The following is a 55,548-nucleotide window of genomic DNA, read 5'->3' on the forward strand; positions in this document are numbered from 1 at the left end:
GAGGATCACCGGCCGTTCGAACTCGCCCGCGACCTCGCGGAAGACGTGCACCGACTCGGCCTCCAGCGCGTCCAGGTGGGACAGCGCGAAGGGGTTGTCGTCGGTGTGGACCAAGCTGTCCGTCGCGGTGGTCATGCCAGGCCCCTCTCGGTCAGGAAGGCGTGCAGTTCGGCGGCGGACTCGGCCACCTCGCGGCCCCGGGTCTGCAGTCGCAGCTCCGGGTTCTGCGGCGCCTCGTACGGGTCGTCGACGCCGGTGAGGCCGGAGAGTTCGCCGGCGGCCTGCTTGGCGTAGAGGCCCTTGACGTCGCGTTCGGCGCAGAGCTCGACGGGGGTGGCGACGTGGATCTCCAGGAACTCCGTGCCGGCGGCGGCGTGGCGCTCGCGCACGGCGGCCCGGGAGTCGGCGAAGGGTGCGATCACCGGGGCGAGCACCTTCACGCCGTTGGCGGCGAGCTTCTCGGCGACGAAGCCGATCCGGGTCACGTTGGTGTGGCGGTCCTCGCGGGAGAAGCCCAGGCCCTTGGAGAGGAACTCGCGGATCTCGTCGCCGTCGAGGACCTCCACCCGGTGGCCCTCGGCGCGCAGCCGCTCGGCCAGGGCGAAGGCGAGCGTGGTCTTGCCCGCGCTCGGCAGCCCGGTCAGCCACACGGTGGCGCCGCGCTCGCAGGGGCCGGCCGCGCGGGCCGCCCCTGCGGCTGCGGCCGCGGCGGCCGGGGTGTGAACTGTGGTCACGGTGGAGTCCTTCGTCGGTAGGTGGCGGTGGGTCGGAGAGGGGGAGGGGGCGGTGCCGGAACGGCGGTGGCGGTGGGTCAGAGGTGGATGCCGCACTCGGTCTTGCCCGAGCCGGACCAGCGGCCGGCCCTGGCGTCCTCGCCCTCCGCGGGCTTGCGGGTGCAGGACAGCGGCGAGCAGCCGATGGACGTGTAGCCCTCCCACAGCAGCGGGTTGAGCAGCACGCCGTTGGCGGCGACGTAGGCGTCGACGTCCTCCTGCGTCCATCGGGCGATCGGGGCGATCTTGACCTTGCGGCGCTTGGCGTCCCAGGCCACCACCGGGGTGTTCGCCCGGGTCGGGGACTCGTCGCGCCGCACGCCGGTGGCCCAGGCGTCGTAGCCGCCGAGGCCGCGGTTCAGCGGCTCGACCTTGCGCAGCGCGCAGCACAGGTCCGGGTCGCGGTCGTGCAGGTGCGGTCCGTGCTCGGCGTCCTGCTCGGCCACCGTGCGCAGCGGCTGGAGCGTGATGACGTTGACCGGCATGGTCGCGGCCACCGCGTCACGGGTGCCGATGGTCTCCGCGAAGTGGTAGCCGGTGTCCAGGAACACGACGTCCACGCCGGGGAACACCGAGGAGGCGAGGTGGGCGACCACCGCGTCCTCCATCGAGGAGGTGACGCAGAACCGGCTGCCGAAGGTGTCGGCGGCCCAGCGCAGGATCTCCTGCGCCGTGGCCTCCTCCAGCTCCCGTGCGGCGGTGGTGGCGATCGCCTCGTAGTCAGTCGTTGCGCTGGTCATCGGACGGACCCCCGTGGTTGGTCGCGGACAGCAGGCCGAGGAACTTCAACTGGAATGCGCGGCGGCACCCGTGGCATTCCCAGGCCCCGTGCCCGGCTTCGGAGGGGCGCAGGTCCTCGTCCCCGCAGTAGGGGCAGAAGAACGGCGCGGCACGCTCGCTCATCGGGCACCCCGCTTCTCCCGGTGCGCGGTCACGACAGCTGCTCCTCGCCGGCCCGGGCCGCCCACTGGGCGAAGCGCTCGCCCTCGGCGCGGTCGGCCTGGTAGCGGGTCAGGACGCGCTCGACGTAGTCCGGCAGGCCCTCCTTGGTGACCTTGAGGCCGCGGACCTTGCGGCCGAAACCGGCCTCCAGGCCCAGCGCGCCGCCCAGGTGCACCTGGTAGCCCTCGACCTGGTTGCCGTCCTCGTCGGTGACGAGCTGGCCCTTGAGGCCGATGTCGGCGACCTGGATGCGGGCGCAGGCGTTCGGGCAGCCGTTGATGTTGATGGTCAGCGGCTCGGAGAAGTCGGGCAGGCGCTTCTCCAGCTCGTCGATGAGCGTGCGGCCGCGCTCCTTGGTCTCGACGATGGCGAGCTTGCAGTACTCGATGCCGGTGCAGGCCATGGTGCCGCGGCGGAACGGCGACGGGGTGACCCGCAGGTCGAGCGCCTCCAGGCCGGCCACCACGGACTCGACCTGGTCCTCGGCGACGTCGAGGATCAGCATCTTCTGCTCGGCGGTGGTGCGCAGCCGGTCGCTGCCGTGGGCGGCGGCGAGGTCGGCGATCTGCCCGAGCAGCCGGCCGTCGACGCGGCCGACGCGCGGCGCGAAGCCGATGTAGTAGTTGCCGTCCTTCTGCTTGTGGACGCCGACGTGGTCGCGCCAGCGGGCGACCGGCTCGGCGGGCGCGGGGCCGTCGACCAGGCGGCGGCCGAGGTACTCGTCCTCCAGCACCTGACGGAACTTCTCCTGGCCCCAGTCGGCGACCAGGAACTTCAGCCGGGCGCGGTTGCGCAGCCGGCGGTAGCCGTAGTCGCGGAAGATGCCGATGACGCCGCCGTAGACGTCGGCGACCTCGTCCAGCGGGACCCAGGCGCCCAGTCGCACGCCGAGGCGGGGGTTGGTCGAGAGGCCGCCGCCGACCCAGAGGTCGAAGCCGGGGCCGTGCTCGGGGTGGACGACGCCGACGAAGGCGATGTCGTTGATCTCGTGCGCCACGTCCAGCAGCGGGGAGCCGGAGACGGCGGACTTGAACTTGCGCGGCAGGTTGGAGAAGTCCTTGTTGCCGATGAAGCGGCGCTGGATCTCGTCGATGGCGGGGGTGCCGTCGATGATCTCGTCCTCGGCGATGCCGGCCACCGGGGAGCCGAGGATGACGCGCGGGGTGTCACCGCAGGCCTCGGTGGTGGAGAGGCCGACGGCCTCCAGCTTCTGCCAGATCGCCGGGACGTCCTCGATCCGGATCCAGTGGTACTGCACGTTCTGGCGGTCGGTCAGGTCGGCGGTGTTGCGGCCGTACTGCTCGGAGACCTCGGCGATCGCCTTCAGCTGGGCGACGGTCAGCCGGCCGCCGTCGATGCGCACGCGGAGCATGAAGTACTCGGCGTCGAGCTCGTGCGGGTCCAGGATCGCGGTCTTGCCGCCGTCGATGCCCTCCTTGCGCTGGGTGTACAGGCCCCACCAGCGCATCCGGCCGCGCAGGTCCGCCGGGTCGATCGAGTCGAAGCCCCGGTGCGCGTAGATCGTCTCAATGCGTGTCCGCACATTGAGACCGTCGTCGTCCTTCTTGAACTGCTCGTTGGCGTTCAGGGGGGTGTGGTGGCCCATGCCCCACTGGCCCTCACCGCGGTGGCGGGTCACCTTGCGCGGCGCCGCGGGGCGGCGCGCGGGCGCGCGGTCGGCCGCGGGCTCGGTGGTCTCGGGAGTGGTGGCCATGGTGAAGTCCTTCGGGGCAGGTGGCTCTGACGCCGGGTTGGTCGCTGGGCGTGCTCGGCGGGGCGGGGCTGCTGTGACCTGCGGGTTTTCCCAGGGCCGGAGAGAGCAGTGACCGTGGCCGGGCGGGCGCCTGCGCGTCCGCTTCAGCGGGGACGGCGAGGTGGATGGCGCCGGGTGCGGTGGTGCGGCGGGGTGGGCTCAGATCACCGGACAGATGGCGCTGGACACGCGGAGGAGGTCGACGTGGAGTCGACCTACCAGGGTGGTTCCGGCGCTAGACATGGCAAGAGATTCGCACGGCGCGGGACTCGCGGTCCACTAACATCCGCATTGTGGACGCTGAGGTTTCGTCATGTGAGACCCGCGGAGGTTCCCGCCGCTCCCGGCCCCGGGGCCTCCCGTGCGACCGTACCCCGGGGGAGATCAACCGCGCGGGCCCGGCCCGATACCGTTAGCCCTGTGCAAGCAGCAGGCGATACGAGCAGACCGACCCCCGAACGGCCGTCCCGGCGCCGGGGCAAGGGCTCCCGGCGCGCGGCCAAACAGGCCACCTGGCGCCGCACGGCGTGGGAACTCGTCAGGGACACCACCAACACCTGCGTCGAGTACCGGGTCACCGGCCTCGCCGCGGAGGCGGCCTTCTTCACCCTGCTGTCGATCCCACCGCTGCTGCTCGGCCTGGCCGGCACCCTCGGCTACCTCGACGAGTTCCTCGGCGCGGGCACCATCGACCGGCTCAAGCACGACATCGTCTCGGCCTCCGGAACGGTGCTGTCCGACTCCTCCGTCACGCAGGTCGTCGTCCCGCTGCTGAACCAGGTGTTCGACCACACCCGGCCCGACCTCATCTCGATCGGCTTCCTGCTGTCGCTGTGGTCCGGCTCCAGAGCGCTCTACATCTTCATCGACACCATCACCGTCATGTACGGGCTCGACGGCAAGCGCGGCATCGTCAAGACCCGGCTGATGTCCCTCGGCCTCTACCTCGGCGCCCTCGTCATCGGCTCCCTCGTGCTGCCGCTGCTGATGGCCGGTCCGGGCCTGATCGAGAACGCCGTGCCGGGCGTCGCGGGGCTGGTCGGCGCCACCTACTGGCCGGTCGCGATCCTGCTGCTGATCGTCTCCCTGACCACCCTCTACCACCTGGCCGTCCCCGTCTCCACCCCGTGGCGCGAGGACATCCCCGGCGCCCTGGTCGCCCTGGTGGTGCTGGTCGTCTGCAGCGTCGCGCTGCGGATCTACCTGGTCAGCTCGGTCGAGGGCCCCACCGTGTACGGCTCGCTGGCCGCGCCGGTGGCCGTCCTGCTGTGGATCTTCGTGGTCGCCCTGGCCGTCCTCATCGGCGCCGCCATGAACGCCGCCATAGACCGCCGCTGGCCCACCCTGGAGACCGCCGACGCCCGCGCCGAGAACGAGCGCGCCCACGAGGAGGCCGCCGCCGCCGTCGTGCGCGAGGTCGCCGCCCGGCGGGCCGTCGAACGGGCCCGGCGCGCCCGCGAACTCGGCCTCGCCGAGGGGGCCGAGGAGGAGTGGGAGGACGAGGGCGACGACACCGAGGCCGACGTCCCCTCCGAGTACCCGGAACGCTGGGCCGACGTGCTGGCCGCCGACAACGTCCGCGGCCGGCTCACCGCCCGCGGCGGGCCCCACCACCGGCCCGGGCCGCCCCCGCCGGACAGCGACCGGCCGGCCGGGCCGCCGCCGGAGCGGCCGGCGCCCAGCTACCCGCCCAAGCCGCCGTGGGAGCAGCAGTAGGGGTGGCGGCGGGGGCCGGTGGGGGCCGGGGTCCGGCTGGGGCCGGGAGCACGGCAGGGCCCGGCCCGTCGGGCTGGTGCGTGGGGCTGGTTCGTAGGCCGGGACGTGCGGCAGGGCCTCTCCCGCGGGTGCGGGGAGGCCCTGTCGTCGTCCGGTGCCGGCCCGGGCCCCTCCCGGGGTTGCGCGGGAGGGACGGGGGTCAGGCGGTGGCGGGGTTCGGCGGGAACGGGAGGTTCGGGGCGTGCGGCCCGTGCGGGGCCGGGGGGTGGCCGAACGGGGACGCCTCGGCAGGGGCATGCGAGCCGGCCGGGTCCGCGGGCGTCGGCGTCCCGTAGGTCGGGGTGCCGGGCGTCGGGGTGCCGGGTGTCGGGGTCCCCACCGGCGGGGTGCCCGTCGCCGGGCCGCCCGGGGCCGCCGACCGGTCGGGACGGCCGGCCTGGACCGGGAGCGGCTCCGGGCCCGGCTGGGCCGGCTCCAGCGCCGTGCGCCCGGCCGAGTCGCTCAGCTTGATCAGCAGGGCCACGATCAGCCAGTTCGCCAGCAGCGACGAGCCGCCCGCCGCCAGGAACGGCAGCGCCTTGCCCGTCAGCGGGACCAGCCCGCTCACCCCGCCGACCACCACGAACACCTGCAGCGCAAGCGCCGTCGACAGCCCGGCCGCGAGCAGCTTGCCGAAGGGGTCGGTCAGCCCGACCGCCGTGCGCAGCCCGCGCTGGACCAGCAGCAGGTAGACCAGCAGCACGGCCGTCACCCCGGCCAGGCCCAGCTCCTCGCCGATCGTGGTGAAGACGAAGTCGCTGCGCCCGGCGAACCCGATCAGCCAGGGGCGTCCCGAGCCCAGGCCCGTCCCCGTCAGGTGGCCGGTGCCGAGGCTGAACAGCGCCTCCGCGGGCTGGTCGGAGATGATCGCCGGGTCGTGGTGCTCCTTGTAGATGTCCAGCGGGTGCAGCCAGGCCTCGACGCGCCCGTGCACGTGCGGCTCCACGGTGCCGACCACCGCCGCGCCGCCGACGGCCATCAGGACGCCGAGCACCACCCAGCTGGTCCGCTCGGTCGCCACGTACAGCATCACGACGAAGACGCCGAAGAAGATCAGCGAGGTGCCGAGGTCGCGCTCGAAGACCAGCACCAGCAGGCTGACCACCCAGATCGCCAGCACCGGGCCGGCGTGCCGTCCGCGCGGCAGGGTCAGCCCCCAGACCTTCCGGCCGGCCAGCGCCAGTGCGTCCCGGGAGGCCATCAGGTAGCCGGCGAAGAAGATCGTGATCGCGACCTTCACGAACTCGTCCGGCTCGAAGGAGAGCCCGAACAGGCGGATCCAGCGCTTCGCGCCGAAGTCCTCCGCCCGGCCGGGGAAGAAGGCCGGCGCCGCCAGCAGGATCAGCGCGCCGGTCATCAGCAGGTACACGTACCGCTGGAAGAACCGGTGGTGCTTGATCAGCACGATCAGCCCGATCGCCACCGCGACCGAGATGAACACCCACATCAGCTGGGAGGGCGCGGCCGGCAGCTTCTGGTAGTCGCCCTTCGCGGCGTGCACCGCCTTGTACGAGACGTCCAGCCGGTCGAGCAGCATCAGGCCGAAGCCGGTCAGGAAGACGCCCAGCGGGAGGATCAGCGGATCCGCGTACGGGGCGAACCGGCGCACCGCCAGGTGGGCAGCCCCGGCCAGCCCGCCCAGGGCCAGCGCGTGCACCAGCAGACCGTGCGGCATCGCCCCGGTCAGCGCCAGATCGGCGTCGACGTGGCCCGCCAGGCAGACGGCCACCGCGAGCGCCAGCAGACCGAGCTCGATGTTGCGGTGGCGCCCCGCCAGGCGGCGGCCCTCGCTGCGTGCAGTGCTGAGCACCCTTGTCGTCCCCTTGTCATGACCCCGTGGCCGCTACCGCCGACGGTGCATCCTGCCAGACGGGACGGGCGCCCCGGCGGTTGCGCGGAGGCGGGTGACCAGACCAGAACTTTGCCCGGGCAAGGCTTTGTCCGGGGCCGGGTAAAGCCTTGTCCTGGTGCAGGTATAGAGGTGGGGCCCGGGCGCGGGCGGGGCCGGCCGGGGGGCCATCATGGCCGGGCACGGCGCCGGGCCCGCGCGACCTCCGGAGCGGGGGCCGCTACCCGGGACGCCGGTGCGGCGGCGGACCGGCAGCGGGCGAACGAGGTGGACGGATGGACGGCGCGGTGCGGGAACTCGCCTACAGCGGCCCGCCCCCCTGGCAGTGGTCCGACCTCGCCACCTCGTGGACGGCCGAACCACTGGTGCTCGGCCTCTCCGTGCTGCTCGCCGGCTGGTACCTGTCCGCGGTGCGCTCCGTCCGCCGCGCCGGGGGCCCCCGCTGGCAGCCCTCCCGCACCGCCGCCTTCCTCGGCGGGCTGCTGCTCTGGATCTGGTGCACCTGCTCCGGGCTCGGCGTCTACGAACGCGTGCTGTTCACCGACCGTGCCGTGCAGGTCGTGCTGCTGCTCATGGTCGTGCCGCTGCTGCTCGCGCTCGGCGCGCCGGTCTCGCTGCTGGTCGCGGCCGCGCCGCCGGCCCGGCGCGAGCGCGTCCTGCGGGCGCTGCGCAGCCGGCCGTCCAAGGTGCTGATGTTCCCGGCCGTCTCCACCGCGCTGCTGATGGCGCCGCCGTGGCTGCTGTACTGCACGCCCTGGTACGAGGAGTCGGTGTCCAGCGCGGCGGGGAACGTTCTGCTGCACCTGGCCCTGGTGCTGCTCGGCCTGGCGTACTTCTGGCCGCGGCTGCAGATCGACCCGGTCGGGCACGAGTACCCGCACCTGGTCGGGCTGTTCATCACGTTCGCCGAGGTGATCTTCGACGCGGCGCTCGGGCTGGTGCTGATCTACGGCGGGCACCTGGTCGCCGAGCACTACTACGTGGCGCTCGGGCGGCCGTGGGGGCCGAGCCTCGCGCAGGACCAGACCTGGGGCGGCAACGCGCTGTGGGTGCTGGGCGACCTGGTCGGGCTGCCGTTCCTCGCCGCCCTGGTGCGGCGGATGGTGGTGCAGGGGCGGGAGGAGACCGAGGCGGTGGACGCCGAGCTGGACGCCCGCTTCGAGGCGGCCGCGGCGGAGGCGCTGGAGGAGGGGCGGCCGGCCGAGGAGGAGGCCGGGATGCGGCCCTGGTGGCTGGACGACCCGAACCTCAAGCACCGGTACGGCGGGTAGGGCCGGGCGGGACGCCGGGGTCCGGCGGGCGGGGCGCAGGCGGGGCGCTGGCGGGGCGCAGGCGGGGCGAAGGCGGGGCGCAGGCAGGGCCAAACTTTGCCCCTCGTGGGGTTCATCCCGCCTTCGCCCCCGCATTCGTGCAGGTCAAAAACCCGTTGGCGGGAGCGCCCCGCTCCGCTAGCGTTTGGCACGTCCGGTTCGGGCGCCGAGAGGCCGCCCGAGGAGTAGAGAGCAGGAGGTGGCCCCCGTGGTTGTCGTTGCCCCGATAGCTGCCCTGGGCAGCACACGCGTTCACCTGCTCACCCCGGCCGCCGGCTGACCTCTCCGCGCCAGCCGCAGCCCGCCGGGACCATCTCCTCCCGAAGGGCACACTGCGTTGTTCAACGCTGCCTCCACTTCGTCGTTCCCTCTTTCCTCTTCCTCTTCTTCCCCTTCTTCGTCGCCGTCCTCCGGTGACGCGCCGCTGGCCGGGTACGGCTGGACGTCCGACCTCGCCGAGCAGTTCGCCCCGTACGTCGAGGCCGGGCTGCTCCCGGCCCGGATCGTCCGGGTCGACCGCGGCCAGTGCGACGCCGTGCTCGCCGACCCGGACACCGGCGAGCCGCGCACCGTCCGGCTCGACACCCGGCCGGTGGGCGACGCCGACATGATCAACTGCCCGTGCACCGGCGACTGGGCCGCCGTGGACCTCCACGCCCGGCCGATGGCCGCCGTCACCGCGCTGCTGCCGCGCTCCACCGCGATCATCCGCAAGGTGGCGGGCAAGCGCTCCGACGGTCAGGTGCTGGCCGCCAACGTCGACTCCGTCCTGATCACCGCCTCGCTGGCGGCCGACCCCGACCTCGGCAGGATCGAGCGCTTCCTCGCCCTGGCCTGGGAGTCCGGCGCCGAGCCACTGGTCGTCCTCACCAAGGCCGACCTGGTGCACGACGCCGAGTTCATCCGGGCCGACGTCGAGGCGATCGCACCCGGCGTGACGGTGCTCGTGGTCAGCGCCGAGACGGGTGAGGGCATGGACGTGCTGCGCGCCTGCATCCCCGGCACCACAGCGCTGATCGGCCAGTCCGGCGTGGGCAAGTCCACGCTCACCAACACCCTCGCGGGCACCGCCGTGATGGCCGTCCAGGAAGCCCGCGAGGGCGACCAGAAGGGCCGCCACACCACGACCACCCGTGAGCTGTTCCCGCTGGCCGGCGGGGGCGTGCTGATAGACACCCCCGGGCTGCGCGAGGTCGGCCTCTACGGTGGCGAGGGCGTGGAGATGGCCTTCGGCGACATCGCCGAACTGGCCGAGGACTGCCGGTTCCACGACTGCGGGCACCACACCGAGCCCGGCTGCGCGGTGCAGGCCGCTCTGGCCGACGGCACGCTGCCGCAGCGCCGGATGGACAGCTACCTCAAGCTCCAGCGCGAGAACGAGTGGATCGCCTCCCGCTCGGACGCCCGGCTGGCCTCGGCGCGGCTCAAGAAGTGGAAGACGATCACCAAGTCGATGCGCGCCTCGGGAGGTCCGGTGAAGCGCTGACCAGGCCCGCGCCGGCCGTGACCGGCCTCCGCGCGGGCCACTCGGCTCAGCGGAGGTCGGCCAGCAGGCGGAAGCGTTCCAGGACGACCGAGGTGGTGTCGTCCACGGTGAAGCCCGGGTCACCGAGGGCGCCGCGCAGCTCGGGGCCGTGCCAGAAGCGCTCGTGCGCCGAGCGCCAGGCGGCCACCGTGTCGTACCCCTCGCCCTCGTCGAGGGCGTGCTGCAGGTCGACCTCGGAGAGCGGGACGATCCGGACGTGCGTGGTCTCGATCACGGCGATCCGGCGGTCGGCCGAGTCGAGCACCGCGGTCAGCTCCCCGACCCGGGGGAGGGGCTCGTCCGCGACCTCGTACTCGGTCAGCAGACCGGTGGTGCTCGTCTTCGCGCCTCTGAGGACGGCCGTGACCAGGGCGTCCCGCAGCGGGCCGGGAAAGGCGAACTCGGCCGGGCGCATGGCGACGATCCTGGGGTCGTCCGGGCCGGTGTAGGGCTGCGTGCTCAGATCGCTCATTCGGGCGAGCGTATCCGCCGCGGCTGCTCCGGGCCCGGGATTATCGGGCGGCGGCCGAGGGCCACCCGGCGACCCGGAGAGCCGGGGTGGTCCGGGCTGGGTGGGCTGGTCCGGGCTGGGTGGGCCGCGGGTCCTGGGTAGTGGGCGGTGGGCGGTGGGTGGTGGGCGGGGTGGGGGGGAGGGGAGGGGAGGCCCCCATGGCGATGTCCGATTCCCGCCAGTCACCCCCTCCCCGGTGCCGCAGACTGGACAGCGTGATCGACGACGACATCCGGTACCGCGCAGTGGACAGCCGCGACGCCCGTTTCGACGGCGTCTTCTTCACGGCCGTCACCTCGACCGGCATCTACTGCCGACCGAGCTGCCCCGCCGTGACCCCCAAGCGAGTCAACTGCGTCTTCTACCCCAGCGCCGCGGCCGCCCAGGGCGCGGGCTTCCGCGCCTGCCGGCGCTGCCGGCCCGACTCCGTGCCGGGATCGCCGGAGTGGAACCACCGCGCCGACCTGGTCGGCCGCGCGATGCGCCTGATCGGCGACGGCGTGGTGGACCGCGAGGGCGTGGCGGGCCTGGCCGGCCGCCTCGGCTACAGCTCCCGGCAGCTCCAGCGCCAGCTGACCGCCGAACTCGGCGCCGGCCCGATCGCGCTGGCCCGCGCCCGGCGCGCCCAGACCGCCCGCCTGCTGCTCCAGACCACCGAACTGCCGGTCACCGACGTGGCGTTCGCGGCCGGCTTCGCCTCCGTCCGGCAGTTCAACGACACCGTCCGCGAGGTCTACGACCGCACCCCGAGCGGCCTGCGGGCCGAGGTCGCGGCCGGCCGCCGCACGGCGGCCCCGGCCGGTGGCCTCACCCTCCGGCTGGCCTACCGCGGCGCGCTCGACAGCGACCACCTGATCGACTTCCTGGCCCTGCGCGCCGTCCCCGGCGTCGAGGAGGTCGTCCCCGGGCAGCGCCCCGGCGTCCGGACCTACCGCCGCACCCTGGCCCTCCCGTACGGTCACGGCATCGCCGAGGTCGACGGCCTCGCGCCGGGCGAGCCGCGCACCCGCGGCTGGCTGGACTGCCGCCTGCTGCTCGCCGACCTGCGCGACCTGCCGACCGCCGTCCAGCGCCTGCGCGGCCTGTTCGACCTCGACGCCGATCCGGACGCGGTCGACGAGCAGCTGGGCGCCGACCCGGTGCTCGGCCCGCTGGTCCGCGCCCGCCCCGGTCTTCGCTCGCCCGGCCACGTGGACCCGCACGAGCTCGCCGTCCGCGCGGTCCTCGGCCAGCAGGTCACCGTCGGCGCCGCCCGTACGCTGGCCGGCCGGCTGGCCCGGAAGTACGGCGCCGCGCTGCCCGAACCCAGCGGTGGGCTGAACCTGCTCTTCCCGACCGCAGCGGTCCTGGCCACCGCGGACCCGGAGGACTTCGCGATGCCCGCCGCCCGCCGCCGGGCGCTCACCGGCCTCTGCGCCGCCCTGGCCGAGGGCGTGGTCCGGCTCGACGGCGGAGTGGACCGGGAGGAGTCCGCGGCGAGCCTGCTGGCCCTGCCCGGCATCGGCCCGTGGACCGTTGGCTACCTGAGGATGCGGGCCCTCGCCGACCCGGACGTCTTCCTCCCGGGCGACGCGGGCGTCAGGCACGGACTCGTCCGGCTCGGCGCCCCCGGCGACCCGAAGAACGCCGCCCGCGCGGCCGAGGCCTGGGCGCCCTGGCGCTCCTACGCCGTCCACCGGCTGTGGGCCGGGCCCGCGAGCACCACCAGTACCGGAACGGAGAACGCACAGGCATGAGCACCACCGTCTACACCACCATGGAGAGCCCGCTCGGCCGGCTGCTGCTGAGCGGCGTCCTGCCCGAGGACGGCGGGTCGGCCGCGCTGGCCACCGTCACCGCACCCGGCCAGAAGTACGCACTGGCCGAGCCCGCCGACGACTGGGTCCTCGACCCGGAGGCGCTGGCCGAGCCGGTCGCCCAGCTGACCGCCTACTTCGCGGGCGAGCGCACCGGCTTCGACCTCCCGCTCGCCCCGGTGGGCACCGAGTTCCGGCGGCGGATCTGGGCGGCCCTGGACGAGATCCCCTACGGCGAGACCGTCACCTACGGCCGGCTCGCCGACCTGGCCGGGGAGTCGCCGCGGGCGGTCCGGGCGGTCGGCGGGGCGGTGGGCGCCAACCCGCTGCTCATCGTCCGGCCCTGTCACCGGGTCATGGGGGCCGACGGCTCGCTGACCGGCTTCGCCGCCGGTGTGGACCGCAAGCGCTGGCTGCTGGAGTTGGAGAGCGGCACGCTGTTCTGACGCGGCCCGCCCGGCTGCGGGTGTCCCGCTCCTGCCGGGCCGACGCTTCCCGCCATCCCGCCATCCCGCCGTCCCGCCGTCCCGCCGTCCGGCCGCTCAGTCCTCCGGACTCCGGAGGTCCACCCGCCAGTCGTGGCTGCGCATGAACCGCCCGGGCGGGAACTCGAAGTCCGTCTCGCCGAGCAGCGTGAACCCGGCCTTCGCGCAGACCGCGTTGGAGGCGGGGTTGTCCACCGAGGGGAAGGCGTGCAGGTGGCGGTGGGCGCCCTCGCGGCGGGCGGCCGCGACGGCGGCGCGGGCGGCGGCGACGGCGATGCCCCGGCCCTGGTGCCCGGGCAGCACGTTCCACCCCATCTCGTGGACGGTCTCGCCCCGCCAGGTCCGGGTGCCGTAGCCGACGGTGCCGACGGCCTCGCCCTCGGGGAGCAGCACGATCCGGTACATGCAGCCGAGGCCGGACGGGACGAAGTCCAGGTAGCGCCGGTGCCGGACGAGGAGCTGCTCCTCGGTCTCCGGGCCGCCGACGTGCCGCTTCATCTCGGGGGTGTTGACGCGGCGCAGCAGCGCCAGGTCGGTGTCCGTCCAGGGTTCGATGAGGACCTGTGCCGTGGTCATGCCGGGCACCGTAGTGCGCCGCGGACCGTTCCGACCAGCGGTTTTCGCGGCCCGGACCCGCCCGGCCCGGACCGCCCGGCCCGGACCGCCCGGTCCGGACCCGCCCGCCGTCCGGCCCCGCCCGGCCCCCGCGGGGGCCGACCCGGTTCAGCCCTGGTCGGTGGCGGCGCCCGGGTCGGCCAGGGCGAGCGCGAGCTGTTCGAGGGCGGGCAGGGCGTGCACGACGGCTTCGCGGTCGGCCGGGGCGAGGACGTCGAGGGCGGCGGCGATGCGGCGCTCGTGGGCGCGCTGCCAGTCGTCGAGCTGGCGCCGCCCGGCCGGGGTGAGGGCGATCCGGGCGGTGCGGCGGTCGCCGGGGTCGGCCTGGCGGTCGACGAACCCGGCGTCGAGGAGCTTGCCGACCAGCCCGCTGACGGTGTTGGGGGCGAGCCGCTGCCGGGCGGCGAGTTCGCCGACCCGCAGGGGTGCGGCGGACAGGGTCTGGAGGAGTTCGACCTGCGCCATCGGCAGGGACTCCCACGGGTAGTCGGTGCGGATGCTGCTGCGCAGGGCGCGGCGCAGCCGGGTGACGGTGTCGGTGAGCCGCCGGGCGTGTTCGACCGCCGTTCCGGGAGGTTCGGTGGCGGGGTCGGGAACGTGTGGTGACGACGGCATGGCGGACAGCGTATCCCCTGGTACGAGGGGGTCCGGCAGCGCTGTCCGACGTCGGGCGCCGGCGCCGGGGGCAGCGTGCGGGGCGTCCTCCGGGGCGCCGTCCGGTGGGTCGTCCGGTGCGTCGCCCCGGTGTCTGTCGCAGGGCGATCGGCTCGCTCAGGGAACATGTCTGCGTCCGATATATTCGTGGCATGAACGCCACCGCCCTCGCCGCGCGGCTGCTCACCGAGCGGCCCCGGCCCCGGGGCATAGCCGGTTGGCGCCACGCCCACTGGCTGGCCGTCGGCACCGTCTGCCTCGGCGCCTTCCTCGGACAGCTCACCGCCAGCGTCACCGCCCTCGTCTTCCCGGCCCTCGGCCGGCACTTCCACGCGGACTTCGCGGCCGTCGAATGGGTCGCCCTCGCCTACCTCCTGGTCCTGGTCGCCCTGCTCGCCCCGATCGGGTGGCTCTCCGACCTGGTCGGCCGCAAGACCATGTACCTCGGCGGCTTCGCGGTCTTCGCCCTGGCCTCGCTCGGCGCCGGACTCGCCGGCAGCCTCGGCGACCTGGTCGCCTTCCGGGGCGTCCAGGCCGTCGGCGGCGCCATGATGCAGGCCAACAGCGTCGCCCTGGTGGCGCGCGGGGTCCCGGAACACGCGATGCGGCGCGCCCTCGGCATCCAGGCCGCCGCCCAGGGCCTCGGCCTGGCCCTCGGCCCCAGCCTCGGCGGGCTGCTGGTCGAACACGCCTCCTGGCGGTGGGTGTTCTGGATCAACGTGCCGATCGGCGTGCTCGGCATCCTCGCGGGCTGGTTCCTGCTGCCCCGCACGCGGACCACGGGCACCGGGAGCGGGGCGACCCCGGACCCCGGGACGGCGTCCCGCTCCCGCGCCGCCGGCCCCTGCGCGGGCCGACCCGTTGCCGGCCGACCCCTTGCCGACGGACCGGCCGCCGACCGGCCCCGCGTCGGCCGGCCCCGTCCGAAGCGGTCCGCGCGGGCCGAGGACGGCCGCTTCGACCTGCTCGGCCTGCTGCTGCTCACCGGCTCCACCACCGCCCTGCTGCTCGCCCTCTCCACCGCCTCCGGCCTGCCGCTGCCCGGCTGGGCCGCCGCCGCGCTGCTGCTCACCGCCGCCGTCCTGGCCCTCGCACTGGTCCGGCAGGAACGGCGGGCCTCCCGGCCGATCCTCGCCCCCGGCCTGGTCAACACCCCGGGGGTGCGGTCCGGGCTGGTGGTCTCGCTGATCGGCTACCTGCTGCTGTTCTGCCCGCTGGTGCTCGGCCCGGTACTGCTCACCGGCGCGGGCGTGCCGGTGTCCCGGGCGGGCCTGGTGATCACCCTGCTGCCCGCCGCGTTCGCCGTCGCGGCGACGGTGGGCGGCGCCCTGCTGCCGCGCACCTGGTCGGACGTCAGCCGCTGCCGCGCGGGCGCGCTGCTCGCCGGTGCCGGTCTGCTGCTGTTCGGCCTGCTGCCGACCACCGCCGTGGGCGCGGCCGTCCCGCTGCTGCTCGCCGGCTACGGGCTGGGACTGCTGCTGCCGGCCAACAACGCGCTGGTGATGCGGGCCGTCCCCGCCCAGTGCTCGGCGGTCGGCGGCGGGATGGTCAACATGGCGCGCAGCCTCGGCACCGCGCTCGGCACCGCGCTACCGGTACTCGGCGTCCACCTGGCCGGTACGGCCTCCGGGGGCCGGGCGGTGCTGCTCACCCTCGCGGCCGTCGCCGTGGCCGCCGCCGCCCTGACCCGCCCGGCCCGCCCCGCACGCGCCGCGCGCGTCGCCTGAGGCGTGTTGCCCGGCTCGTCATGCCCCCGCGACCGGGACCGGCCCTTCGCGGCCGGCCCGTTGTGTCGTCGATGACGGACGGCCGCTGCGCGGGGCCGCGGAACGGTTCCAGGCCGCACCCCACCTCGCCGCCGTCCTCATCCGGTCGCCGCGACGAGGAAGGAGACACGCCCCGGCGGCCCGTCCCCTGCGTCCGAGTCCGAGTCCGTGCCTGTGCCCGAGTCCGTGCCCGTGCCCGTCCCCGCGTTCGCGTGCCCGTGGTAACCGGGTGACACCTGCGCAGCTGTCCTGAGATCATCTGCGGATGTCGATCATCGCCGACGAGCTCGGCCACCTGTTCTACACCGTCGACGGTGACGGTCCGCCCGTCGTGCTCGTGCACGCCGGTGTCGCCGACCACCACATGTGGGACGCGGTCGTGCCCGCGCTCGCGGAACGGCACACCGTCATCCGGTACGACCTGCGCGGCTTCGGCGAGTCCGCGATCCCGAGCGGGCCGTTCAGCGAGGCCGACGACCTGCTCGGCCTGCTGGACCACCTCGGCCACCAGCGCGTCCGGCTGGTCGGCGCCTCCTGGGGCGGCCGGGTGGCGGTGGACTTCGCCCTCACCCACCCGGACCGGGTGCACTCCCTCGCCCTGTTCTCCGCGCCCTGGCCGCGGTACGGCTGGTCCGAGGACATGGTCCGCTACGACGAGGCCGAGACCGCGGCGCTGGCCGCGGGCGACGTGGACGCCGCCGTCGAGGTGAACCTGGACATGTGGCTGCGCGGGCCCGCCCGCGGGTGGGACGAGGTCGCGGAGGGGCTGGCCGACCGGCTCCGCGGCCCGCTGCGGACCTCGCTGGTGAACCAGGAGGCCGTCGGCGCGCACTCCCGGGGCCCCTCGAACGGTGACATCGCCACCCTCGCCGTCCCCGCACTGGTGGGTGTCGGCCGGCTCGACGTCGCCGACTTCCAGGACATCGCCCGCCGGTACGCGGCCGGGATCCCCGGTGCCTCCCTGGTCGAGTTCGCCACCGCCGCCCACCTCGTCGCCCTCGACGCCCCCGCCGAACTCGCCGCGGCACTGGAGCCGTTCCTCGCCCGCTGACACCGTGCCGCCCCGCAACCGGCGGGGCGGCCGACCAGCCCCGGGTGGCCGCCCCAGGCCCCGGCCGGCACCGCGGGTGGGCGGTGGTGGGCTCAGTCGTCGGCCGCGACGACGAGGGTGATCCGCCCGGCCGAGCGGTCGACGAGCACGAACTCGTGGAACTCGCCGTGCACGCCGCCCCAGTCGTGCATCGCCCCGGCGCCGAGCTCGCCGAGGTGGTGGATGCCGTCGGCGGTGGTCAGGCGGTCGAACACCTCCCGCCGCAGGGCCGCCTCCAGCCCGGCGGGCCGGCCGCGGGCCGGGCCCACCCACTCCTGCAGGATCCGTACGGCCTGCTGCTCGCGGATCGGGTCGTAGCGATCCGGAGTGATCGACCGCAGCCAGTACGGGCCGTGCCGGAGCCCGTCCGGCAGAACTCCACCGCCCGCGTAGTCGTCCCGGAACTGCTCGTGCCCGATCAGCGCGGCGAGCAACCCGCTGTCGTCCGGGCACTCCGCGGAGAAGCCGAACCGCTTGATGTCGACCGACCGGAACCCGTGGTCCTTCGGATCCGGGAGGTGGTGCCGGAAGTTGACGAACGCGCTTCCCTCGTGAACGAGCCCCTTGGCCATGCCTAGGAGACCGGGCTTTCACGCCCGGACGGGAGCCGGGCGTCCGTCCGGACGTTCAGGGTGTCCTGGGCGCGGTTGAGTCCGAGCCGGACGAGCGTCTCCAGCGCGTCGGCGCAGCGGTCCAACACGCCCGGCAGTGCGGCCTGTTCCTCGTCGGAGAACCTCTTCAGCACGAAGTCCCCGACGGACTGGCCCTTCGGCGGTCGCCCGATGCCGAAGCGCAGCCGGACGAAGTCGCGGGTGCCGAGCACCTCGCCCACCGAGCGCACCCCGTTGTGGCCGCCGGGGCCGCCGCCGCGCTTGAGCCTGCCCGTGCCGAACGCGAAGTCCAGGTCGTCCTGCACGACCACCAGCTGCGCGGCCGGCACGCCGTGGCGGCGCAGCAGGGCGGCCACCGGGCGGCCGGACAGGTTGATGAACCACTGCGGCTTCGCCAGCAGCACCCGGCGGCCGTCCACCTCGATCTCGGCGACCTGGACGCCGATCCCGCGCCGCCGGAACCGGGCGCCGTGCCGTTCGGCCAGCCGGTCCACGGCGAGGAAGCCCGCGTTGTGGCGGGTGAGGCGGAACCACGGGCCGGGGTTGCCCAGTCCGGCGATCAGCCAGGGGGTGTCGGTGGTCATCCGGTCTTCTCCAGGGGGTGACGGAGGTCGTCGTGGCGGGCCCGGTCGGCTGCCGGGCGGTCGTGCCGCCGGGCGTTGCGGACGCCGGGGCCGCGGACAGCGGGGTTGCGGACAGTGGGGCCGCGGACGCCGGACGGCCGGGGCGCGGTCCGGACGGTACGGGACCGTCGGCCGCACCCCGGCCGTCCGGGGGCGAGCGGGTGGGTCAGGAGGCGGGGACGCCGGGGGCGGCGCCGCGATCCTTGAGCATGTCGGTCATCAGCTGGATCTCCGAGCTCTGCGCCGTCACCATCGACTGGGCGAGCCGCTTCTCGGAGTCGTTCCGCGCGACGTCCACGTAGCCCTGCGCCATCTCGACGCCGCCCTTGTGGTGCTCGATCATCAGCTGCAGGTAGTAGACCTCGGCGTCCCGGCCGCTGAGCGAACGCAGCTTCGCCAGTTGGGCGTTGGTGGCCATGCCGGGCATCAGCGAACCGTCGTGGGCCTGGTAGTCGTGGTCCATCCGCATCCACGCCATCGGCTTGTCGGTCGAGTGCTGCGGCAGCCCCCACTGGTCGAGCCAGCCCATCATCATCCCGCGCTGGTTGGCCTGGGTGTTGATGACGTCGAAGGCCAGGGTCCGGGTGGCGTCGTCGCCGGTGCGGTCCCGGACGATGAACGACAGGTCCACCGCCTGCTGGTGGTGGGTCGCCATGTCGCGGGCGAACCCGGCCTCGGGCGAGTCGTTCGCCGGGACGGCCACCGACGCGGTGCCGGACGCCGAGGTGCCGCTCGCCACCAGGGCGGGCACGCCGAGCGCCAGCGCGAGCGCGGCGGCCAGCGCGGCCGGCCACCACAGCCGGCGGCCCGCGCGGGACTGCCCGGCGCCGTCCGCGGACTCCGCGGACGGCCCGGTCGCCTCGGACGGCTCCGCCCCCTCGGGCAGGTCCGAGCCGGCGGCGGTCACATCTGCCCCATGGTGCAGGAGGCGCCCGGCTCCTGGGTCTGCTTGCCCTGGACGTACTTGGTGAAGAACTCGTTCACCCGGGGGTCGCCGGCGCTGTCCACGACCAGCTGGGTGCTCCAGGCGTTCAGGGTGATGGTGCCCTTCTCGTCCGGGTAGGGGCTCATCAGCGAGTACGGGGTGGCCTTGACCTTGTCGGAGAGGGTCTTGACGTCCTCCGGGGTGGCCTTGCCGTTGTACGTCACCCAGACCGCGCCGTGCTCCAGCGAGTGGACGGCGCGCTCGTTCTCGACCGGCTGGTCGTAGACGTGGCCCATGCAGTCCAGCCAGACCGCGTTGTGGTCGCCGCCGACCGGCGGGGTCATCGGGTAGGTGACCTTCTCCTTGACGTGGTTGCGGCTCAGGTCGCCGAAGGTCTGCACGCCCGGGATGTCCGCGTTGGCGGCGGCCTCCTTGTCCTTCTTGGACTGGTTGGCGTCCATGATGATCCAGGTGCCGGTGGCGATCGCGCCGATCACCAGCACGCCGGCGGCGACCGAGGCGATGATCTTGTTGCGGCGCTCGCGGCGCTGCTCGGCGGCGCGCAGCTCGGCTATCCGGGCGCGGCGGTCGGTCGTCCCGGCCTTGCCGGAGGTCTTGTTGGACTGCTTCGAGGCGGAACCCATGGTGGTTGTCCTTGTCCCCGCCGCGCGGTGCTGGGGCGCGGCGGTCAGCTGAAGAGGGGAGGAGGGGCGGATCCGCCGGCGGGTGCCGGGCGGTGGGTTCCGCTCAGGACCGGTGTACTTGCAGCTCGTGCAGATCGGGCGCCGGATGCGGACCGTCCAGCAACCCGGCGGGCACCACCCTCGGCAGCGCCTCGGGCGCCGGCGTGAGCGGTGACACGGCCGGTTGCGGCTGCGGAGGGGGGTTCGGCAGCTGGGCGTCCTGGGCGCAGTACGGGTGGCTGGAGCAGCCGTTGTCGCGGTGCGGCGGTTCGCCGTCGGCCGTGCACCAGGTCCAGTGCCGCTGCTGTTCGGCCCGCTGGCGCTGCTCGGCGGCCGTGGGGGCCGGGCCGGTGCGCGGGGCGCGGTCGACGGAGACGGCTGCGGTGACCGCGGCGGTGACCGTCGACGGCGCCGGATGGACGCCCGCGCCGACCGCCTTGGCCTGGCCCGCGCACGGCAGCACGGTGAGCAGGGCGACCAGCACCAGAACCCACAGCGCACCCACCGGGCGGCCCGCCGGTGCGGCCCTCCCCGGTCGGGGCGAGCTGGGGGCCGACGCGGTCATGCGCACATTTAATCAGCCGAACGAGTGAAGCGATGCCCCTCCTCGGTCCCCATTTTCGGCCGTCCGCGGACCCGAACACCCCGGAAACGCCCTGCTCCGGGCACATCCGGCAAGCGCGGACGGAACGGTCGTGGGCGCAGTGGTGAACCCCGGGGCGAACCCGTCGCCGAACCCGCTGGTGAAGCGCTGGTGGCGCCTCCGGCGACGCCGCGGGGGAGGGCTGCGCCCCCTGCCGTCGACACCGCCATGAACATGCTGGTGAGCGCGGTGGCCGGGAACGCTCCGGTCGCTGACCGGTTGTCGCCGAAACCCGGACAGCGTCGTTGCACTCGGAGACAATGACGTCGAGTCCGGCCCCGCCGGGGGCGGCGCGACCACGGACCGACCAGGAGCCGCCAGATGAGCAAGCAGGGTGCACCCGCACAGCCGCACCGGCCGGAGGACGGCTGGTGGGACGAGGTCTACGAAGGCCCCGCGGGCACCCTCCCCGACACCCCGCGGGCGGACGCGGGTGCCGGGAGCGTCGACGACTGGTTCGCCACGGCGGCCGGCCTCATCGGACACCAGCGCACCGCCGAGCCGGAGCCGGAGCCGGAGTCGGAGTCGGACGCCGCGCCGGAGCTCGCGTCGGCTTCGGTGCCGGTGCCGGTGCCGGTGCCGGTGCCGGAGTCGGAGTCGGGCCCCGGGCCGGAGCGAGTCCCTGTGGTGACGGTGGCAGCCGCGGCGGAGTCGGTCGAGGCTCCGACCGCGGGGCGCGAACCGGGACCGGAAGCCGTCCGGGAGCCCGAGACCGAAGCGGCCACGGACCCGGCCCCGGACGAGCTGTTGGAGCGGGACAGCATCGACGATTGGTTCGACACCGCGATCGGCGTGATCGGCCAGCCGCGCACCCCGGCCGAGACCCACCGGTTCCCCGCCCCGTCCTTCGCCCGGGACGCCCCCGCCCCCGCCCCCTCGCCGGCGCCGGCATCCGAACCGGCGCCGCCCACGGTGACCCTGGAGAAGCCTGCCCCCGAACCCGCCGAACCCCGAACCGGGGCCGACCACGCCGCCCAAGACACCGTCCCGGAACCCGAACCGCAGCCCGTCCAAACGCTTGCCCCAGAGCCGGAGCCGACCCCCGCTCCAGAGCCGGAGTCCGAGCCGGCCGACGCCTCCGAGCCCGGGCCCGAAGCCGACCCCGGCCCCGACACCCTCGCCACGGCCATCGCCACCGCGACCATCCCGGACCTGCACCCGTCCCCCCGACCAGCCCGCGCCACCGACCGGCCCACCGTGCCGCACGTCGGCGAACGCCCGCCGACCTACGGCCCGGAACCGACCGCCGTGCCGGAGACGGACCCCGGTGCGCTCGGGGCGCTCGTGCCCGACACCGCCCTGGAGGGCGCCCAGTACGGGCAGTCCGTGCTGCGCGCGGTCTCCGTGCGCGGCGACTCCGCCCGCTACCGGGGCGAGCCGCGCCGGGACACCTTGCTGATCACCCGGTTCGGGGACGGTCCGGACGGGCTGCTGCTCGCGGTGCTCGGCGGCTTCGAGCGGACGGGCACCGCCGCGGACGAGGCGGTCTCCGCGCAGGCGGTCGCCACCGCCACGAGCGAGGCGTGCCGACAGCTGGCCGCCGCGATCGGCCGCAGCCGCGAGGGACTGGCCGCCGACCTGCGCGACTGCGCCCGCGACCGGCTCCGCTACGGCCTCCAACGGCTGGCCACCAGCGCCGTCGCCCCGCTGCGCGCCCTGGCGCCGCGGGAGGAGGGGGACGCGGGGGCGGACACGCCGTCCCCGGCGGCGCTGCACTGCCTGTTGATGTCCCTCGACCCGGCGGCCGCCTACCGGGCGGCGTTCGGGATCGGCCCGGGCGGGCTCTACCTGCTGCGCGCCGGCCACTGGATCGACGCCTATGCGGCGAGACTGCTGCACCATCCGGAGGGCCAGCAGCCGCCGGAGGAACCGCGACCGTTCCGCTTCCGGCTCGTCCCCGCGACCCCGGGCGACGTCCTGCTGCTCTGCACCCCCGGCCTGGCCCGTCCGATCGCCGACGAGCCGGCCGTCGCCCACTTCCTGGCCGGCCACTGGGCACACCCGCACCCACCGGGCACCGTCGACTTCCTCCGTCAGGTCCAGGTCCGTGCCAAGGGCTACGCCGACGACCGCACCGCCGCAGCCATCTGGACCGAATGACCGGACCGAGGCCACGGGCCTCCGAAAAAATCAGTAGACCGACCGACATATTCTTCCCGCTGCGACATGGGCCACAAGCCGCGGCCACCCGGCACCACACCCGCACCCGCATTTGCATCCGCGCCACGGCCGCACGGCCGCACGAGAAGTCGGCGGGCCCGACTTCTCGTGCGCCGGCTTCACTCCCACGCCCCGCGCCGTCGCGACATCTGTAGACCGGTCGACATATTTTCTTGGCCCGGGGCGCCCACTCCGGCCCGGGCCCGGCCCTGCGGTGCGGCTGCGCAGGAAGTCGGCCCGGCCGACTTCCTGCGCGCCGACCGCGGCCCTGCTGGGACTGAATCTGTAGACCGGTCGACATATTCAAGCTGCGGGGCGCGCGGGCTCGGATGGCCGGGGCGCAGCCTCATAGGAAGTCGGCGGGTCCGACTTTTCGTGCGCCGGCTTCCAGCTCCCACGCCCCGCGCCGCCGCGGCATCTGTAGACCGGTCGCCATATTCATGCCGAGCGCGGGGGGTGCCCGTTTCGGGCTCGGGTGTCCTTGGTGTGGGTCGTCGCGCAGGAAGTCGGAGGGGTCGACTTCTGGCGTGCCAGGCATCTGTTCGTGTCCGCGATGGAATCTGTAGACCGGGCGACATATTTTTCCCCGCGGAGCTGCCGCCGTGGCGTCAGGGGGCCCCGTGTGCGGTCAGTTGCGCAGGAGGATGGTGGTGACGGCGGTGGCCTGGGTGAGGGCGGCGGGGTGGTGGTGGCCGGGGAGGCCGATGGCGAGGGGGACGGAGAGGCCGTCGAGGAGGGCGCGGATCTGGGTGGCGCGGTCGGCGGTGGGGCCGGGCGTGAAGTGGCCGGTGGCGGCGCCGTCCTCGATGAGGGCGACCAGGTCGGCCTGCCAGGGCGCCTCGATCTCCTGCTGCCCCTGGCGGATCTCGGCACTGGCGGGCGAGCGCCCCCACACCTCGACCCAGAGGATCCACCGCGGATCCCCCGGCCCTTCGGGCAGGTAGAGCCGCAGGTAGGCGTCGAGCCGCTGCCAGGGGTCGCGGGTGCGGTCCGCGAGGGCGTCGCGGCGGCGGGTGCCGAGCTGGTCCTCGCTCCAGCGGAGCGTCTCCAGCAGCAGCTGGTCCTTGCTGCCGAAGTAGTAGAGCAGGTGTCCGGCGCTCATCTGGAGCTGCTTGCCGAGCCCGGCCATGGTGAGTTTGGCGAGCCCGTGTTCGGCGATCGCGGCCCTGGCGGTGGCGAAGACCTCCTCGCGGGGGCGTGCCGGCCGGCGCGGGCGGGGGTCCGCCATGTGAGTCGCTCTCCCTAGGTGGGACGGGTCGCTGGGAAGTGTCGCTGGGAAGCGCCGGGAAGTGTCGCGGGGACGGGGCGCTGGGACGGGCCGGTGCGCCACCGGAGCGGGCCGCGGGGGCCGCGCTCCGGTGGCGCCCAGCCGGCCGGAGCCGTGCGTCAGAGGGCCTTCGGCTGCTGCTGGGTGATGCAGTGGATGCCGCCGCCGTTGGCGAAGATCCCGCGGGCGTCGACGAGTTCGACGGTGCGCCCCGGGTAGGCGCGGCCGAGGACGGCCGCGGCCTCCTGGTCGCGCGGGTCGTCGAAGGCGCAGAGGACGACCGCGCCGTTGGCCACGTAGTGGTTGATGTAGGAGTAGTCGACCGGCTCGCCGTCCTCGTCCAGCAGGACGGTGGGGGCGGCGAGTTCGATGACCTCCAGGGGGCGGCCCTGGGCGTCGGTGGAGTCGCGCAGGATGGCGACGAGTTCCTGGCAGACCTGGTGGTCCGGGTGCGCCGGGTCGGGCTGGACGTGGGCGACGACGACGCCGGGGCGCACGAAGGAGGCGACGATGTCGATGTGTCCGCGGGTGCCGAACTCGTCGTAGTCGCGGGTGAGCCCGCGCGGCAGCCAGATGGCCTTGGTGGTGCCGAGGAAGGCGTGCAGCTCGGCCTCGACCTCCTCCTTGGTCCAGTCGGAGTTGCGGCCCTCGCCGAGCTGGACGGTCTCGGTGACGAGCACGGTGCCCTCGCCGTCGACGTGGATGCCGCCGCCCTCGTTGATGAGGCGGGAGGCGAAGCGCTGGACCCCGGTGAGTTCGCTGATGTGCTCGGCGATGTGCTGGTCGTCGTCCCAGCGCGCCCAGGACTGCGCGCCCCAGCCGTTGAAGATCCAGTCGGCGGCGGCCAGCGAGCCCTTGCCGTCGATCAGGAAGGACGGGCCGATGTCGCGCATCCAGGCGTCGTCCAGCGGGCGTTCGACGATCTCGACCTGCTCGGAGACGTACTTGCGGGCCTCGGCGCTCTCGCCGGTGTTGACGATCAGCGTGACCGGCTCGTACCGGACGATGGTGTTGGCGACGGCGGCCCAGGCCTCGCGGCCCGCGTGCAGGTTCTCGGGGGTGTCGAAGGTGGGGTTGGTGGTGGGGAAGGCCATCCAGGTGCGGTCGTGCGGGTGCCACTCGGCGGGCATCCGGTAGCCGAGGGAGGCGGGGGTGGGCGTGGTCATCTGGCGTTCCTTCAGGGGAGGGTGGGGGCGGGTCAGAGGAAGTAGAGGCGGCTGAGCGACACGCTGTCGGCGGGTTCGGAGCGCAGCGGCGCGCCGTCCAGCGAGACCAGTCCGGTCTCGGTGACCTCGACGTGGCCGGTGCGGGCGTTGCGGACCATGTCGCGCGGGCCGATGCCGCGGGTGCCGCGGACGCCGACGCGGCGGCGGCGGGTGGGCAGTCCGTCGGCGGGGCGGTCGAGGTAGGCGCCGTCGGCGGCGGCCTGGGCGACGAAGGCGACCGAGATGTCGGCGGCGGTGGCGCCGTGGGCGCCGAACTGCGGCCCGAGGACGAGGGGTTCGCAGCGGTCGGTGGAGGCGTTGGGGTCGCCGACGACGCCGTAGGCGGGGAAGCCGGCCTTGAGGACGAGCTGCGGTTTGGCGCCGAAGTGGTCGGGGCGCCAGAGCACGATGTCGGCGAGCTTGCCGACCTCGATCGAGCCGACCTCGTGGGCGAGTCCGTGGGCGATGGCGGGGTTGATGGTGAGCTTGGCGATGTAGCGCAGGACGCGCTCGTTGTCGTCGCCGCTCTCGACGGTGCCGTAGCCGCCGTCGAGGGCGCCGAGTTCGGCCTTCATCTTGCCGGCCATGGCGAAGGTGCGGCGGACGGTCTCGCCGGCGCGGCCCATGCCCTGGGCGTCGGAGGAGGTGATGCCGATGACCCCGAGGTCGTGGAGCACGTCCTCGGCGCCCATGGTGCCGGCGCGGATGCGGTCGCGGGCCATGGCGGCGTCGCCGGGCAGGTCGACCTTGAGGTCGTGCGCGGAGACGATCATGCCGAAGTGCTCGCCGAGCGCGTCCCGGCCGAAGGGCAGGGTGGGGTTGGTGGAGGAGCCGATGACGTTGGGGACGCCGGCCATCTTGAGGACGTTGGGGACGTGTCCGCCGCCGCAGCCCTCGATGTGGAAGGCGTGGATGGTCCGGCCCTCCAGCACCTTGAGGGTGTCCTCGACGGAGAGGCACTCGTTCAGACCGTCGGTGTGCAGGGCGACCTGCACGTCGTACTCCTCGGCGACGCGCAGCGCGGTGTCCAGGGCGCGGGTGTGGGCGCCCATGTCCTCGTGCACCTTGAAGCCGGAGGCGCCGCCCTCGGCGAGGGCCTCGACGAGCGGCGCGGCGTCGGAGGAGGAGCCGCGGCCGAGGAAGCCGATGTTGACCGGCCAGGCGTCGAAGGCGTTGAAGGCGTGCCGCAGCGCCCAGGGGGAGTTGACGCCGACGCCCCAGACGGGGCCGAACTCCTGGCCGATGATGGTGGTGACGCCGGAGGCCAGCGAGGCCTCCATGATGCGCGGCGACAGCAGGTGGACGTGGGTGTCGATGGCGCCGGCGGTGGCGATCATGCCCTCGCCGGAGACGATCGTCGTGCCGGTGCCGACGACGACGTCCACGCCGTCGAGGGTGTCGGGGTTGCCGGCCCGGCCGATCGAGGCGATCCGGCCGCCGATCAGGCCGATCGAGGTCTTGCGGACGCCCTGGACGGCGTCGATCACCAGGACGTTGCTGATCACCACGTCGCAGGTGTCGCGGACGGCGGCGGCCTTGAGGTGCAGGCCGTCCCGGGCGGTCTTGCCGAAGCCGGCCAGGAACTCCTCGCCGGGCGCCTGGGAGTCGGACTCGACGCGGACGATGAGGCCGCTGTCGCCGAGCCGGATGCGGTCGCCGGCGCGCGGGCCGTGCACCGCGATGTAGTCGTGGGGGGTGATCGCGGTCACGACGGCACCTCCGAGTCGTCGAAGCCGGTCAGGTAGCCGGTGGCGCGGGCCTTGGCCAGGGCGGCCTCCTTGGCGCCGGGCGCGTCGAGCGGGCCGTCGACCAGGCCGGCGAAGCCGATGGCGACGCGGTCGCCGCCGATCGGGACGAGGCCGACCTCGACGGTGGCGCCGGGGTCGAAGCGCACCGAGGAGCCGGCCGGGACGGCCAGGTGGGTGCCGTAGGCGGCGGCGCGGTCGAAGGCGAGGCGCGGGTTGGCCTCGAAGAAGTGGAAGTGCGAGGTGACGGAGATCGGCACCCCGGAGGTGTTGTGGACGGGGAGCACCACCGTCTCCTCGACCGGGTCGTAGCCGGCGCCGTCGCCGATCAGCGCGCCGCCGGGGGCCTCGTCGCCGAGGGAGCCGGCGCCCTTGAAGGGGTCGTTGACCACGGCCAGCCGGGTGCCGTCGTCGAAGACGGCCTCGACCTGGACGACGGTGACGACGTCGGGCACGCCGGGCAGCACGTCGGCGGCGGTGAGCACGCTGCGGCCGGCCTCGATGGCCTCGGCCAGGCGCCGGCCGTCGCGGGCGGCCTCGCAGACGGTGTCGGCGATCAGGGCGGTGGCCTCGGGGACGTTGAGGCGTACGCCGCGGGCTCGGCGGGCGCGGGCCAGCTCGGCTGCTGTGAAGATCAGCAGCCGGTCCCGCTCGGTGGGGGTCAGTCGCACGGTTCCTCGCTCGCGGTCGCCGGGGGGAGGGGGGTCGGCTTCGGAACGATGTTAGAACGTCGTTCAAACATCTCGGGTCATTGAACCCGGAGCACGCCGCCCTGTCCAGCGTTGCTCCTCCGGAGAGGTTCGGCTCGCCGGGCGCGCGGCGGGGGTGAGACCGGGGGCGGCGGGGGTGAGACCGGGGCGGCGGGGTGCGGGCGGGCGCCCGGTCCGCCGCGGGGCCGGGCGCGCGGCGGGGGTGAGACCGGGGGCGCGGGGCGGGGCGCCCGGTCGCAGTGGGCGCCGGGTGTGCGCGGGATCGGGCGGGGGCGGGTTCGAAAACAGCCTCTGCGCTTCGCAAACCCGTCCGGCGCGGGCAGTTGGATCACGTGAACCCTCCCGTGCCCCTTTCACCCCACGTGATCGGACGCACACTGTTGCAAACGCCGTCAGCTGGGCATGAGGATGAGTGGTCAGATCGGAAGGGCCACCCGGCCGGCGGGGGATCCGGAGGCGGGGGCCCGGGTTTCGAGGGCGGGGGCATGTGGTGATGGACGGTCAGTCGCGATTCCCGCGGCAGCGGACGAGTTCCGGCGACGCCTACCGGTCCGGGCCGGCGCGGGGTCCGGCCGCCGGCACCGGGACGACCCTGCCGGGTGCTCCGGCCCCCGGCTGCGCGCTGCACCGCCGGCTCCACCTGACGCTCGACCCGGCCGACCTCGTCGCGGTCGGCTCGGTCCGGCGGCGGCTGCGGACGGCGCTGGACCACTGGGGGGTGCCGGAGCTGTCGGACACCGCCGAGCTGCTCTCCTCCGAGCTGGTGACCAACGCCCTGCTGCACACCGGCAAGGGCGCGGTGTTCGACGCGGTGCTGGGGTCGGACCACCGGCTGCGGATCGAGGTGCAGGACGGCGCGAGCAGACTTCCCGGCCGCCGCCGGGATCCGGACGCCGAGTACGCGACCTCGGGGCGCGGCCTGATGCTGGTGGAGGCGCTCGCGGACGCGTGGGGCGTCCAGCTGCGCGGCGAGGGCAAGGTCACCTGGTTCGAGCTGGCCCTGCCCTGAGTCCGCCCGCCCGCCGCCGGGCCCGCCGGCCCCACCGGCCGCACTCACCGACCCGCCCGGCGGCCACGCCCGTCGGCTCCCGCGCACCCGGCCCACCGCCCCCGTCGGCAACCCGTTCGACGGCGATTCATTCGCCGTCGAAGGAAGCCCTGAACAGAAGGCGGAACGGAAGATTTCCGGCCCGTTGCCATTGCCGCTGGGCCGAACATCGCCCAGGATGGTGGGAATGTGTGTCCACGTGCGGGAAGCAGCGGGGAGACCGAACCTCGACTGAACACCGTCCGTCGACACCGTCCGATCCAGCACCACCCCTCACATCGCCACGCGGCCCGCCCGGACGGTCGGTGCGGTCCGCCACGGCAGCGGCAGGAGCAGCATGCCCACTGAGCCCGAGTCGTCGGGGCCGGCGCTTCCTCCCGGCGCGTCCGCCGTCGAGCACCAGGCCACCACCGCCACCACCGCCCCCGCGGGCCCCACCACGGCCGGCACCGGCCGGGCGAAGCCGCCCGCGCAGGCGGCGCGCCGGCACTCGCTGCGGACGGCGCCCGGGATCGCCGCCGGGCGGCTGGCGCCGGTGCTGTCCGGCGGTCTGCCGCCCTCCTCCGCGGACTCCATGCCGGACTGGCTGGAGCCCGCGATGGCCGCCAACGGCATCGGCTCCTTCGACTGGGACATCCGCCGCGACGTCCTGGAGGGCGACCAGCGGGCCTGCGCGATCATCGGCCTGGACACCATGGACCAGGGCCGCTTCGACCGCACCGCGGGCTCCTTCCTCGCCCTGCTGCACCCCGAGGACGCGCCGGTGGTGCGCCGCCGGGTCGAGCGCGCGGTCGCCGAGCTGGGCCAGTGCGGCGCCTACTACCGCACGGTCGGGCCGAACGGGTCCATGCGGGCGGTGCGCTTCCGCGGCCGGGTGCTCGCGGACGCCTTCGGCCGGGCCTCCCGGATGGTCGGCTTCGTCTGGGACGCCACCGTGGAGCTGCACAAGCGCGACCGGGCCGACCGGATGGCGCTGCTGCGCGAGGAGCGCTCGCGCTTCATCAAGGAGGCGGCGCGCGCCCTCTCCGAGGCGGTCACCGTCCGTGACGTCGCCCGGGTGTTCACCGAGCTCCCGCTGCCCGGACTGCCGCCGGACGGCCTGGTGCTGGCCTCCTTCGAGGCCGGCCGGGCGCGGATCCTCGGCGCCTCCGGCTACCGGGCGGACGCGCTGGCGGTCTGGGACCGCACGGTCCTGCCGGCCGGTCACCCGGCGGCCGAGGCGCTGCGCCACCGCACGCCGGTCTTCATCGCGACCCGCGAGGGCTTCCGGGAGAACTACCCGCAGGTGTGGGAGCCGACCAGCCGCACCGGGCGCGGCGCCTGGGCCTACCTGCCGCTGGTGGCCAGCGGCCGGGCGATCGGCGTCTGCGTGGTCAGCTTCGACGACGAGCGCGAGCTGGACGCGGACGAGCGCACCCTGCTGACCACGCTGGGCGGGCTGGTCGCCCAGTCCCTGGCCCGGGCCCGGCTGCACGACGCGGAGCACGAGCTGGCCGCCGGCCTGCAGCGGGTGATGCTGCCGCGCACCGTGCCGTCCGTGCCGGGGGTGACCACCGCGGTGCGCTACCTGGCGGCCGGCTCGGGCCTGCAGATCGGCGGCGACTGGTACGACGTGGTCCCGCTGCCCGGCGGCCACGTCGGCCTGGTGATCGGGGACGTCCAGGGCCACGACGTGCACGCCGCCGGGATCATGGGCCAGCTGCGGATCGCGCTGCGCGCCTACGCGGCCGAGGGGCACCCGCCGGCCGCCGTGATGGCCCGGGCCTCCCGGTTCCTCGCCGACCTGGACACCGACCACTTCGCGACCTGCACCTACGCCGAGGTCAACGTGGACTACGGCGTGGTCTACGCCGTCCGGGCCGGCCACCTCGACCCGGTGGTGCGCCGCGCCGACGGCACCGCCGCCGTGGTGCCGGTGGCCGGCGGGCTGCCGCTGGGCATCGACCCGGACCAGGAGTACCGGGTCACCCGGTTCAGCCTGGACCCGGGCGAGACGGTGCTGCTCTGCACCGACGGCCTGGTCGAGGCGCGCGGCATGGACCTGGACGAGGGCGTCGCCCGGCTGACCAGGGCGCTCGCCCGGCCGCTGCCGGCGGCCGCCGAGTCGGCCCGCGACCCGCTGGAGGAGCTGGCCGACCGGATCGCCTCGCAGGCCGCCGACTCCAGCGAGCGCGAGGACGACATAGCGCTGCTGCTCCTGCGCTGGGACGGCCCGGCGGGCGGGCTGGCCGCCCAGCAGCTGCGCCGCCGGATCGGCCAGGCCGACCTGGCGCGGATCGCCGAGGTCCGGGCCGAGCTGCGGGACGCGCTGCGCCGCTGGGGCGTCGCCGAGTTCATCGACACCGCCGAGCTGCTCTCCTCCGAGCTGGTCACCAACGCGATCCGGCACACCGACCGCGACGCCATGTTCACCGCCCGGCTCTACCGGGAGCCGGACGCGGACGGCGGCCGGGCCCGGCTGCGGGTGGAGGTGGAGGACGAGTCCGACCTCTGGCCGACCCGCCGGACCCCGGGGGAGCAGGCCTCCTCCGGGCGCGGGCTGATGCTGGTCGAGGCGCTGGCGGACGCGTGGGGCGTGGAGCCGCGCGGGTCCGGCAAGCGGATGTGGTTCGAGCTCAGCGGCACGCCGGCCGCCTGAGCACCCACCGGGCGACCGGGGGCGTCCGGGCACCCACGGCCCGGGCACCCGCGGCCCGCACGCGCCGGACCGCGGGGCAACCCGACCGCACCGGGCCGCACCGCACCCGACCGCGGGGTACCGGCCGCTACCCGAACTGCTGCTCCAGGTCCTTGAGTTTGCGCTCCAGCGAGTCCAGCCGGGGCAGCGTCACGGTGTCCTCGTCGAGCGTCAGGTCGATGGTGCGCCGTTCCGGGCGGGCCGGCAGGCCGGGCTGCACCACCGCGCCCTCGGCGGCCTCGACCGCCGGCGGTCCGGCGGGCTGCTCCGGCTCCGGCCCGCCGGCTATGGCGGGCTCCGAGCCGGACTCCAACTGGCGTGCCCCGCCACCGCGTTGGCGCCAGGCGCTGGTGCTGCGGCTGATCGCCCGGATCTCGGCGCGCTCGCGCCTCCCGGCGAGCCGCCGGCGTTCCTTGTCCAGGGCCCGCTCCCGCTTGTCCTCACGCACCTCGTCCACCGCCTCGTCGAGGCTGCGCACGCCCTCCAGGAGCATCAGCGACCAGGCCGCGTAGGTCTCGCGCGGGGCGCGCAGCCAGCGGACGATGCGGATCTGCGGCAGCGGGCGGGGGACGAGCCCCTGCTCGCGCAGGGCGGCCCGGCGGGTCTGCTTGAGCGCCCGGTCGAACAGGACGGCCGCGGAGAGGGACATGCCGGAGAAGAACTGCGGGGCGCCGGCGTGGCCGAAGCCGCGCGGGGCGTGCACCCAGTTGAACCAGGCGGAGGCTCCGGCGAACAGCCAGACCAGCAGCCGGGAGCCGAGCGCGGCGTCGCCGTGGCTGGCCTCGCGGACGGCGAGCACCGAGCAGAACATCGCAGCGCCGTCCAGGCCGAACGGGACGAGGTACTCCCAGCCGCCGGAGAGGTTGAGGTTCTGGACCCCGAACCCGACCAGTCCGTGGAAGGAGAGGGCGGCGGCGACGGCGGCGCAGCAGAACAGCAGCGTGTACGAGGCGGCGCCGTAGAGGGACTCCTTGCGGCGGCGCCGTTCCTCGGAACGCTCCCAGGAGTCCGCCCCGCCGGCGGGGGCGCCTCCCCTGGTCCGGGCCAGGGCCACCAGGAGTGCGCTGACCAGCAGCCCAACGCCTGCGGTGACGGCCCAGCCGAGCGGTATGTCGGACAATTTCATCGCCGGAACCAGCCTCACTTTCCTGCGTCGCGTTCCTGCGTCGTGATGGCGGGGACCATCATGGCGGATGCTCGGCGGGGGAATGACCGATTCGGTGTCAATGCGCTGAGTAGAGGGATTTCTGACCCCAGTGAATTCGCATTGTCGTATGAATTCGATGCGGATTGTTCCCGGAATTCCAGGCTTTTCGGGTGCGGCGTCGTACGGGTGTGCGTCAACTCCGCGTGACGCGCGGACAGCCGCCGCACATCTCCTCGGGCCGCACGGTGTAGACGAGGCAGCAGCTGGCCCGGGCCCGGTCGGTGTCCGAAGCGCCGGTGCACCCGGCTTCCGCCGCCGCGAAACCGGCGTTCGGAGTGAAGGGGGCCGGAGCCGGAGCGGCGCAGTCCGCCGCGCCGGGCGTGCGCGCCGGTGCCTCCGGGCCCCCGTCGGCGGACGGGGGCCGCAGCAGCGCGGACAGTTCGTCGCGCGCCCGCTCCTGCTCGCCGAGCAGTCCGCCGACGTACCAGAGCCCCTCCACCACCGCGTCGGTGGCCATCGCCCACAGCACCCGCGGACCGCGCCGCACCTCCGGACGGAAGGCGGTCAGCAGTGGGGCGAGGAACGCGCCCAGGGCGCAGCGGAGTTCGCCGGCCAGCGCGGCCTCGTCCGGTACCGGGCGGGCCCGCGGAGCCCCGGCCACCGGGTCGTCCGGGAGGCAGGCGAAGGCGCCCGGACGGACGGTCAGTTCGGCCGAGCCGGCCTCGCGGCGCACCGAGACGTCCGCCGGGGTGAGCAGCGGGACGCGCCGCTCCAGGAACCACGGCACCGTGAAGAGCAGGGAGACCGGCCAGACGAAGCGGTGCAGTGCGAAGCCGGCCGCGACGTCCGGGCGCAGCGGCCGGCCGTAGCGGGCGGAACCCTGCCGGGCGTCGTGGGTGATCAGTTCGCGCAGCGCCTCGGGGCGGGCGGCCAGGTCGGCGGCCGGGATCCAGCCGTCGTCGCGCCGCGGCGGGGCGCAGCGCACCCGCAGGACGGGGGCGAGCACGGCGAGCCGACGGTACGCGGCGGTGCCGGGGGCGGCCGGGTCGGGCACGGGGTCGTGGGCGTGCGCCTCGGTGGTACGGGGGGCGCGCGGCGCGACGCCGGGCCGGGTGCTGCTCGCGGACATGGGCGGGCCCCATCGGGTCGACCGGGGACCGCCCGTGGACCGCCCGGCGCCGCCCGGCCGGGCGGGGTGCCCGTCGGGCCCGGCCGGAGGAGGGCATGGCGGTGCCCGGGGAACGGCAAGGCGACCCGGCCGGGGCACTGCTCGCCCCGGCCAGGTTAGGCTCACCTTAGCTGATTGTTCCCCGGGTCTCGCGGACGATGCGTCCGTCCGGGGGAGCCCCCGGCGCGTGGACGGTGCCCAGCTGGCGTGCGAGCCACACCGGCACCCCGCCCAGCGCGTGCACCAGCCGGGCCGCCTCGGCGCGCAGCCGGGCCGCCTCGGCGGGTTCGGACACCTCCGCGAGCGCCGCGAGCGCCGGCGCGACCCCCACCGTGAACCCGAGTTGCTCGCGCAGCCGCAGCGAGGCGTCGAAGCCCTCGCGGGCGTGGCCGCGGTCCCCGCGGGCCAGCGCCAGCGCGGCCAGGTGGCGCCAGGTGTAGGAGCGCAGCAGCTCGTCCCCCCGCTCGCCGGCGCCGTCGTGCGCGCGCCGGTAGGCGATCCAGGCCGCGCCGCGGTCGCGCAGCAGGTTCTCGGCGACCAGCCCGCGCCGGAAGTCCAGCAGCGGACGGCCCGGGGCATCCGGCGGCAGCAGTGCCGAGGTGCGCCCGAGGGCGGCCTGGGCCTCGTCCAGGCGGTCCCGCGGGCCGAGCACGCTGGCCAGGTACGCCAGGAAGCCGCGGGCGCAGGCGGCGGCCGCGCGCTGCTCGGTGCCGGTCGCCAGGGCTTCGGCCAGGCGCAGCGCCTGTTCCGCCTGGGCCCAGTGCGCGGCGGTGAAGAGGCACTGTTCGATGAGGAGTTCGGCTCGGGCGAGGGCCGCTTCCGGGTCCCGTTCGGCAGCCGGGCGCAGCAGTTCGGCCGCCTCCTGCCAGCACCCCCGTGACCTCAGCCGCCACACGGTGTCGCCCGGTTCCTCCGCTGCCGCCCGCCCCCGTTCGTCCGGGCCGCTCGGGTTCCATCCGTGCTCCGACAACGCCACCTCCTTGTGTGCGCCATCCAGCAGGGCACGGGCCTGCCCCAGCTGCGCTGCCGTCAACTCCCGCCAGCATGGCGACGGCAGCGCGAAGGCCCGCGCTGTGGCGGCAATTCAACACGGGGGTGAGCTTGTGCACCAGATCACGAGCGGAGGTTCTTGCGTCGGCGGAGGAAATGATCTAGAGGGGTTCCGGTCGGGTCAGGACGTCCAGCCGGTCTCCATCAGCGCCTCGGCGGCGCCGTTCGCGGGCTGCGGCACCCCGGCCAGGTCCAGGCTGAACAGGGCGACCAGCAGCTGCTCGCCGCGCACGGTGGCCTGGTGGGAGTAGCCGGCGAGGGTGAACATGGCGGCGGCCATCTCCTCGGCGTGCAGGGTCTGCAGCCACAGGCACTCCACCGACTTCACGTCGGCCGGCTCGGTCCAGGTGTCCACCTGGGCGACCATCCGGCTGCCCAACAGGGTCACCCCGTCGCGTTCCTGGGCCTCCGTCAGCTCCAGGTCGTCGAAGCCGAGCCACTCCAGGTAGCGGGCGGCGGTGAACACCGCGTCCTGCGAGGTGCGCACCGGGTGCGGGCGGAACGGTGCGCGGTGCCGGAACGGCCTGGGCCGGCCGCCGGGGCCGGCGGAGCCGCCGGGCGGGGCGGGCACCGGTGCGCCCATCGGGTGGGCGGGGTGCGGGCGGGAGGTCTGTGGGCCGGGGGCGGCGAGCGGTCCGGCGGTGCCGCCGCCGAGCCGGGTGGTGCGGTCCACGGGGAGCCGTACGGTGGCGCCGCAGTTGCAGGTGAACTCGGGCTGCGGCCACTGGTCGGAGCGGCCGCAGTGCGGGCAGCGCATGCTCAGCCAGGAGTCCTCCCAGGAGCGGAACCGGACCTGCACCGGCACCCCGCCGCGCAGCAGCGGCACCTTCAGGGAGGCGCCGCACGGACAGGGCAGCGAGGGTGGTTCGTACAGGTGCTCCCGGCGGCAGGCGGGGCAGCGGATCGCCCGGGCGCCACCGCCCGCCCCTGGCCCTGGCAGGGCGGGGTCGTGTCCGGTGAAGTCGTCGGGCAGTCCGGCCATCGCGGGCTCCGTCCGTTCGAGTCGGGTGGTGGGACGTTTCCATGCTCCCCGAAACAGCGGGCGCTTGGCGCGGAATGGGGCAATCCTCCGGGATGGATCAGGGGTGTGCGCCCGGTCCGTGCGGGCTCCGGGTGCTTCGGGCACCCGGAGGGGCGGGAGGGGTCAGCCGGCCGCCCAGCGGGCCAGGTCGGCGGGGGTGTCCAGGTCGTCCGGGACGGCGACGTCGGCGCACTCGACCAGGGTGGTGGCCGCCCGGTGCGCGGCCAGCAGCGCGCGGGCCCCGGCGTCGCCGCGGGCGCCCGCGGCCGCCTCCGCGAAGTGCCGGGCGCCGATCAGCACGGGGTGTCCGCGCCGCCCGTCGTAGGCCGCGGCGGCCAGCTCGGCACCGGCCCGGTGCGCGGCCAGCAGGCGGGCCACCGCGGCCGGGGTGACGCCGGGGGTGTCCACCAGCATCACCAGCACCGCCGACGTGCCGGGTGCCAGCGCCGCCAGGCCGGCCCGCAGCGAGGAGCCCATGCCCTCGGCCCAGTCCGGGTTGTCCACCAGCCGGCAGCCCGGCAGGTGCGCCGTCGAACGGACCCGGTGGCCCTCGGCGCCGAGCACCACCGTCACGTCCGGGCAGCCGCCGGCCCGCACCACGGCCACCGCGTGCTCGACCAGGGGCCGGCCCGCGTACCGGACGAGGGCCTTGGGCCGTCCGCCCAGGCGCCGGCCGCCGCCCGCGGCGAGCACCAGCGCGGCGACGGGGCCGGGTGGGGTCTCGGTGGTCTGCATGGGCCCAGCCTGCCCGCCCGGGCGGCCCGCCCGCAGCCGTAGGAAGCCACAGTTGTACGAATGCACAAGGCGAACCCGCAGGTCGGGGACGGTCCCCGGTGGTTCGGCCGCTGGCCCTGCGGCCCGCCAGCCCCTGTACTGGGTCGATGAACACCGCACCGCGCCCGCTGCTGGACCGCTTCGGCAGGGTCCACACCGACCTGCGGGTCTCGCTCACCGACCGCTGCAACCTGCGCTGCACCTACTGCATGCCGGCCGAAGGCCTGAACTGGCTGCCGAAGGCCGAGGTGCTGAGCGACGACGAGGTGCTGCGGCTGGTGCGGATCGCCGTCGGCCGGCTGGGGATCACCTCGGTGCGGCTGACCGGCGGGGAGCCGCTGCTGCGCCGGGGCCTGCCGGCGCTCGTCGGGCGGATCACCGCGCTCGGGCCGGAGGTCTCGCTCACCACCAACGGGATCGGCCTGGCCCGCACGGCGGTGGCGCTGCGCGAGGCGGGGCTGCACCGGGTGAACGTCAGCCTGGACACCCTGAGCCCCGAGCGGTACGCGCGGATCACGCGCCGGGACCGGATCGCGGACGTGTTCGCCGGGCTGGCGGCCGCCCGAGCGGCCGGCCTCGACCCGGTGAAGGTCAACGCGGTGCCGGTGCGCGGCGTGAACGAGGACGAGATCGTCGCGCTGGCCGAGTTCGCCCTCGAGCACGGGTACCGGATGCGGTTCATCGAGTCGATGCCGCTGGACGCCCAGGGCGCCTGGGACCGGGCGACGATGGTCACCGCCGACGAGATCCTGGCCGAACTCGGCACCCGCTTCGACCTGGTGCCGGTCGGCCGGCACGGCAACGCCCCGGCCGAGGAGTGGCGGATCGCCGGCACCGACACCGTCATCGGGGTGATCGCCTCCGTCACCCGCCCCTTCTGCGGCGGCTGCGACCGGGTCCGGCTGACCGCCGACGGCCAGCTGCGCAACTGCCTGTTCGCCACCGAGGAGTCCGACCTGCGGGCCCTGCTGCGCGGCGGCGCCGACGACGACCGGATCGAGGAGGCCTGGCGGGCCACCATCGGGCGCAAGGGTCCCGGGCACGCCATCGACTCCGCAGACTTCGTCCGGCCCGACCGCCCGATGTCCGCGATCGGCGGCTGACGAGCCCCCGCGGAGGACCCGGGGAGAGGACCCGGGGAACACCGCCGCGAACACGCTCGGGGGCGCACCGCCGGCCGGCGGTGCGCCCCCGAGCGCGGGACGGTCAGGAGAGCGGGGCCGTCAGGTCGTAGAAGGTGGTGGAGCCGACCGTCTTCGCGGTGAAGTGGCTCGCCACCCAGCTCTCGATCTGGGCCGTCTCGGACTCCTGCTCCCGGCCGTCGCCCCGGCCGCCCTCGGCGCCGTTGGCACCGCCGGCCCCGAAGCCCCGGGCCGAGCCGCCGCCGATGAACCAGTGCACCTTGCCCTCCTGGACGTATTTCTGGAAGCCGGCCAGGCTGAGCGAGGGATCGGTGCCGTTGAAGCCGCCGAGGGCCATCACCGGCTTGCCGGTGGCGAGTTGGTAGCTGGCCGCGTTCTGCGAGCCGCTGGTGGCAGCCGCCCAGGTGTAGTGGTCGGCGTTCTCCTCCAGCAGGGAGGCCGCCTCGTCGCTCACCTTGGTGCCGCCGAGCAGCCCGCCCATGCCCCCGGGGCCGCCCGTGCCCCCGGGGCCGGGGAAGCCGCCCGAGCGGTCGCCGCCGTTCTGGCCGCCGTTGAACCCGTTGCCGCCGTTGAAGCCGCCGCCGTTCTGCCCACCGCCGTTGAAGCCGCCGGTGCCCCCGCCGGACCTGCCGGTGCCGTTCGCGCCGCCGCTGCCGCGCTCCCGGTGACCGCCGTCGCCGCCGTTCGGGAAACCGCCCGAGCCGTTGCCGTTGCCCGAGCCGTTGCCCGAACCGCCGCCCGGGAAGCCGCCGTTGCCGCCCTGGGCACCGCCGTTGACGCCGCCGCCCGGGAACCCGCCGCCGTTCTGGCCGCCGCCGGTGAACCCGCCGGCACCGCCCTGCGGCGGGACGCCGTTGACGCCGCCGCCGTTCTGCCCGCCCGGCAGGAACATCCGGCCGTTGCCGGCGAAGCCCTTGCCGCCGCGGCCGCCGCCGCCCGGCCCGAAGGCGCCCTGCACGGCCGGTCCGGCCGTCACGATGGAGCCGGTGTGCGGCGTGCCGACGGTGTCCACCGCGTAGGCCGCCGGACCGCCGAGCGCCGCCGCCAGGCCCACCAGGCCCGACACGGAGGCGATCCGCGCCCCCCGCCGGCCGTCGACCCGGCCCGCGAACTGCCCGGCCACCAGCGCGACCGCCGCGGCCAGGCCGCCGACCAGCACCGCCCAGCGCAGCCACGGCAGGAAGTCCCCGCTGCGCCCGAGCAGGACGAACGCCCAGACCGCCGTCACCGCGAGGGTGCCGGCCAGCACCAGCGCCCACGGCAACCGGTGCCGCGCCCGCCACAGCCCGTCCACGCCCATGCCGACCAGCGCCGCGACGGCCGGGGCCAGCGCCACCGTGTAGTACTGGTGGAAGATGCCGGACATGAAGCTGAACACCAGCGCGGTGGAGAGCAGCGCCCCGCCCCAGACCAGGAACGCCGCGCGCGCGGTGTCCGTCCGGCCGTAGCGGCGGGTCGCCCAGAGGCCGGCGACCAGCAGGATCAGTGCGGCCGGCAGCAGCCAGGCGATCTGCCCGCCGATGTCGCCGTCGAACAGCCGGGTGATGCCGGTCTCGCCCCAGCCGCGGCCGCCGCGCATCGCGCCGGTCGGTGCCTCGATGCCGGCCGGGAGCCGGCCGCCGCCGCCGACGCTGCCGGTCTCGTCGCCGTTGATCCGGCCGAGGCCGTTGTAGCCGAAGGTGAGGGAGAGGAAGCTGTTGTCCTGCGAGCCGCCGATGTACGGGCGGGCGGAGGCCGGCAGCAGTTCGACGACGGCCACCCACCAGCCGCCGGCGACCACCATCGCGGCGCCGGCCAGCAGCAGCTGGCGCACCCGGCGCCACAGGCCGGTCGGCGCGACCACCAGGTAGACCAGCGCGAAGGCGGGCAGCACCAGGAAGGCCTGCAGGGTCTTGGTGAGGAAGGCCAGGCCGAACATCACCCCGGTGAACAGCAGCCACCGGGTGCCGGCCGCCTCGATCGCCCGCACCAGCCCGTAGCCGGCCAGAGTGAGCAGCAGGGCCAGCAGCGCGTCCGGGTTGTTGAAGCGGAACATCAGCGCCGCCACCGGGGTGAGCGCCAGCGCGGCCCCGGCGAGCAGACCGCCGAGCGGGGAGAAGCGTCTGCGCACCGTCGCGTACAGCACGCCGACGGTGGCGGCGCCCATCAGCGCCTGCGGGGCCAGGACGGACCAGGAGGAGAGCCCGAAGATCCGCGCCGACAGGGCCATCGGCCACAGCGACAGCGGCGGCTTGTCGACGGTGATGAAGTTGCCGGCGTCGGAGGAGCCGAAGAACAGGGCCTTCCAGCTCTGGCTGCCGGCCTGGACGGCGGCCGAGTAGAAGGCGTTGGCCCAGCCCGAGGCGCTCAGGCCCCAGAGGTAGAGGACGGCGGTGGCGGCCAGCAGTGCCAGCAGGGCCGGGCGCACCCAGCGCGGGTCGTCCGCCCGCCCGCGCCAGGTGCGGGCGGGCAGGGTGCGCAGCCGGCCGGACCAGGAGGCGACGCCCTTGGGACCGGTGGGCGGCAGGGGTTGCTCGGGGAAGAGCGGTGCCGGGTCCGGCTGGGCGGGGTCCGGCTGCGGCACCTCCGGCGGCGGGAAGTTCGCGGCCTCGGGCCACGGGTCCCCGGCCGGAGTGGAGTAGCTGGTCGTGGTCATGCGCCATACGCTGCGTGGCGCGGCTGAGAGGAGCGTGAGACGCGGCTGTGAGGTGGGTGTGATCTCGGGACCGCGCCCCGTCGGGCCCTGCCGGAGCCCTGCCGGCCCCCTGTCGGGTCCGGGCTTCGGCTACGCCGCGGGCGGCATCGAGAGGTGCTTGCCCAGCCACTCCAGGGCCGGGGGGATCTCCCGGGTCCAGGTGTGGAAGTTGTGGCCGGCGGTGTCCAGGGTGATGGTGGACATCTTGGTCGGGGCCTTGAAGGCGCCGACCATGGCCTGGGTCTCGCCGAAGTTGTTCTCGTCGTTGGCGGTGGTCAGCAGCAGGGAGACCGGGGCCGGCGGCTGGTTCTTCAGCCGCCACAGCAGGTCGTTCTCCTGCTTCAGCCGGTCGCTGCCGCCGAAGAGGTCGCCGGTGGTCTCGTCGTGGGCCGCGCTGTAGTAGCCGGAGAGCGCGACCGCCGCGCGGTAGGAGTCGGGCTTGCGCAGCGCGAACTTGAGGGCGCAGTAGCCGCCGGTGGAGTTCCCGATCACGGCGCGGTTCGCCGGGTCGGTGCCGATCCGGTAGGAGGTGGCGAGGGCCTTGGGCAGGTCGCTGGTGAAGAAGGTCTCCACCTGCGGGCCGTTCGGGACGTCGACGCACTCGGTGTCCCGGTTGCCGACGAGCGTGGGGCGGGTCATCACCAGGATGGTCGGCGGCAGCTTCTTCTGCTCGATCGCGGAGAGGGTGGACGCCGGGTACTGCATCAGCGAGATCAGCTTCTCCGGGGTGCCGGGGTAGCCGGTGAGCACCAGGGCCATCGGGAAGCGCTGCTTGGCGTAGTCCGGCTGGAAGTACTGCGGGGGCAGGTAGACGTAGGCCTCGCTGCTCAGGCCGCTGCCCGCTCCTTTGACGTCGACCTTCTGGATCAGCCCGGAGCGGTCGGGCTCCGAGCCCTGGGCGGAGTAGAACTTCTGCTCGCCGGTGACGGACACCCCGGAGGCGTTGGGCGAGTGGTCGACCACCGTGCCCAGGCCGCCGCTGGTGCCGAGCAGGTCGGTCCAGGAGCTGTAGAAGCCGAAGTAGCCGTTGGCGATCAGGCCCATCGCGACCAGCACGGAGACCTGGGCGGCGAGGAAGGCGCCGATCCGGCCCGCCCAGGACTTCCAGCCCTTCCCGCCGAACCGCGGCCAGAGCCACATGGTGGCGGCGAAGACGAGGATCGCGATGACCGAGGCGGCGATCTGGAGCGGGAGGCCGGTGAGACTGAGCACGGGCCGATCGTAGTTGACCTCCGTCGGCGCCCCCGTACGCCCCCTGACGTAGCCCTTCCGCCGGAAACCGCGAATCCGGTTGACCGGCCTGGGCGGGGTCGGCACCATGGCGGCGGGGTCGTGCACGCAGTGTGTACGAGACGTCACCGGGGCGGGGTTCCATGGAGTCCATCAGCAAGACAGGTCTGGCCGTCGGTACCGCGCTGCTGCTCGCCGCGTGCGCCGCGTGCTCCGGGGGCGGTGGTGGTGGCGGGGCGGCCGCGGGGCCGTCGACGGCGACGGTCACCGCGGTGCCGGTGCAGGCCGAGACCCCGACACCGCTCCCCACCCCGACCAGGCCGCCGTACGGCCCGGTGCTCGCCAAGGGCATCGACCCGCTCGCCAAGGCGCTGGGCCAGGTGTCCACGGCGAAGACCCTGGGCGAGTTCGACACGTTGCTCGGCACGATCGGCAGCGCCGCGACGACCGCGGGCAGTGACCTGCGCTGGGCGAGCGAGCCGCCGGAGGCCGCCACGGCGCGGGCCGAGCTGGTGGCCTCGCTGACCAAGCTCTCCTCCGACGCGGCCGGGGTCCGCAAGGACATCAAGAACAAGGGGGTCTGCGCGCTGGGTTCGGCCCAGGCCGAGCTCGGTGCCTCCGAGGGCCTGGCGGGGGTGGGTTCGGCCCTGGCGAAGATGGCGGCGCTGGGCTTTCAGACGACCTTCGCGGCGCCGCAGACGCCGAAGCAGCAGTCCCGCTCGCTGGACAACGGCACCCTGGTCCGGGAGGGGAGGCTGCGCGGCGAGGGCGTGTTCAAGGTCGACAACGGCGGCAAGTCGGACGCGGTGGTCTCGCTCGCGCTGAACGGCAAGTCGGTGCACTCGGTGTACGTGGCCAAGGGGGCGAAGGCCAGCATCGAGGGCGTCGAGGACGGCACCTACGAGGTGTTCTTCTCCGGCGGCGTGGACTGGGACTCCGACGCGAAGGCCTTCACGCAGAGCTGCCGCTTCACCAAGTTCCAGGACACGCTGGCGTTCGAGACCGGCCGCACCGCGACGTCCTGGTCGATCACCCTCCAGCCGACGGCGGGCGGCAACGCGAAGACCGACAGCGTGGACGCGGACTCCTTCCCGCAGCCGTAGCCGTAGCCGTAGCCGTGGGCGTGGGCGCCGGGGTGCTGGGTGTCCTGGCCTTCGGACGGATTCTCCCGACTCGTCTTCGTCGCAGGCGTTCTGACCTACCGTCGGTACCTTCTGGCACCTCCTGGCACCCGTGGTGCCCGGGGGTGCCGTCGGTTGCGCGCGTAACGGGCATACCGGGGCGGATGGCCCCCGCCCGGTGGCACGACCGCCGATCGGCGGTGGCGAGTTCGGTCAGGACGGTTGACCGCTTGAAGTGACCATGGCACTTTCGTGCGGCGCGGGCCTCGGCGACCAGTCGTACACCCCGCGATCCCCCACAAGGAGAGCCATGCTGAAGAGAGTTGTCGCGATGGCGGGTGTGAGCGCCGTCGTCGCGGGCGGGCTGACCCTCGCCGCCGCCCCCGCGCACGCGGTCCAGGCCAGCGACCTGACCTCCACCATCGCCCTGAGCAACTGCTCGGCGTCGCTGGTGCGTTACCCGAGCTCCGTGTCCGCCGACCGGGCGCTCATGCTCACCAACGGCCACTGCCTGCCGACCATGCCCACCGCGGGCCAGGTCATCCAGAACGCCAGCGCGAGCCGCAGCGGCACCCTGCTCAACGGCGCCGGCAACACCCTCGGCACCGTCCAGGCCGACAAGGTGCTCTACGCGACGATGACCGGCACCGACGTCGCGCTCTACCAGCTCACCGACACCTACGCCTCGATCAGCTCCAAGTACGGCGCCACCGCGCTGACCATCAACGACAGCCACCCGGTCGACGGCTCCGCCATGTACATACCCTCCTCGTACTGGAAGCAGGTGTGGAACTGCTCCGTCAACGGGTTCGTGCCCACCCTGCGCGAGGACCAGTGGACCTGGCACGACTCGCTGCGCTACAGCTCCGGCTGCAACACCACGCACGGCACCTCCGGCTCGCCGATCGTCGACTCCGCCAGCGGGCGGATCGTCGGCATCAACAACACCGGCAACGACAACGGCGAGATGTGCACCCTCGACAACCCCTGCGAGGTCGCCGCCGACGGCACCACCAAGGCGTTCAAGGGCCAGAGCTACGGTGAGGAGACCTACTGGTTCACCACCTGCCTCGGCGCCAACCGGGCCATCGACCTCAACGTCGCCGGCTGCCTGCTCACCAAGCCCGCCGGCAGCGCCGTCTCCGTGAGCAACCCGGGCAACCAGTCCACCGCGCTCAACGGCTCGGTCAGCCTGCAGATCAACGCCTCCGGCGGCACCGCCCCGCTGTCGTACGGCGCGACCGGCCTCCCGGCCGGCCTGTCGATCAACGCCTCCACCGGGCTGATCAGCGGCACCGCCACCGCCGCCGGCACCTCCAACGTGACCGTCACGGTCACGGACTCCGCCGGCAAGACCGCCACCGCAGGCTTCACCTGGACCGTCACCGGCGGTGGCGGCGGCACCTGCACCCCGGCCCAGCTGCTCGGCAACGCCGGCTTCGAGACCGGCAGCGCCTCCCCGTGGACGACCAGCTCCGGCGTCGTCGACAACAGCTCCTCGCAGGCGGCCCACGGCGGCTCCTGGAAGGCCTGGCTGAACGGCTACGGCTCCAGCCACACCGACTCCCTCGCGCAGACCGTCACCATCCCGGCCGGCTGCAAGGCGACGCTGAGCTTCTGGCTGCACATCGACACCGCCGAGACCGGCTCCACCGCCTACGACAAGCTGACCCTCTCGGCCAACGGCACCACGCTGAAGACCTACAGCAACGTGGACGCCGCGGCCGGCTACCAGCAGCGCACCTTCGACCTCTCGTCCTACGCGGGCCAGAGCGTCACCCTGAAGTTCAACGGCGTCGAGGACTCCTCGCTGCAGACGAGCTTCGTGATCGACGACACCTCCGTCCAGACCGGCTGAGGCCCGTCCGGTTCGAGCGCCCGGCCCGCGGAGTCCACGGACCCCGCGGGCCGGGCCCGGCATCGACGGTGAACTCCCCCTCCGGGCCCGTGACTTCGGCGAACGGCCGCCGGCCGGCTCCGGGCCGCCCGGTGGCCGGTCCGGACGGATGCCTATCCTGTGGGGATGATCAAGCCGATCGAACTGGTGATATTCGACTGTGACGGCGTCCTCGTGGACAGCGAGGTCATCGCCGTGCGCGTGCTGCTGCGCCTCGGCGCGGAGCTGGGCTGGCCGCTGACCGAGGCCGAGGCGATCGAGCGGTTCGTCGGACGCTCCGAGGCGGCCAACCACACGCTGGTCGCCGACCGGCTCGGGGAGGAGACCGCGCAGGTGTGGGCCAAGCGCTTCGTCGAGCTCCACGCCGAGGCCGTGGACGCCGAACTGACCCCGGTCGACGGTCTGCCCGAGGCGCTGGCCGCGATCACCCTGCCCACCTGCGTGGCCTCCAGCGGCTCGCACGAGAAGATGCGCCACACCCTCGGCCGGACGGGCCTGCACGGGCACTTCGCCGGCCGGATCTTCTCCGCCACCGACGTCGGACGCGGCAAGCCCTGGCCCGACCTCTTCCTGCACGCCGCCCGGTCCATGGGCGTCGACCCGGCCGCGTGCATCGTCGTCGAGGACAGCCGCCCGGGCGTCGAGGCCGCCCGGGCCGCCGGGATGCGCTCGCTCGGCTACGCGGGCGGCGTGACCCCCGCGGAGCGGCTGGCGGGGCCGGACACCGTCGTCTTCGACGACATGCGCCGGCTGCCCGCCCTCATCGCCGCCGGGGCCGTCCAGCCCGCCTAGGGTCTGCCTTCAAACCCGCGTCTGCGGGGCGGCGCAGGGCCGGACGCGCCGGGCCTGACGCAGGGCCGGACGCGTCGGTCATCGGGCGCCGGGCATCGGTCGTCGGCGGGCAGCGGTCACCGGCGGGCGCCGGTCACCACGGGTGGGTGCCGCCGCCCGGGCGGAAGAACGAGCCCGTCGGGCCGTCACCCGGCCCGCCGACCTGGGCGGCGATCGCCCGCCCGCCCTCCTCCGCGCTCGCCGGGCCGGCCTGGCCGTTCAGATCGGTCGCGCAGTAGCCCGGCTCCAGCGCGTCGACCCTGATCCCGGTGCCGCGCAGCTCGCGGGCGTACACCAGGGTGACGGCGTTGAGCGCGGCCTTCGAGGAGTTGTAGGCGAGCAGGGTCGCGTGCTCCCAGACCGGGTTCTCCGGGCGGGAGAGGAAGCCGGCGAAGCTGGCCAGGCCGCTGGAGACGTTGCCGATCCGGGCCGCCGGCGAGCGGCGCAGCAGGGGGATCATCGCGTTGGTCACGGTGACCACGCCGAACACGTTGGTCTCGTAGGTCGCGCGCAGCGCCTCCAGGGGCAGGGTCTGCGGGGTGTGGCCGTAGTCGAGGGCGGTGCCCGCGTTGTTCACCAGGGTGTCCAGGCGGCCGTGCTCGGCGTCGATCCGGCGGGCCGCCGCGGCGGCCGACTCCGGGTCGGTGACGTCGAGGTGGACGAAACGGGCGTCGAGGCCCTGCGCGGCGAGCTCCGCGGCGGCGGCCGCGCCGCGGCCGGGGTCGCGGGCGCCGATCAGCACGGTGTGCCCGGAGCGGGCGAGTTCGCGGGCGGTGGCGAAGCCGATGCCCTTGTTGGCGCCGGTGACGAGGACGATGCGGTTGTCGGTCATGGCCCCACCCTGACCGGGGGCGGCGACGCCCGGGAGAGCACTGTCGAGGGTGGTACCGGCGGTGCCATGGTGGCGCGTCGGCCGCCCGGCGAGACTGGACGGCGTGGAACACGTGGACCGGGCGGAGCTGGCCGCCTTCCTGCGGCGCTGGCGCGCCCGCATCCAGCCGTCCGACGTCGGCCTGCCCGCGGGCGGGCGCCGGCGCACCCCGGGCCTGCGCCGCCAGGAGGTCGCCCAGCTCGCCGGGATGTCGGTGGAGTACTACATCCGCCTCGAACAGGGCCGGGGGCCGCGCCCGTCGCGCCAGATGATCGGGGCGATCAGCCGGGCGCTGCGGCTGTCCGACGACGAACGCGCCCATCTGCACCACCTGGTGGGCGAGCCGCCGCTGCCGCCGGCCGGCCCGCCGCGGGAGGTGCGGCCCGGGCTGCTGCACCTGCTCGACCGTCTCGACGACACCCCGGCGATGGTCTGCAGCGCCGCCCGGGACGTGCTCGCCTGGAACGCCATGGCGGCCGCGCTGCTCGGCGACTTCTCCGTCCTGCCGCCCGGCGAGCGCAACATGATCTGGCGCTTCTTCACCGACCCGGACACCCGCGCCCGCCACGACCCGGACGGCGCCGCGAAGTTCGCCCTCCGTGCGGTCGCCGACCTGCGGGTCGCCGCCGCCCGCTACCCGGCCGACAGCGAGCTGCGCGGGCTGGTCGACCGCCTGGTGGCCGCGAGCGCGGAGTTCCGCGAGCTCTGGGCGCGTCAGGACGTCGAGGTCCGGCGCTCCACCCGCAAGCGGATCCTCCACCCGGTGGTCGGCCCGCTCGACCTCGACTGCGAGGCGCTGCACGACCCGCACCGCGATCAGTGGGTGATCCTCTACACGGCGGCGCCCGGCACCCCCTCGCACGCGGCGCTGCGGCTGCTCAAGGTGGTGGGCAGTCAGGACCTCTCCGGCAGTCAGGACCTCGCCGGTGGCCGGGACCTCGACGGCCGTCACGGCCTCACCGACCGCACGGACCTCGCCGCGCGGGGGTGAGGGCCGCCGAAATCCGGTTGCGGGCCCGGCACCCCGGTGGAAGATTCGGGCCCCGTGCCCGGCCCGGTCCACCGGACGGGGTCCGAGCCGGCCGGGGCCGTACCCGCAGGTGCGTGAGCCCGGCCGCCGGCACGTGACCGGACCGAGCGAGGGGGAGCCACAGGCATGGGCGCGATGCACGCGGACGAGTGGGACATCGACGAGGCGCTGGTGCGCGCGTTGCTCGCCGAACGGTTCCCGCAGTGGGCCGGCCTGCCGGTCGAACGGGTCGACTCGGCCGGCACCAACAACGCCATGTACCGGCTCGGCGCGGACATGGTGGTGCGCCTGCCGCGGATCCCGGCCGCCGCCGAGGACATCGCCAAGGAGCACGCGTGGCTGCCGCGCCTGGCCCCGGCCCTGCCGGTGCCCGTCCCCGCACCGCTGGGCGTGGGCGGGCCGGTCGCGGGGTACCCGTGGCCGTGGTCGGTCTTCCGCTGGCTGGACGGGGCCAATCCGGTGGCGGGCCGGGCCGAGGAGCCCGCGCTGCTGGCCGGCGACCTGGCCGGTTTCGTCGGTGCCCTGCACCGGGTGGACCCGGCGGGCGGCCCCGCCGCCTACCGCAGCGAACCCCTCGCGGAACGGGACGGCCAGACCCGGGCGGCGATCGCGGGGCTGCACGGGATCGTCGACACCCGCGCCGCGACCGACGCCTGGGAGGCGGCCCTGGAGGCCCCGGGGCCGTCCGGCCCGCCCGTCTGGATCCACGCCGACCTGCAGCCGGGCAACCTGCTCGTCTCCGGCGGCCGGCTGAGTGCGGTCATCGACTTCGGGTGCGCCGGACTGGGGGACGGCGCCGTCGACCTGATCCCGGCCTGGTACGTGCTCCCGGCGGCCGTCCGGGGCGACTTCCGGGCGGCGGTGGGGGCCGACGACGCGGCCTGGGCACGCGGCCGGGGCTGGGCCCTGTCGATCGCGGTGGCCGAACTGGACTACTACCGGGAGACCAATCCCGTCATGGCGGACATCGCCCGGTACGTCATCGCGCAGGTGCTGGCCGAGCACGCCTCGCCGGCCGTCGGCCGGCACGCGTAGCACCTCGCGGGGGCGAGGGCCGCGCGGAGCGGTCCGGCAGTCTTTACCGAACGGTCGACCAACGGGCGGCGCCGGGCGAGTAGCGTCCTCGGCATCCACTGAACGCGATGCGCGGACGCCTCCCCCCACCGGGCGGGCGGACCGCGGGGAGGCATGCCGTGAACCCGGTCGACCTGATGAACGTGAACGAGTGCGCGGCCCGGCTGCCGCAGGCCTGGCAGTCCCGGGTGCTGGGGCTGGTCGGGGCCGCCGAGGTGAAGCTGCTGCGGATGGACGGGCGGGAGCTGCCGGTGGAGTCGCACGCCGCGGCCGAGGTGCTGCTGGTCGTCGACGGGGTGCTGCAACTGTCCGTCGAGGAAGCCGACATGACGCTGCGTTCGGGAGAGCTGGTGGTGGTGCCGGCGGGGGCGCGGCACGCGGTCCGGGCGGGGAGCCGGGGGAGTCTGCTGATCGTCGAGACCGCGGGCCCGGGGGAGGGGTGATCGATACGATCGCCCCATGACCGGAATCGACGATCGTGTGCAGCAAGCCGAACGGCTCTACGAGCAAGCGGTTTTCGGGGGCGACACCGGCGCACTGACCCGGGCCGACCGGTGCCTCGACGCGGTCGAGGCGGATCTCGCCCTGGCCCGCGGCCGGGTGGTCCACGCCCGCTTCGTGGCCCGGCAGGAGGAGTCCGAGGAGGAACTGGCGCTCTTCGAACGGGCGGAGCGACTCTACGCCGGGCTCGGCGACGACCGGGGCCGCGGCGAGGCGCTGTTCTGGATCGCCGCCTACCACCAGGTGGTGCGCGGGGACCACGACACCGCCCAGCCGCTGCTCCGGCGCTCCCTGGACCGCGCCCGCGGGGCCGGCGACACCCTCACCGCCTCCTACGCGCTGCGTCATCTCGGCATCCTCGACCACATGGCCGGCCGCCTCCCGGAGGCCCGCGCCCACCTGGAGGAGTCGACCCGCCTGCGTCGCGAGGCCGACTTCGCTCCCGGCGTCGCGGCCAACCTGGTCGGCCTCGCCTACATCGCCGGGCAGGAGCAACGGCGTGCGGACGCGGCCGAGTTGCTGCGCGAGGCCACCGCGCTCGCGGAGGACACCGACGCGTACGGCGTGCTCGGGTGGATCACCGGAGCCCGGACGGACCTCGGGCTCGAGCGGGGCTCGGACGGGGTCTGACCGGGCGAAGGCGCGGCGCGCGGCCCCGGGCGGTCAGGGAGTCAGGCCGGTGCGGTCCCCGGTTCCCCGGCGGCCGCGGCGATCCGCTCGGCCACCGGGAAGTCCGCCCCGCAGCCCGGGCAGGTCGCGGTGCCGAACGCACAGGCCAGCACGGCCGCGACGGCCGGCCGGTGGTCGGCGACCGCCAGGTCGTACAGGCGGCGGGCGGTGCCGCGGAGGTCCGCCGGGTCGGCCGGCCGCAGCGGGTGGGTCGCGGCGTGGCCGGCCGAGCCGGCGTCGGCACCGGCGGTGGCGAGGGCCCGGCCGCCGGGGCGGGAGTACCGGCCGCGGTCGCCGACGACGACCAGGACCTCCGCCGCGCACGCCGGGCAGGTCAGCTCGTACTGCTGCACGATGATCCCCAGGGTGAGCTCCCCGGCCCAGGCCGGACCGCCCTCGAGGCTCAACTGCGCGTCCAGGGAGGCGGCGTAGTCCCGCACGCAGGGGGCCGTCCGCCGGTGCTCCTCGGCCAGCGCGCGCAGGGCGGCGATCTCGGTGGCGTACCGGGCGCGGACGTCGCCGGCCCCGTGGGGCTGGTCGGCACCCGCCACGATGGCACCGGCCAGGGCCAGGGCCGGCAGGGTGCGCTGCTGGTCGAGCCCGCCCGCGATGTCGAGCAGTCCCGGCAGCGCCGCGAAGCCCGCCGGGTGGACGGTGTCGTCGGGGCACAGGGCGGACCAGAGGGCGTCCCAGCCCTGCGGGGTGGGGTCGGCGGCGAGGCGCGCGAGCCGGACCGGGACGTCCTCGGCGGTGCCGTACGCGTGGGTGAGCCGCGACCAGTCCGTGGTGCCGGACGCGGCGCCCGGCGGCCGGGCGGGCCCCAGCCGGTGCCAGGCGTGGGAGCAGCCGTCGCGGCAGAAGCGCTCCCGGCGCCGGGCGTCGGCGCGCGCCAGCACGTGGACCAGCAGGCGGAAGGCCTTGCGCCGCTCGTGCGGCGGCTCCAGGCGGGCGACCGCCCCCAGCCGGTGCTCGATCCGCCCGCCGGAGAGCAGCACCGAGGGGGTGTGGGTCGGTTTGAGCCCGGCCGGGCGGACGGCGGCCACGCCGTCCTCGGTGGTGGCGCGGGCCTGTACGGCGAACGCAGCGAGGTCCCGCAGCGCGAGCCGCTGCTCCTCGCCGGGCAGCCCGTCGAACCAGTCGATCCCCTGGGCCAGCGGCCGCAGGCCCTGCGCAAGCTCGTTGAGGACCACGTGCCGCTCGGGCAGTTCCCGCGTCACGGCCCACCCCCCCTTCGTCCGTCGCGCGAGCCGGGTCAGCAGAGTTCCAGCCGGGCGTGGGTGGCGTCGTGGAACAGCTCCAGCAGGGTCCGGCCGAGCGGGTGCTCCGGGGAGAGGAAGGCGCTGCGGCGGGCCCGGACGACCAGGACGTCGTGGGAGTCGAGCAGGTCGGAGAAGCCCCGGTTCTCGATGATGTCCCAGAGGGCGTCCAGGCTGCGGCCCTGCCAGTGGTGCAGGGCCTCGTGGTTGACGGCGACGAGTGCCGCGCGGAGGTCCGTCAGCGACTCGACGGTGTACTCGCGGATGTCGACCAGCAGTTCGCTCTGTGCCACGGCGGGAGCCTAGGGCGTGTCTTTCGGATCACGCCAGGCGGTCGCCGCCGGGGCACGCACCTCGCCGGCTTCTCGTCAGTCGCCGATGCTCCGCATGGACTCCCTCCTCGGCGCCGCCGATGCACGCACCCCAACGACGCCCGCTGATCCGACGTGATCCGAAAGACACGCCCTGACGCGGGGCGCCGAAGCGGCTGAGCGCGCGGTGGCCGCCGGCGTCCCCGCCGGCCGGTGCCGTTCCGCCCTGGCGGCTGGGCGCGACCGGGCCACGGCCTGACGGGGCGGCTCCGTCAGGCCGTGACCCCGCCGGCCAGGGCGGCCTCGACGGCGGCTTCGGCGTGCAGCCGGGCGGTGGGGAAGAGCGGGACGGGGCTGTCCTCGGGGCGGACGAGCAGTTCGATCTCGGTGCAGCCCAGGACGATGCCCTCGGCCCCGGCGGCGACCAGGTCCTCGATCACCCGGCGGTAGGCGGCCCGCGACTCCTCGCGGACGACGCCGAGGCACAGCTCCTGGTAGATCACCCGGTGCACCAGGGCGCGGCCCTCCTGGTCCGGGACGAGGACGTCGAGGCCGCCGGCGGCCAGCCGGCCGCGGTAGAAGTCCTGTTCCATCGTGAAGGCGGTGCCGAGCAGTCCGACCCGGCGCAGGCCGGCCGTGCGGACGGCCTGTGCGGTGGCGTCGGCGAGGTGCAGGAGCGGCACCCGGACGGCCGAGGCGACCTGGTCGGCGACCTTGTGCATGGTGTTGGTGCAGATCAGCAGTAGTTCGGCGCCCGCGGCCTGCAGTGCGCGGGCGGCGTCGGCCAGGAGGGCGCCGGCCTCCTCCCAGCGTCCTTCGGCCTGCAGCCGTTCGACGGTGGCGAAGTCGACGGAGTAGAGCACGAGCGGTGCGGAGTGCAGCCCGCCGAGGCGTTCCCGGGTGAGTTCGTTGAGGTGGCGGTAGTACTCGGCGGTGGATTCCCAGCTCATGCCGCCGATCAGGCCGAGGGTCTTCATGGGCAAGTTATAAAGCATTGGTCGGCTTCACGGCAATGCCATAAGGATTACTTTGGGGTGCTGGGGGTGCTCTCCCGGGGCACCCGGTGCTGCCACTCCCGGGTGAACACCACCGAGCCCGCCTCCAGCGCCCGCAGCTGCACGACGCTGAGGAAGTGCCCGGCGTCGCAGCGCAGTTGGGTGCGGGTCTGCACGGTGACGTCCCAGCCGGCCTCGGGCCGCTCCAGGCGGACGGTGTGGTCGGTGCGGGCCTGGGCGCTGAGCGGGGTGCCGGTGAGGATCCGGTACGCGGTGACGGTGTGCTCGTCGCGGACCAGGCCGTCGGGGTGGGTGCGGGTGCCGTCCCCGGCGGGGGAGAGCTCGGTGCGCCACTCGTGGCGGCCGATGTCGTGGACGGTGAGGCGTTCGGGCCGGGCCGTCAGCGGCTCGGTCAGGTGGACGTCGAGCGGCTCGGGCAGTTCGGGGGTCCCCAGGGAGACGGGCGCGGCGCCGACGTCGGCGGCGAGATGGCGCACCGGCAGGCTCAGCGCGGAGCCGGACGGGTCGACGGCGTAGCCCGTGGTGTCCGGCTCCGGCCACACCCAGGGCCAGTAGCCGGAGGAGAGGGCCAGTCGTAGGCGGTGCCCGGCGGGGGCGGTGGCGGCGCAGGCGGCCAGCTCCACGGTGGCGTCCCGGCCGTCGGTGAGCAGCACGCCGCGGGTGATCAGCGCGGAGGTGCCGTCCGGGCCGACGGCGCAGAGCCGGGCGACGACCTGGGCGGGCGGCCCGCCGCCGCGCAGCCGCAGCCGCACGGTGGGCGCGCCGAGGATCTCGACGGGCTCGGGCAGCGGCTGCGAGTCGAAGCAGACCGAGCGGCCGTCCTCCTCGCGCTGGTCGGGAGGCTGGTCGGCGGGGCGGCCCTGCGGGACGTAGGCCCCGGCGTCGAGGCCGGTGTGCTGGGGCGAGCGGACCGGGACGTGGCGGTCCTCGGCGGAGGTGCCGGCGGTGCGCAGCGCGCCGTCGAGGCCGTAGTGGATCTCCCGGACGTCGGGGGAGGGCCAGACCTCCTCGCCGGCCCAGCGGGTGCTGATCCAGCTGCGCAGGGCGGGCTCCTCGGGGGCTCCGGTGTCGACGTCGCGCAGCCAGTGGTCCCACCAGCGCAGCGTCTCGGGGAGCGCGTCCTCGGGCAGCCCGTGCGGCCAGGGGCCGAGCAGGGCGCGGGCGTCGGGGGAGGTGGCGAGCAGGCGCAGCACGAAGGAGCAGGACGGGTCGCCCCACCCGGCGACGGCGAAGGCGGGCACGGGCACCGGGACGCTGCTCTCCCCGGCGGCGAGCCAGGTGTCCACGGGCGGGTCGAGGGACTCCAGGCGGGCGAACCACTCGCTGCGCCAGGAGTCGCCGACGTGCCGGGGGTCGGGCGGCAGGGCGGCACCGGCGACGAGGGCGGTGAGCCGGGTGTGCAGGTCGGTGGCGAGGAGGGCGCCGCCGAGGCGGTGGCCGCCCTCGGGGCAGGCGGTGACCAGGGCGCCGACGGTGCCGGGGGCCCGCGCGGCGAGCAGCAGTGCGGTGGTGCCGGCGGCGCCGACGCCGAGCAGGCCGACCCGGCCGGTAGACCAGGGCCGGCGGGCGAGCCAGTCGATCACGGCCGCGCCGTCGTCGAGCTCGGCGCCGCCACCGGGTTCGGCGGGCAGGCCGCCGGAGTTGCCGTGCCCGCGGGTGTCCACCCGGACGGCGGCGTAGCCGTGGCCGGCGTACCAGGGGTGGCGGCGGGCGTCCTCGGCGGCGGTGCGGTCGGTGAGCCGGTCGGAGGAGTACTCCAGGAGGACGGGGACGGGCTCGTCGCCGACCGGGCGCCACACCCGGGCGCTGAGGCGGGTGCCGTCGGGCAGCGGGATGCGCAGGTCCTCGCGGGTGGTGCGGTAGGGGTACGACGGCATGGCCGCTCCCATCGGGTCCCGGGCCGGTGACTGCCGGCGGGCCCGCGGCGCGCTCCCGGTCGGTGGGGGCGCGCCGCGGGCGTCGGCATTCCGACCCTAGGGGAGGAAGCGTCCGATTTCCTGACGAGAGGGTTCCTGACGAGCGGGTTCCTGGCGGGCGGGGTCCCGGCGGGTGGATTCCCGACGGGCGGGGTCCCGACGGGCCGGGCCGGGCATCGCCCGCCGGCCGGCCCGGGCGGGGCCCGCGGGGGCGCTCACGCCTTGCTGAGCCAGGCGGTGGCGTTGAGGGCGAGCGCGGCGTCGGTGCCGGCCGGGTCGTTCCAGCCGTTGTAGAGGGTGTTGCCGCTCTGCCCGGTGCCGTCGTCGACGGGCGAGCTGTCGCCCCAGACGGCGACCCGGCCGCTGCCGTAGGTGCTGGTGACGAAGAAGGCGCCGGTGGTGCCGCTGGAGCCGGTGCGGTAGACGAGCCCCTTGACGGAGGGGTTGTCGGCGGGCTTCAGGGTGAAGGTGGTGCCGTTGCGCAGGATGGAGCCGGTGACGGTGCCGAACGGGCCGTGCAGCACGGGGTCGGTGGGGGCGTCGGCGGCGCGCGGGTTGTCGGTGGTGATGTTGAGCAGGTCCACGGAGAAGCCGAAGGGGTCGTTGTCGTCGACCCCGTTGGCGGTCATCAGGTCGTTGATGATCGCGGGGGAGTCCCAGCCGTCGTTGTTGCGGTCGCTCCTGGTGTGGTCGGAGATCAGGAAGAGTCCGCCGCCGTTGCGGACGAAGCGGACCAGCGCGCTCTTCTCGCCCGTGGTCAGCCGGATGTTGGGTTCCGGGAGGACGAAGGTGTCGAAGTTGGCGAGGTCGAGGGCGGCGCCGGTGCCGTAGCTGATGGTGGAGCCGGCGGGGAGGGTCTTGAGGCTGTACTGGCCGGTCCTCTGGAGGGCGACGCCCCAGGCGGAGAGGGCGCCGGTCCAGCTCTTCTCGGTGGTGGGGTTGGCGTTCTGGGCGAGCGGGTCGGGCTGGCTGGTGCTGATGATCCAGTCGGCGTTCCCGGCGGTCTCGGCCTTGCTGTTGTCGAACAGCACCCGGTGCGGGGTGGCGGCGACCGGGGTGGCCGAGGCGGGCGCGGGCGTGGGGGCGGGCGCGGCGACGGCGGTGGGGGTGATCAGGCCGGCCGCGAGCAGGGCGGTGCCGGCGAGAGCCGTGGCGGCTCGCATGCGGATCGTCATGTGCCGTTCCTCCGTGGGGAGTCGAGGTTTCGGCGCTCGAGTTTTCGCGCGTAGAACGGGAGTATCCGCCGGTCGGGCGGCGGTCGGAAGCCCCGGGAGGTTACGGCGCCCTGTACGGCTCGTGACGATCTCCGGAGGAGGGGGGAGAACATTCCGTACCTGCGTATGACTTGCAACTGCGGAGGCCGAGGCGGAAAGATGGCCCAGCTTCGACCGCCCGCCGAGAGGAAACACCACGATGACCGCCCCCAGATGGCGTGACCGGCTCACCCGGGACGAGTGGATGCGCCTGGCCGGAATGGGCGGCTTCATCCTCGCGCTGCACGTGGTCGGCTGGTTCACCCTGCTCGCCCTGGTGGCGCCCGAGCACTACGACGTCGGCGGGCAGGTCTTCGGCGCCGGCATGGGGATGACCGCCTACACCCTGGGCATGCGGCACGCCTTCGACGCGGACCACATCGCGGCGATCGACAACACCACCCGCAAGCTGATGGGCCAGGGCAAGCGCCCGCTGTCGGTCGGCTTCTGGTTCTCGCTGGGCCACTCCTCGATC

50 protein-coding genes and 1 pseudogene (1 of these 51 only partly in view) are annotated in these 55,548 nt (G+C 74.8%); 19 read left to right on the forward strand and 32 right to left on the reverse strand.

The genetic code is table 11. The features are described 5' to 3' along the window. The 6 genes and pseudogenes from ACIA8Q_RS20805 to ACIA8Q_RS20830 form a co-directional block, all read right to left on the reverse strand. Window positions 1-135: pseudogene (locus ACIA8Q_RS20805) on the reverse strand (sulfate adenylyltransferase small subunit); the annotation flags it as partial. Further along, complete coding sequence (cysC, locus tag ACIA8Q_RS20810; RefSeq protein WP_396317532.1) at window positions 132-734, reverse strand: adenylyl-sulfate kinase; 603 nt, start codon at window positions 732-734, stop codon at window positions 132-134. The gene cysC and the pseudogene ACIA8Q_RS20805, both read right to left, overlap by 4 nt. Before the next feature lie 77 nt (window positions 735-811). Next, a complete protein-coding gene (locus tag ACIA8Q_RS20815) occupies window positions 812-1,513 on the reverse strand; it encodes a phosphoadenylyl-sulfate reductase (RefSeq protein ID WP_360212948.1) in 702 nt (233 codons plus the stop codon). After that, window positions 1,494-1,676 carry a hypothetical protein gene (locus ACIA8Q_RS20820; protein WP_360212950.1) on the reverse strand — a complete coding sequence of 61 codons (183 nt, stop codon included), beginning with the start codon at window positions 1,674-1,676 and terminating at the stop codon, window positions 1,494-1,496. Before ACIA8Q_RS20820 ends, ACIA8Q_RS20815 begins: the two co-directional genes overlap by 20 nt. A gap of 28 nt (window positions 1,677-1,704) precedes the next feature. After that, complete coding sequence (locus ACIA8Q_RS20825) at window positions 1,705-3,429, reverse strand: nitrite/sulfite reductase (RefSeq protein WP_360212952.1); 1,725 nt, start codon at window positions 3,427-3,429, stop codon at window positions 1,705-1,707. A gap of 198 nt (window positions 3,430-3,627) precedes the next feature. Further along, window positions 3,628-3,711, reverse strand: coding sequence for a putative leader peptide (locus ACIA8Q_RS20830; protein WP_317621159.1), 84 nt, complete (start codon window positions 3,709-3,711; stop codon window positions 3,628-3,630). A 177-nt stretch (window positions 3,712-3,888) separates the two neighbouring features. On the opposite strand from ACIA8Q_RS20830, the gene ACIA8Q_RS20835 reads away from it, so the two are divergent. Continuing rightward, window positions 3,889-5,184 (forward strand): YihY/virulence factor BrkB family protein, encoded by a 1,296-nt coding sequence (locus tag ACIA8Q_RS20835; RefSeq protein ID WP_360212954.1) that lies wholly within the window; start codon window positions 3,889-3,891, stop codon window positions 5,182-5,184. 199 nt (window positions 5,185-5,383) lie between these two features. On the opposite strand, the gene ACIA8Q_RS20840 is transcribed toward ACIA8Q_RS20835, so the two are convergent. Then, entirely contained in the window at window positions 5,384-7,033 is a 1,650-nt protein-coding gene (locus ACIA8Q_RS20840; protein ID WP_396317533.1) for an FtsW/RodA/SpoVE family cell cycle protein, read from the reverse strand. Window positions 7,034-7,347: 314 nt separating this feature from the next. Here ACIA8Q_RS20840 and ACIA8Q_RS20845 point away from each other — a divergent pair, with 314 nt between their 5' ends. Then, window positions 7,348-8,343, forward strand: a complete 996-nt coding sequence (locus ACIA8Q_RS20845; protein WP_387904798.1) for a cytochrome c oxidase assembly protein — start codon at window positions 7,348-7,350, stop codon at window positions 8,341-8,343. 376 nt (window positions 8,344-8,719) lie between these two features. Then, window positions 8,720-9,868 carry a ribosome small subunit-dependent GTPase A gene (gene rsgA, locus ACIA8Q_RS20850; protein WP_360212960.1) on the forward strand — a complete coding sequence of 383 codons (1,149 nt, stop codon included), beginning with the start codon at window positions 8,720-8,722 and terminating at the stop codon, window positions 9,866-9,868. Between the two features lie 46 nt (window positions 9,869-9,914). On the opposite strand, the gene ACIA8Q_RS20855 is transcribed toward rsgA, so the two are convergent. Next, the gene (locus tag ACIA8Q_RS20855) at window positions 9,915-10,379 is read right to left on the reverse strand and encodes an ASCH domain-containing protein (protein WP_360212962.1); all 465 of its coding nucleotides are present in this window, start codon (window positions 10,377-10,379) and stop codon (window positions 9,915-9,917) included. Window positions 10,380-10,582: 203 nt separating this feature from the next. On the opposite strand from ACIA8Q_RS20855, the gene ACIA8Q_RS20860 reads away from it, so the two are divergent. Next, window positions 10,583-12,154, forward strand: coding sequence for an AlkA N-terminal domain-containing protein (locus ACIA8Q_RS20860; protein ID WP_360213100.1), 1,572 nt, complete (start codon window positions 10,583-10,585; stop codon window positions 12,152-12,154). After that, window positions 12,151-12,660 (forward strand): methylated-DNA--[protein]-cysteine S-methyltransferase, encoded by a 510-nt coding sequence (locus tag ACIA8Q_RS20865; protein ID WP_360212964.1) that lies wholly within the window; start codon window positions 12,151-12,153, stop codon window positions 12,658-12,660. The genes ACIA8Q_RS20860 and ACIA8Q_RS20865 overlap by 4 nt, the downstream gene beginning before the upstream one ends. 96 nt (window positions 12,661-12,756) lie before the next feature. Here the strand turns inward: ACIA8Q_RS20865 and ACIA8Q_RS20870 are convergent, their stop codons facing one another. Next, on the reverse strand, window positions 12,757-13,275 hold the full coding sequence (locus tag ACIA8Q_RS20870; protein ID WP_360212966.1) for a GNAT family N-acetyltransferase: 519 nt from the start codon (window positions 13,273-13,275) through the stop codon (window positions 12,757-12,759). Between the two features lie 147 nt (window positions 13,276-13,422). Continuing rightward, complete coding sequence (locus ACIA8Q_RS20875) at window positions 13,423-13,929, reverse strand: MarR family transcriptional regulator (RefSeq protein ID WP_360212968.1); 507 nt, start codon at window positions 13,927-13,929, stop codon at window positions 13,423-13,425. Between the two features lie 191 nt (window positions 13,930-14,120). Here ACIA8Q_RS20875 and ACIA8Q_RS20880 point away from each other — a divergent pair, with 191 nt between their 5' ends. Both ACIA8Q_RS20880 and ACIA8Q_RS20885 read left to right on the forward strand, forming a co-directional pair. After that, on the forward strand, window positions 14,121-15,695 hold the full coding sequence (locus ACIA8Q_RS20880; protein ID WP_396317534.1) for an MFS transporter: 1,575 nt from the start codon (window positions 14,121-14,123) through the stop codon (window positions 15,693-15,695). Between the two features lie 304 nt (window positions 15,696-15,999). Beyond that, a complete protein-coding gene (locus ACIA8Q_RS20885; protein WP_360212972.1) occupies window positions 16,000-16,785 on the forward strand; it encodes an alpha/beta fold hydrolase in 786 nt (261 codons plus the stop codon). A gap of 92 nt (window positions 16,786-16,877) precedes the next feature. Here the strand turns inward: ACIA8Q_RS20885 and ACIA8Q_RS20890 are convergent, their stop codons facing one another. The 5 genes from ACIA8Q_RS20890 to ACIA8Q_RS20910 all read right to left on the reverse strand — a co-directional run bounded on the left by ACIA8Q_RS20890 (window position 16,878) and on the right by ACIA8Q_RS20910 (window position 20,231). Then, window positions 16,878-17,396, reverse strand: coding sequence for a hypothetical protein (locus tag ACIA8Q_RS20890; protein ID WP_396317535.1), 519 nt, complete (start codon window positions 17,394-17,396; stop codon window positions 16,878-16,880). 2 nt (window positions 17,397-17,398) lie between these two features. Further along, window positions 17,399-18,019: an aminoacyl-tRNA hydrolase gene (gene pth, locus ACIA8Q_RS20895; protein ID WP_360212976.1), complete on the reverse strand. Its 621-nt coding sequence runs from the start codon at window positions 18,017-18,019 to the stop codon at window positions 17,399-17,401. 205 nt (window positions 18,020-18,224) lie between these two features. Then, on the reverse strand, window positions 18,225-18,857 hold the full coding sequence (locus ACIA8Q_RS20900) for a DUF305 domain-containing protein (RefSeq protein WP_396317556.1): 633 nt from the start codon (window positions 18,855-18,857) through the stop codon (window positions 18,225-18,227). Window positions 18,858-18,961: 104 nt separating this feature from the next. Continuing rightward, entirely contained in the window at window positions 18,962-19,627 is a 666-nt protein-coding gene (locus tag ACIA8Q_RS20905; RefSeq protein ID WP_360212978.1) for a DUF3105 domain-containing protein, read from the reverse strand. Between the two features lie 103 nt (window positions 19,628-19,730). Then, a complete protein-coding gene (locus tag ACIA8Q_RS20910) occupies window positions 19,731-20,231 on the reverse strand; it encodes a hypothetical protein (protein ID WP_387904811.1) in 501 nt (166 codons plus the stop codon). Window positions 20,232-20,630: 399 nt separating this feature from the next. Between ACIA8Q_RS20910 and ACIA8Q_RS20915 the strand changes: the two genes are divergently transcribed. After that, window positions 20,631-22,409, forward strand: a complete 1,779-nt coding sequence (locus ACIA8Q_RS20915) for a protein phosphatase 2C domain-containing protein (protein ID WP_360212982.1) — start codon at window positions 20,631-20,633, stop codon at window positions 22,407-22,409. Window positions 22,410-23,097: 688 nt separating this feature from the next. On the opposite strand, the gene ACIA8Q_RS20920 is transcribed toward ACIA8Q_RS20915, so the two are convergent. From ACIA8Q_RS20920 to ACIA8Q_RS20935, 4 genes are all read right to left on the reverse strand, one after another. Continuing rightward, window positions 23,098-23,697, reverse strand: coding sequence for a TetR/AcrR family transcriptional regulator (locus ACIA8Q_RS20920; RefSeq protein ID WP_360212984.1), 600 nt, complete (start codon window positions 23,695-23,697; stop codon window positions 23,098-23,100). A gap of 158 nt (window positions 23,698-23,855) precedes the next feature. Further along, on the reverse strand, window positions 23,856-24,902 hold the full coding sequence (locus ACIA8Q_RS20925) for an agmatine deiminase family protein (RefSeq protein WP_360212986.1): 1,047 nt from the start codon (window positions 24,900-24,902) through the stop codon (window positions 23,856-23,858). Window positions 24,903-24,934: 32 nt separating this feature from the next. Next, on the reverse strand, window positions 24,935-26,650 hold the full coding sequence (locus ACIA8Q_RS20930; RefSeq protein WP_387904817.1) for an urease subunit alpha: 1,716 nt from the start codon (window positions 26,648-26,650) through the stop codon (window positions 24,935-24,937). Then, window positions 26,647-27,357: an urease subunit gamma gene (locus tag ACIA8Q_RS20935; RefSeq protein ID WP_360212988.1), complete on the reverse strand. Its 711-nt coding sequence runs from the start codon at window positions 27,355-27,357 to the stop codon at window positions 26,647-26,649. Before ACIA8Q_RS20935 ends, ACIA8Q_RS20930 begins: the two co-directional genes overlap by 4 nt. Window positions 27,358-27,889: 532 nt before the next feature. Between ACIA8Q_RS20935 and ACIA8Q_RS20940 the strand changes: the two genes are divergently transcribed. After that, entirely contained in the window at window positions 27,890-28,405 is a 516-nt protein-coding gene (locus tag ACIA8Q_RS20940) for an ATP-binding protein (protein WP_360212990.1), read from the forward strand. A 376-nt stretch (window positions 28,406-28,781) separates the two neighbouring features. Further along, window positions 28,782-31,082 (forward strand): SpoIIE family protein phosphatase, encoded by a 2,301-nt coding sequence (locus ACIA8Q_RS20945; RefSeq protein ID WP_360212992.1) that lies wholly within the window; start codon window positions 28,782-28,784, stop codon window positions 31,080-31,082. 127 nt (window positions 31,083-31,209) lie between these two features. Here ACIA8Q_RS20945 and ACIA8Q_RS20950 read toward each other — a convergent pair whose 3' ends face one another. The 5 genes from ACIA8Q_RS20950 to ACIA8Q_RS20970 all read right to left on the reverse strand — a co-directional run bounded on the left by ACIA8Q_RS20950 (window position 31,210) and on the right by ACIA8Q_RS20970 (window position 36,242). Next, entirely contained in the window at window positions 31,210-32,247 is a 1,038-nt protein-coding gene (locus ACIA8Q_RS20950) for a DUF2637 domain-containing protein (protein ID WP_360212994.1), read from the reverse strand. A 214-nt stretch (window positions 32,248-32,461) separates the two neighbouring features. Beyond that, window positions 32,462-33,397 (reverse strand): (2Fe-2S)-binding protein, encoded by a 936-nt coding sequence (locus tag ACIA8Q_RS20955; RefSeq protein WP_360212996.1) that lies wholly within the window; start codon window positions 33,395-33,397, stop codon window positions 32,462-32,464. Window positions 33,398-33,563: 166 nt separating this feature from the next. Next, complete coding sequence (locus ACIA8Q_RS20960) at window positions 33,564-34,406, reverse strand: hypothetical protein (protein WP_360212998.1); 843 nt, start codon at window positions 34,404-34,406, stop codon at window positions 33,564-33,566. Window positions 34,407-34,607: 201 nt separating this feature from the next. Continuing rightward, the gene (locus tag ACIA8Q_RS20965; protein WP_360213000.1) at window positions 34,608-35,468 is read right to left on the reverse strand and encodes a hypothetical protein; all 861 of its coding nucleotides are present in this window, start codon (window positions 35,466-35,468) and stop codon (window positions 34,608-34,610) included. Between the two features lie 162 nt (window positions 35,469-35,630). After that, the gene (locus ACIA8Q_RS20970) at window positions 35,631-36,242 is read right to left on the reverse strand and encodes a nucleotidyltransferase family protein (protein ID WP_360213002.1); all 612 of its coding nucleotides are present in this window, start codon (window positions 36,240-36,242) and stop codon (window positions 35,631-35,633) included. A 146-nt stretch (window positions 36,243-36,388) separates the two neighbouring features. Here ACIA8Q_RS20970 and moaA point away from each other — a divergent pair, with 146 nt between their 5' ends. Then, window positions 36,389-37,384 (forward strand): GTP 3',8-cyclase MoaA, encoded by a 996-nt coding sequence (gene moaA, locus ACIA8Q_RS20975; protein ID WP_360213004.1) that lies wholly within the window; start codon window positions 36,389-36,391, stop codon window positions 37,382-37,384. Between the two features lie 103 nt (window positions 37,385-37,487). Here the strand turns inward: moaA and ACIA8Q_RS20980 are convergent, their stop codons facing one another. Continuing rightward, window positions 37,488-40,058 (reverse strand): glycosyltransferase family 39 protein, encoded by a 2,571-nt coding sequence (locus tag ACIA8Q_RS20980; RefSeq protein ID WP_360213006.1) that lies wholly within the window; start codon window positions 40,056-40,058, stop codon window positions 37,488-37,490. 129 nt (window positions 40,059-40,187) lie between these two features. Next, complete coding sequence (locus tag ACIA8Q_RS20985; RefSeq protein ID WP_360213008.1) at window positions 40,188-41,309, reverse strand: alpha/beta hydrolase-fold protein; 1,122 nt, start codon at window positions 41,307-41,309, stop codon at window positions 40,188-40,190. A gap of 161 nt (window positions 41,310-41,470) precedes the next feature. Between ACIA8Q_RS20985 and ACIA8Q_RS20990 the strand changes: the two genes are divergently transcribed. The 3 genes from ACIA8Q_RS20990 (at window position 41,471) to ACIA8Q_RS21000 (ending at window position 45,137) form a co-directional block, all read left to right on the forward strand. Beyond that, window positions 41,471-42,430, forward strand: a complete 960-nt coding sequence (locus tag ACIA8Q_RS20990) for a hypothetical protein (RefSeq protein WP_360213010.1) — start codon at window positions 41,471-41,473, stop codon at window positions 42,428-42,430. A 328-nt stretch (window positions 42,431-42,758) separates the two neighbouring features. Next, window positions 42,759-44,306, forward strand: a complete 1,548-nt coding sequence (locus ACIA8Q_RS20995) for a putative Ig domain-containing protein (RefSeq protein ID WP_387904836.1) — start codon at window positions 42,759-42,761, stop codon at window positions 44,304-44,306. Window positions 44,307-44,471: 165 nt separating this feature from the next. Then, window positions 44,472-45,137, forward strand: a complete 666-nt coding sequence (locus tag ACIA8Q_RS21000) for an HAD family hydrolase (protein ID WP_360213012.1) — start codon at window positions 44,472-44,474, stop codon at window positions 45,135-45,137. 133 nt (window positions 45,138-45,270) lie between these two features. Here the strand turns inward: ACIA8Q_RS21000 and ACIA8Q_RS21005 are convergent, their stop codons facing one another. Next, entirely contained in the window at window positions 45,271-46,008 is a 738-nt protein-coding gene (locus ACIA8Q_RS21005; RefSeq protein ID WP_396317536.1) for an SDR family NAD(P)-dependent oxidoreductase, read from the reverse strand. Between the two features lie 112 nt (window positions 46,009-46,120). Here ACIA8Q_RS21005 and ACIA8Q_RS21010 point away from each other — a divergent pair, with 112 nt between their 5' ends. The 4 genes from ACIA8Q_RS21010 (at window position 46,121) to ACIA8Q_RS21025 (ending at window position 49,282) form a co-directional block, all read left to right on the forward strand. Continuing rightward, entirely contained in the window at window positions 46,121-47,038 is a 918-nt protein-coding gene (locus ACIA8Q_RS21010) for a helix-turn-helix transcriptional regulator (protein WP_360213106.1), read from the forward strand. Between the two features lie 174 nt (window positions 47,039-47,212). Next, on the forward strand, window positions 47,213-48,112 hold the full coding sequence (locus tag ACIA8Q_RS21015; RefSeq protein WP_387905003.1) for an aminoglycoside phosphotransferase family protein: 900 nt from the start codon (window positions 47,213-47,215) through the stop codon (window positions 48,110-48,112). A 158-nt stretch (window positions 48,113-48,270) separates the two neighbouring features. After that, window positions 48,271-48,594 (forward strand): cupin domain-containing protein, encoded by a 324-nt coding sequence (locus ACIA8Q_RS21020; RefSeq protein WP_396317537.1) that lies wholly within the window; start codon window positions 48,271-48,273, stop codon window positions 48,592-48,594. Window positions 48,595-48,610: 16 nt separating this feature from the next. Next, window positions 48,611-49,282, forward strand: a complete 672-nt coding sequence (locus ACIA8Q_RS21025) for a tetratricopeptide repeat protein (protein ID WP_396317538.1) — start codon at window positions 48,611-48,613, stop codon at window positions 49,280-49,282. A 41-nt stretch (window positions 49,283-49,323) separates the two neighbouring features. Here the strand turns inward: ACIA8Q_RS21025 and ACIA8Q_RS21030 are convergent, their stop codons facing one another. From ACIA8Q_RS21030 to ACIA8Q_RS21050, 5 genes are all read right to left on the reverse strand, one after another. Then, complete coding sequence (locus ACIA8Q_RS21030; RefSeq protein WP_396317539.1) at window positions 49,324-50,538, reverse strand: DUF5958 family protein; 1,215 nt, start codon at window positions 50,536-50,538, stop codon at window positions 49,324-49,326. Between the two features lie 35 nt (window positions 50,539-50,573). Further along, complete coding sequence (locus ACIA8Q_RS21035; RefSeq protein ID WP_360213024.1) at window positions 50,574-50,870, reverse strand: hypothetical protein; 297 nt, start codon at window positions 50,868-50,870, stop codon at window positions 50,574-50,576. Between the two features lie 290 nt (window positions 50,871-51,160). After that, window positions 51,161-51,865: an aspartate/glutamate racemase family protein gene (locus tag ACIA8Q_RS21040; protein ID WP_387904844.1), complete on the reverse strand. Its 705-nt coding sequence runs from the start codon at window positions 51,863-51,865 to the stop codon at window positions 51,161-51,163. Between the two features lie 47 nt (window positions 51,866-51,912). After that, entirely contained in the window at window positions 51,913-53,781 is a 1,869-nt protein-coding gene (locus ACIA8Q_RS21045) for a CocE/NonD family hydrolase (RefSeq protein ID WP_396317540.1), read from the reverse strand. A 254-nt stretch (window positions 53,782-54,035) separates the two neighbouring features. Further along, the gene (locus ACIA8Q_RS21050; protein WP_360213030.1) at window positions 54,036-54,995 is read right to left on the reverse strand and encodes a hydrolase; all 960 of its coding nucleotides are present in this window, start codon (window positions 54,993-54,995) and stop codon (window positions 54,036-54,038) included. Between the two features lie 238 nt (window positions 54,996-55,233). Between ACIA8Q_RS21050 and ACIA8Q_RS21055 the strand changes: the two genes are divergently transcribed. Further along, on the forward strand, window positions 55,234-55,548 hold the 5' portion of the coding sequence (locus tag ACIA8Q_RS21055; protein WP_360213032.1) for a HoxN/HupN/NixA family nickel/cobalt transporter. The gene runs 786 nt beyond the window's last position; 315 of the gene's 1,101 nt are visible here — the first part of the coding sequence; its start codon is at window positions 55,234-55,236; the stop codon falls past the right edge of the window.

The sequence above is a fragment of the Kitasatospora sp. NPDC051705 genome (genome assembly GCF_044453265.1).
Classification (GTDB): domain Bacteria; phylum Actinomycetota; class Actinomycetes; order Streptomycetales; family Streptomycetaceae; genus Kitasatospora.

Bases quoted from the DNA above. Each gene is read 5' to 3' on its own strand.
- ACIA8Q_RS20815 (WP_360212948.1), bottom strand. From the start codon at position 1,513: ATGACCAGCGCAACGACTGACTACGAGGCGATCGCCACCACCGCCGCA.
- ACIA8Q_RS20820 (WP_360212950.1), bottom strand. From the start codon at position 1,676: ATGAGCGAGCGTGCCGCGCCGTTCTTCTGCCCCTACTGCGGGGACGAG.
- ACIA8Q_RS20825 (WP_360212952.1), bottom strand. From the start codon at position 3,429: ATGGCCACCACTCCCGAGACCACCGAGCCCGCGGCCGACCGCGCGCCC.
- ACIA8Q_RS20830 (WP_317621159.1), bottom strand. From the start codon at position 3,711: ATGTCTAGCGCCGGAACCACCCTGGTAGGTCGACTCCACGTCGACCTC.
- ACIA8Q_RS20845 (WP_387904798.1), top strand. From the start codon at position 7,348: ATGGACGGCGCGGTGCGGGAACTCGCCTACAGCGGCCCGCCCCCCTGG.
- ACIA8Q_RS20855 (WP_360212962.1), bottom strand. From the start codon at position 10,379: ATGAGCGATCTGAGCACGCAGCCCTACACCGGCCCGGACGACCCCAGG.
- ACIA8Q_RS20860 (WP_360213100.1), top strand. From the start codon at position 10,583: ATGTCCGATTCCCGCCAGTCACCCCCTCCCCGGTGCCGCAGACTGGAC.
- ACIA8Q_RS20865 (WP_360212964.1), top strand. From the start codon at position 12,151: ATGAGCACCACCGTCTACACCACCATGGAGAGCCCGCTCGGCCGGCTG.
- ACIA8Q_RS20870 (WP_360212966.1), bottom strand. From the start codon at position 13,275: ATGACCACGGCACAGGTCCTCATCGAACCCTGGACGGACACCGACCTG.
- ACIA8Q_RS20875 (WP_360212968.1), bottom strand. From the start codon at position 13,929: ATGCCGTCGTCACCACACGTTCCCGACCCCGCCACCGAACCTCCCGGA.
- ACIA8Q_RS20880 (WP_396317534.1), top strand. From the start codon at position 14,121: ATGAACGCCACCGCCCTCGCCGCGCGGCTGCTCACCGAGCGGCCCCGG.
- ACIA8Q_RS20885 (WP_360212972.1), top strand. From the start codon at position 16,000: ATGTCGATCATCGCCGACGAGCTCGGCCACCTGTTCTACACCGTCGAC.
- ACIA8Q_RS20890 (WP_396317535.1), bottom strand. From the start codon at position 17,396: ATGGCCAAGGGGCTCGTTCACGAGGGAAGCGCGTTCGTCAACTTCCGG.
- pth (WP_360212976.1), bottom strand. From the start codon at position 18,019: ATGACCACCGACACCCCCTGGCTGATCGCCGGACTGGGCAACCCCGGC.
- ACIA8Q_RS20905 (WP_360212978.1), bottom strand. From the start codon at position 19,627: ATGGGTTCCGCCTCGAAGCAGTCCAACAAGACCTCCGGCAAGGCCGGG.
- ACIA8Q_RS20910 (WP_387904811.1), bottom strand. From the start codon at position 20,231: ATGACCGCGTCGGCCCCCAGCTCGCCCCGACCGGGGAGGGCCGCACCG.
- ACIA8Q_RS20915 (WP_360212982.1), top strand. From the start codon at position 20,631: ATGAGCAAGCAGGGTGCACCCGCACAGCCGCACCGGCCGGAGGACGGC.
- ACIA8Q_RS20920 (WP_360212984.1), bottom strand. From the start codon at position 23,697: ATGGCGGACCCCCGCCCGCGCCGGCCGGCACGCCCCCGCGAGGAGGTC.
- ACIA8Q_RS20925 (WP_360212986.1), bottom strand. From the start codon at position 24,902: ATGACCACGCCCACCCCCGCCTCCCTCGGCTACCGGATGCCCGCCGAG.
- ACIA8Q_RS20940 (WP_360212990.1), top strand. From the start codon at position 27,890: ATGGACGGTCAGTCGCGATTCCCGCGGCAGCGGACGAGTTCCGGCGAC.
- ACIA8Q_RS20945 (WP_360212992.1), top strand. From the start codon at position 28,782: ATGCCCACTGAGCCCGAGTCGTCGGGGCCGGCGCTTCCTCCCGGCGCG.
- ACIA8Q_RS20950 (WP_360212994.1), bottom strand. From the start codon at position 32,247: ATGAAATTGTCCGACATACCGCTCGGCTGGGCCGTCACCGCAGGCGTT.
- ACIA8Q_RS20955 (WP_360212996.1), bottom strand. From the start codon at position 33,397: ATGTCCGCGAGCAGCACCCGGCCCGGCGTCGCGCCGCGCGCCCCCCGT.
- ACIA8Q_RS20965 (WP_360213000.1), bottom strand. From the start codon at position 35,468: ATGGCCGGACTGCCCGACGACTTCACCGGACACGACCCCGCCCTGCCA.
- ACIA8Q_RS20970 (WP_360213002.1), bottom strand. From the start codon at position 36,242: ATGCAGACCACCGAGACCCCACCCGGCCCCGTCGCCGCGCTGGTGCTC.
- moaA (WP_360213004.1), top strand. From the start codon at position 36,389: ATGAACACCGCACCGCGCCCGCTGCTGGACCGCTTCGGCAGGGTCCAC.
- ACIA8Q_RS20980 (WP_360213006.1), bottom strand. From the start codon at position 40,058: ATGACCACGACCAGCTACTCCACTCCGGCCGGGGACCCGTGGCCCGAG.
- ACIA8Q_RS20990 (WP_360213010.1), top strand. From the start codon at position 41,471: ATGGAGTCCATCAGCAAGACAGGTCTGGCCGTCGGTACCGCGCTGCTG.
- ACIA8Q_RS20995 (WP_387904836.1), top strand. From the start codon at position 42,759: ATGCTGAAGAGAGTTGTCGCGATGGCGGGTGTGAGCGCCGTCGTCGCG.
- ACIA8Q_RS21000 (WP_360213012.1), top strand. From the start codon at position 44,472: ATGATCAAGCCGATCGAACTGGTGATATTCGACTGTGACGGCGTCCTC.
- ACIA8Q_RS21005 (WP_396317536.1), bottom strand. From the start codon at position 46,008: ATGACCGACAACCGCATCGTCCTCGTCACCGGCGCCAACAAGGGCATC.
- ACIA8Q_RS21015 (WP_387905003.1), top strand. From the start codon at position 47,213: ATGCACGCGGACGAGTGGGACATCGACGAGGCGCTGGTGCGCGCGTTG.
- ACIA8Q_RS21025 (WP_396317538.1), top strand. From the start codon at position 48,611: ATGACCGGAATCGACGATCGTGTGCAGCAAGCCGAACGGCTCTACGAG.
- ACIA8Q_RS21040 (WP_387904844.1), bottom strand. From the start codon at position 51,865: ATGAAGACCCTCGGCCTGATCGGCGGCATGAGCTGGGAATCCACCGCC.
- ACIA8Q_RS21045 (WP_396317540.1), bottom strand. From the start codon at position 53,781: ATGCCGTCGTACCCCTACCGCACCACCCGCGAGGACCTGCGCATCCCG.
- ACIA8Q_RS21050 (WP_360213030.1), bottom strand. From the start codon at position 54,995: ATGACGATCCGCATGCGAGCCGCCACGGCTCTCGCCGGCACCGCCCTG.